The 57,671-nt window shown below is 39.3% G+C and carries 53 protein-coding genes and 1 tRNA gene (2 of these 54 only partly in view); 33 read left to right on the top strand and 21 right to left on the bottom strand.

The window, feature by feature from the left end; genetic code table 11:
- Positions 1-72, top strand: the final stretch of a protein-coding gene (hemP, locus tag F928_RS07435) for a hemin uptake protein HemP (RefSeq protein WP_002118129.1). 99 nt of this gene lie to the left of the window's left edge; only the last 72 of its 171 coding nucleotides appear in the window; its start codon lies beyond the left edge, outside the window; its stop codon occupies positions 70-72.
- Positions 73-144: 72 nt separating this feature from the next.
- Here hemP and qseC read toward each other — a convergent pair whose 3' ends face one another.
- The 4 genes from qseC to F928_RS07415 all read right to left on the bottom strand — a co-directional run bounded on the left by qseC (position 145) and on the right by F928_RS07415 (position 4,450).
- A complete protein-coding gene (gene qseC, locus F928_RS07430) occupies positions 145-1,485 on the bottom strand; it encodes a sensor histidine kinase (protein ID WP_005073468.1) in 1,341 nt (446 codons plus the stop codon).
- The gene (gene qseB, locus F928_RS07425) at positions 1,482-2,144 is read right to left on the bottom strand and encodes a response regulator transcription factor (protein WP_005073466.1); all 663 of its coding nucleotides are present in this window, start codon (positions 2,142-2,144) and stop codon (positions 1,482-1,484) included. Before qseB ends, qseC begins: the two co-directional genes overlap by 4 nt.
- 108 nt (positions 2,145-2,252) lie before the next feature.
- Entirely contained in the window at positions 2,253-2,612 is a 360-nt protein-coding gene (locus tag F928_RS07420; RefSeq protein WP_002118236.1) for a NirD/YgiW/YdeI family stress tolerance protein, read from the bottom strand.
- An 80-nt stretch (positions 2,613-2,692) separates the two neighbouring features.
- Entirely contained in the window at positions 2,693-4,450 is a 1,758-nt protein-coding gene (locus F928_RS07415) for a type IV pilus assembly ATPase TfpB (protein ID WP_005073463.1), read from the bottom strand.
- 255 nt (positions 4,451-4,705) lie between these two features.
- Here F928_RS07415 and F928_RS07410 point away from each other — a divergent pair, with 255 nt between their 5' ends.
- Positions 4,706-5,977, top strand: coding sequence for an MgtC/SapB family protein (locus F928_RS07410; RefSeq protein ID WP_005073461.1), 1,272 nt, complete (start codon positions 4,706-4,708; stop codon positions 5,975-5,977).
- Between the two features lie 8 nt (positions 5,978-5,985).
- Here F928_RS07410 and tsaA read toward each other — a convergent pair whose 3' ends face one another.
- A complete protein-coding gene (gene tsaA, locus F928_RS07405) occupies positions 5,986-6,717 on the bottom strand; it encodes a tRNA (N6-threonylcarbamoyladenosine(37)-N6)-methyltransferase TrmO (protein ID WP_016806338.1) in 732 nt (243 codons plus the stop codon).
- Positions 6,718-6,818: 101 nt separating this feature from the next.
- On the opposite strand from tsaA, the gene F928_RS07400 reads away from it, so the two are divergent.
- The gene (locus F928_RS07400; RefSeq protein ID WP_002118187.1) at positions 6,819-7,598 is read left to right on the top strand and encodes a ferredoxin--NADP reductase; all 780 of its coding nucleotides are present in this window, start codon (positions 6,819-6,821) and stop codon (positions 7,596-7,598) included.
- Positions 7,599-7,653: 55 nt separating this feature from the next.
- Here the strand turns inward: F928_RS07400 and F928_RS07395 are convergent, their stop codons facing one another.
- Entirely contained in the window at positions 7,654-8,523 is an 870-nt protein-coding gene (locus tag F928_RS07395) for a PhzF family phenazine biosynthesis protein (RefSeq protein WP_005073457.1), read from the bottom strand.
- 230 nt (positions 8,524-8,753) lie between these two features.
- Here F928_RS07395 and yjiR point away from each other — a divergent pair, with 230 nt between their 5' ends.
- The 4 genes from yjiR (at position 8,754) to abeS (ending at position 12,482) form a co-directional block, all read left to right on the top strand.
- A complete protein-coding gene (gene yjiR, locus F928_RS07390; RefSeq protein WP_005073455.1) occupies positions 8,754-10,220 on the top strand; it encodes an aminotransferase-like domain-containing protein in 1,467 nt (488 codons plus the stop codon).
- A 56-nt stretch (positions 10,221-10,276) separates the two neighbouring features.
- A complete protein-coding gene (gene yegQ, locus F928_RS07385) occupies positions 10,277-11,647 on the top strand; it encodes a prephenate-dependent tRNA uridine(34) hydroxylase TrhP (protein ID WP_005073453.1) in 1,371 nt (456 codons plus the stop codon).
- Between the two features lie 2 nt (positions 11,648-11,649).
- Positions 11,650-11,913, top strand: a complete 264-nt coding sequence (locus F928_RS07380) for a YfhL family 4Fe-4S dicluster ferredoxin (RefSeq protein ID WP_002118193.1) — start codon at positions 11,650-11,652, stop codon at positions 11,911-11,913.
- A gap of 239 nt (positions 11,914-12,152) precedes the next feature.
- On the top strand, positions 12,153-12,482 hold the full coding sequence (gene abeS / locus F928_RS07375; RefSeq protein WP_002118134.1) for a multidrug efflux SMR transporter AbeS: 330 nt from the start codon (positions 12,153-12,155) through the stop codon (positions 12,480-12,482).
- Positions 12,483-12,557: 75 nt separating this feature from the next.
- Here the strand turns inward: abeS and hisP are convergent, their stop codons facing one another.
- From hisP to adeL, 5 genes are all read right to left on the bottom strand, one after another.
- On the bottom strand, positions 12,558-13,334 hold the full coding sequence (hisP, locus tag F928_RS07370; protein ID WP_005073448.1) for an ABC transporter ATP-binding protein: 777 nt from the start codon (positions 13,332-13,334) through the stop codon (positions 12,558-12,560).
- A gap of 9 nt (positions 13,335-13,343) precedes the next feature.
- Positions 13,344-14,057, bottom strand: coding sequence for an ABC transporter permease (gene hisM / locus F928_RS07365; protein WP_005073446.1), 714 nt, complete (start codon positions 14,055-14,057; stop codon positions 13,344-13,346).
- Positions 14,054-14,743: an ABC transporter permease gene (gene hisQ, locus F928_RS07360; RefSeq protein WP_005073444.1), complete on the bottom strand. Its 690-nt coding sequence runs from the start codon at positions 14,741-14,743 to the stop codon at positions 14,054-14,056. Before hisQ ends, hisM begins: the two co-directional genes overlap by 4 nt.
- A gap of 91 nt (positions 14,744-14,834) precedes the next feature.
- The gene (gene argT / locus F928_RS07355; protein ID WP_005073443.1) at positions 14,835-15,620 is read right to left on the bottom strand and encodes an ABC transporter substrate-binding protein; all 786 of its coding nucleotides are present in this window, start codon (positions 15,618-15,620) and stop codon (positions 14,835-14,837) included.
- A 175-nt stretch (positions 15,621-15,795) separates the two neighbouring features.
- Complete coding sequence (gene adeL, locus F928_RS07350) at positions 15,796-16,827, bottom strand: multidrug efflux transcriptional repressor AdeL (protein ID WP_002118242.1); 1,032 nt, start codon at positions 16,825-16,827, stop codon at positions 15,796-15,798.
- Between the two features lie 200 nt (positions 16,828-17,027).
- Between adeL and adeF the strand changes: the two genes are divergently transcribed.
- The 3 genes from adeF to oprM are packed head-to-tail and all read left to right on the top strand — an operon-like array spanning position 17,028 to position 22,922.
- Complete coding sequence (gene adeF / locus F928_RS07345; RefSeq protein WP_002118221.1) at positions 17,028-18,248, top strand: multidrug efflux RND transporter periplasmic adaptor subunit AdeF; 1,221 nt, start codon at positions 17,028-17,030, stop codon at positions 18,246-18,248.
- A 6-nt stretch (positions 18,249-18,254) separates the two neighbouring features.
- Positions 18,255-21,434, top strand: coding sequence for a multidrug efflux RND transporter permease subunit AdeG (adeG, locus tag F928_RS07340; protein ID WP_005073442.1), 3,180 nt, complete (start codon positions 18,255-18,257; stop codon positions 21,432-21,434).
- Between the two features lie 12 nt (positions 21,435-21,446).
- The gene (gene oprM, locus F928_RS07335; RefSeq protein ID WP_005073440.1) at positions 21,447-22,922 is read left to right on the top strand and encodes an efflux transporter outer membrane subunit; all 1,476 of its coding nucleotides are present in this window, start codon (positions 21,447-21,449) and stop codon (positions 22,920-22,922) included.
- Positions 22,923-22,982: 60 nt separating this feature from the next.
- Here the strand turns inward: oprM and glyA are convergent, their stop codons facing one another.
- Complete coding sequence (gene glyA, locus F928_RS07330) at positions 22,983-24,236, bottom strand: serine hydroxymethyltransferase (protein WP_002118126.1); 1,254 nt, start codon at positions 24,234-24,236, stop codon at positions 22,983-22,985.
- A gap of 60 nt (positions 24,237-24,296) precedes the next feature.
- Between glyA and F928_RS21850 the strand changes: the two genes are divergently transcribed.
- Positions 24,297-24,458: a hypothetical protein gene (locus F928_RS21850; protein ID WP_080632641.1), complete on the top strand. Its 162-nt coding sequence runs from the start codon at positions 24,297-24,299 to the stop codon at positions 24,456-24,458.
- Between the two features lie 23 nt (positions 24,459-24,481).
- On the opposite strand, the gene F928_RS07325 is transcribed toward F928_RS21850, so the two are convergent.
- Entirely contained in the window at positions 24,482-25,711 is a 1,230-nt protein-coding gene (locus F928_RS07325) for an alpha/beta hydrolase (RefSeq protein WP_005073438.1), read from the bottom strand.
- Positions 25,712-25,959: 248 nt separating this feature from the next.
- On the opposite strand from F928_RS07325, the gene exoX reads away from it, so the two are divergent.
- From exoX to F928_RS07270, 11 genes are all read left to right on the top strand, one after another.
- Positions 25,960-26,646: a putative quorum-sensing-regulated virulence factor gene (exoX, locus tag F928_RS07320; protein WP_002118253.1), complete on the top strand. Its 687-nt coding sequence runs from the start codon at positions 25,960-25,962 to the stop codon at positions 26,644-26,646.
- 144 nt (positions 26,647-26,790) lie between these two features.
- Complete coding sequence (locus tag F928_RS07315) at positions 26,791-27,420, top strand: hypothetical protein (RefSeq protein ID WP_005803659.1); 630 nt, start codon at positions 26,791-26,793, stop codon at positions 27,418-27,420.
- A gap of 101 nt (positions 27,421-27,521) precedes the next feature.
- Positions 27,522-27,598 (top strand) — tRNA-Arg (locus tag F928_RS07310).
- A 117-nt stretch (positions 27,599-27,715) separates the two neighbouring features.
- Positions 27,716-28,651 (top strand): ABC transporter ATP-binding protein, encoded by a 936-nt coding sequence (gene yadG / locus F928_RS07305; RefSeq protein WP_002118101.1) that lies wholly within the window; start codon positions 27,716-27,718, stop codon positions 28,649-28,651.
- Positions 28,648-29,421 (top strand): ABC transporter permease, encoded by a 774-nt coding sequence (gene yadH / locus F928_RS07300; RefSeq protein WP_002118099.1) that lies wholly within the window; start codon positions 28,648-28,650, stop codon positions 29,419-29,421. The genes yadG and yadH overlap by 4 nt, the downstream gene beginning before the upstream one ends.
- On the top strand, positions 29,418-30,230 hold the full coding sequence (gene queF, locus F928_RS07295; RefSeq protein ID WP_002118169.1) for an NADPH-dependent 7-cyano-7-deazaguanine reductase QueF: 813 nt from the start codon (positions 29,418-29,420) through the stop codon (positions 30,228-30,230). The genes yadH and queF overlap by 4 nt, the downstream gene beginning before the upstream one ends.
- A gap of 23 nt (positions 30,231-30,253) precedes the next feature.
- Positions 30,254-30,904 (top strand): hypothetical protein, encoded by a 651-nt coding sequence (locus tag F928_RS07290; RefSeq protein WP_002118229.1) that lies wholly within the window; start codon positions 30,254-30,256, stop codon positions 30,902-30,904.
- A 126-nt stretch (positions 30,905-31,030) separates the two neighbouring features.
- A complete protein-coding gene (rodA, locus tag F928_RS07285; protein WP_005068220.1) occupies positions 31,031-32,173 on the top strand; it encodes a rod shape-determining protein RodA in 1,143 nt (380 codons plus the stop codon).
- 19 nt (positions 32,174-32,192) lie between these two features.
- Complete coding sequence (gene mltB, locus F928_RS07280; RefSeq protein WP_005068218.1) at positions 32,193-33,194, top strand: lytic murein transglycosylase B; 1,002 nt, start codon at positions 32,193-32,195, stop codon at positions 33,192-33,194.
- A 288-nt stretch (positions 33,195-33,482) separates the two neighbouring features.
- On the top strand, positions 33,483-34,094 hold the full coding sequence (locus F928_RS07275; protein ID WP_002118141.1) for a septal ring lytic transglycosylase RlpA family protein: 612 nt from the start codon (positions 33,483-33,485) through the stop codon (positions 34,092-34,094).
- A 572-nt stretch (positions 34,095-34,666) separates the two neighbouring features.
- Entirely contained in the window at positions 34,667-35,116 is a 450-nt protein-coding gene (locus F928_RS07270) for an Mpo1 family 2-hydroxy fatty acid dioxygenase (protein WP_002118194.1), read from the top strand.
- Positions 35,117-35,159: 43 nt separating this feature from the next.
- Here F928_RS07270 and F928_RS07265 read toward each other — a convergent pair whose 3' ends face one another.
- The 6 genes from F928_RS07265 to rpsB form a co-directional block, all read right to left on the bottom strand.
- Positions 35,160-35,477: an AzlD domain-containing protein gene (locus F928_RS07265; protein WP_002118104.1), complete on the bottom strand. Its 318-nt coding sequence runs from the start codon at positions 35,475-35,477 to the stop codon at positions 35,160-35,162.
- Position 35,478: 1 nt separating this feature from the next.
- Positions 35,479-36,195, bottom strand: a complete 717-nt coding sequence (locus tag F928_RS07260; RefSeq protein WP_002118115.1) for an AzlC family ABC transporter permease — start codon at positions 36,193-36,195, stop codon at positions 35,479-35,481.
- An 88-nt stretch (positions 36,196-36,283) separates the two neighbouring features.
- Positions 36,284-37,108, bottom strand: a complete 825-nt coding sequence (locus tag F928_RS07255; protein WP_005073433.1) for an AraC family transcriptional regulator — start codon at positions 37,106-37,108, stop codon at positions 36,284-36,286.
- A gap of 105 nt (positions 37,109-37,213) precedes the next feature.
- Positions 37,214-37,699 (bottom strand): DUF3465 domain-containing protein, encoded by a 486-nt coding sequence (locus tag F928_RS07250; protein WP_002118103.1) that lies wholly within the window; start codon positions 37,697-37,699, stop codon positions 37,214-37,216.
- A 65-nt stretch (positions 37,700-37,764) separates the two neighbouring features.
- Positions 37,765-38,640: a translation elongation factor Ts gene (gene tsf, locus F928_RS07245; protein ID WP_002118238.1), complete on the bottom strand. Its 876-nt coding sequence runs from the start codon at positions 38,638-38,640 to the stop codon at positions 37,765-37,767.
- A gap of 137 nt (positions 38,641-38,777) precedes the next feature.
- On the bottom strand, positions 38,778-39,530 hold the full coding sequence (gene rpsB, locus F928_RS07240; protein ID WP_002118204.1) for a 30S ribosomal protein S2: 753 nt from the start codon (positions 39,528-39,530) through the stop codon (positions 38,778-38,780).
- A 210-nt stretch (positions 39,531-39,740) separates the two neighbouring features.
- On the opposite strand from rpsB, the gene map reads away from it, so the two are divergent.
- The 4 genes from map to F928_RS07220 all read left to right on the top strand — a co-directional run bounded on the left by map (position 39,741) and on the right by F928_RS07220 (position 45,050).
- Complete coding sequence (gene map, locus F928_RS07235) at positions 39,741-40,568, top strand: type I methionyl aminopeptidase (protein ID WP_002118165.1); 828 nt, start codon at positions 39,741-39,743, stop codon at positions 40,566-40,568.
- Positions 40,569-40,771: 203 nt separating this feature from the next.
- Positions 40,772-41,914 carry an OmpW/AlkL family protein gene (locus F928_RS07230; RefSeq protein WP_005073430.1) on the top strand — a complete coding sequence of 381 codons (1,143 nt, stop codon included), beginning with the start codon at positions 40,772-40,774 and terminating at the stop codon, positions 41,912-41,914.
- Positions 41,915-42,318: 404 nt separating this feature from the next.
- Positions 42,319-43,665, top strand: coding sequence for an MFS transporter (gene crnA, locus F928_RS07225; RefSeq protein WP_002118212.1), 1,347 nt, complete (start codon positions 42,319-42,321; stop codon positions 43,663-43,665).
- Positions 43,666-43,835: 170 nt separating this feature from the next.
- A complete protein-coding gene (locus tag F928_RS07220) occupies positions 43,836-45,050 on the top strand; it encodes an MFS transporter (RefSeq protein WP_002118121.1) in 1,215 nt (404 codons plus the stop codon).
- Between the two features lie 243 nt (positions 45,051-45,293).
- Here F928_RS07220 and sthA read toward each other — a convergent pair whose 3' ends face one another.
- Positions 45,294-46,706 carry a Si-specific NAD(P)(+) transhydrogenase gene (gene sthA, locus F928_RS07210; protein WP_002118117.1) on the bottom strand — a complete coding sequence of 471 codons (1,413 nt, stop codon included), beginning with the start codon at positions 46,704-46,706 and terminating at the stop codon, positions 45,294-45,296.
- 196 nt (positions 46,707-46,902) lie between these two features.
- On the opposite strand from sthA, the gene lipA reads away from it, so the two are divergent.
- The 3 genes from lipA (at position 46,903) to F928_RS07195 (ending at position 51,148) form a co-directional block, all read left to right on the top strand.
- The gene (gene lipA / locus F928_RS07205; protein ID WP_002118167.1) at positions 46,903-47,916 is read left to right on the top strand and encodes a lipoyl synthase; all 1,014 of its coding nucleotides are present in this window, start codon (positions 46,903-46,905) and stop codon (positions 47,914-47,916) included.
- A 279-nt stretch (positions 47,917-48,195) separates the two neighbouring features.
- Positions 48,196-50,658, top strand: a complete 2,463-nt coding sequence (locus F928_RS07200; RefSeq protein WP_002118123.1) for an acyl-CoA dehydrogenase — start codon at positions 48,196-48,198, stop codon at positions 50,656-50,658.
- A gap of 106 nt (positions 50,659-50,764) precedes the next feature.
- Positions 50,765-51,148: a carboxymuconolactone decarboxylase family protein gene (locus F928_RS07195; protein WP_002118157.1), complete on the top strand. Its 384-nt coding sequence runs from the start codon at positions 50,765-50,767 to the stop codon at positions 51,146-51,148.
- A 37-nt stretch (positions 51,149-51,185) separates the two neighbouring features.
- Here F928_RS07195 and F928_RS07190 read toward each other — a convergent pair whose 3' ends face one another.
- On the bottom strand, positions 51,186-51,722 hold the full coding sequence (locus F928_RS07190) for a cysteine peptidase family C39 domain-containing protein (protein ID WP_002118255.1): 537 nt from the start codon (positions 51,720-51,722) through the stop codon (positions 51,186-51,188).
- 221 nt (positions 51,723-51,943) lie between these two features.
- Here F928_RS07190 and ahcY point away from each other — a divergent pair, with 221 nt between their 5' ends.
- The 4 genes from ahcY to F928_RS07170 all read left to right on the top strand — a co-directional run.
- Positions 51,944-53,326 (top strand): adenosylhomocysteinase, encoded by a 1,383-nt coding sequence (gene ahcY, locus F928_RS07185; protein ID WP_005073425.1) that lies wholly within the window; start codon positions 51,944-51,946, stop codon positions 53,324-53,326.
- A gap of 70 nt (positions 53,327-53,396) precedes the next feature.
- Positions 53,397-54,233 (top strand): methylenetetrahydrofolate reductase [NAD(P)H], encoded by an 837-nt coding sequence (metF, locus tag F928_RS07180; protein ID WP_002118150.1) that lies wholly within the window; start codon positions 53,397-53,399, stop codon positions 54,231-54,233.
- 18 nt (positions 54,234-54,251) lie between these two features.
- Positions 54,252-54,974: a 16S rRNA (uracil(1498)-N(3))-methyltransferase gene (locus F928_RS07175; protein ID WP_002118152.1), complete on the top strand. Its 723-nt coding sequence runs from the start codon at positions 54,252-54,254 to the stop codon at positions 54,972-54,974.
- 134 nt (positions 54,975-55,108) lie between these two features.
- On the top strand, positions 55,109-57,671 hold the 5' portion of the coding sequence (locus F928_RS07170) for a putative bifunctional diguanylate cyclase/phosphodiesterase (RefSeq protein ID WP_002118155.1). 290 nt of this gene lie beyond the right edge of the window; 2,563 of the gene's 2,853 nt are visible here — the first part of the coding sequence; its start codon is at positions 55,109-55,111; its stop codon lies off the right edge, out of view.

The raw sequence follows: 57,671 nt of genomic DNA, 5'->3' as shown, positions 1-57,671 counted from the left end.
CGCATTATGCATGCTGGCGAGGAATATCGTTTACGCCTCACTCGCAACAATCGCCTAATTTTAACTAAATAAAAAACATACTCGCGTTTCAATAATATTCGTGGGAAAACAAAAAATGGATAGCATGGGTAACCATGCTATTTTTTATGAAGGAAGAATAATCTCTGCCCTCAGACCACCTTGTTCAGCATGCATAAAACGTAACTTGCCATTATGCAATTCAATAATTTTTCGAGTAATTGAAATTCCTAACCCAGAACCTTGCTGCTGAGTACCAAGCACCCGAAAAAAACGCTGCCCTAACCGTAATAGCACGTCATCATCTACTCCATTTCCCGTGTCTTCAATAGACACCTTAATTTGCTGTTCATGCTGACTAATCTCAACATGAATAGAGCCTAGTGTCGGGCTATAACGAATGGCGTTATCAAATAAATTTCTAAAAGCAATAAACAGTAATTCTTCATTCGCATATGTTTTAGTTTCTGTCGATAAAGTATTGGTCTCTATCAACATCTGTTTAGCTTTCGCATCTAAATCTACAGTTTCAATCACTCTAGCCAGTAAGTAATTTAAATCGATAACTGTCTTAGGAAGTTCGGGCTGTTCAGCTTCATTAGGTTCTAAGCGGGCCAGAAGAAGTAAATTCTCAAGTATTTTTGTACTTCTAGAAACGTCTTCTTGTATGCGTTCAAAATCTTGATGAAGTTCAGGAAGATGTTGGTATTTACGCTGCAAGACCTGAAGACGCATTTGTATAGCAGACAAGGGAGAACGTAGCTCATGCGAAGCATCCGCGGTAAAACGCTGTTCAGCAACAAGAGCCCTTTGCAATCTCGCAAGCAATTGATTTAATGCATCTATAACAGGTTGAATTTCTGTAATGACATCTGGTTCTTGAATTGGCTCTAAATTTGATGCAGTTTTTTGAGCAATTCGTCTAGAAAGTAAATTGAGTGCAGCCAATTGATGCTCGGTACGCCAACTTACAATGACCCATTGCAGTAACCAAAACAACACCATAAGACCGCTATATCCAGCAAGTGCTTTGAGTACCTCTTCAACACGTGTACTCATTGGTTGAAAAACTTCAACTTGTAGCTGAGAGTCTTCTTGTTGTGCAGCCAGACTACGCCATAATTGGCCATCAAACCAAAAATACGAAAAACCTTCTGATAAGTTACCTTGCTCAAAAAGTTCATGCTGATAGCTATGAGAATGAGTAAGTACTTGGCCTGTGTTTAATAACTCATATTGAATATCAAATTCATCACTTAGCTCATCAAACTGTTTCATGGAATGTTCGGAAAGATCGGAAACCAGCAAAGTATCTGAAATTTCATCCATGATCTCGTCTTGCACTGACATGTTGTGATAGATCGAAAATATAGTGAGTAAACTTAATGCCAATAACCCCACCACCACACTGCTCCACATCGTGGTTTTAACCAGTTGCGACTGCAAGGATGAGCGATTCGATTTCATTTTAAATCTCCCATACGGTAGCCTAGCCCCCGTATGGTTTTAATACTGCTGCTTCCGATTTTTTTTCGAAGTTGATAAATAAATACTTCGATCGCGTTACTTTCAATTTCTTCGCCCCATGCATAGAGTGCTTCTTCTAATTGATCACGGGTAATAATATGCTCGGGATGCACCATAAGCTTACGCAATATTTGGAATTCTTTTGCCGTTAAATCGATAGACTTGCCAGCGCTTAATACAACTTTCGCTTGTGTATCAAGTTGTAGGTCACCCCATGTTAAAATCGATTGCTGACTCAAAGTTTGTTTGCGTAATTGAGCGCGGATGCGAGCCGATAACTCTTCTAAACTAAAAGGCTTAACCAAATAGTCATTTGCGCCTAAATCTAGCCCCTCTACCCGATCATGAATGCTGTCACGTGCAGTAATAAAAATAACAGGAACATTTTTTTGTTTATGGCGAATCGTCGTTAAAACCTTTTCACCAGCCAGTTGAGGTAGTCCCCGATCAAGTAAAATACAGTCATAATCATGCTGTTCGATTGCCGTAAGTGCATAATCACCTCTTTCGACCCAATCTACCTGATAACCGTCTAACTCTAACCATGATTGAATGCTTTCAGCTTGAGAGCGATCATCTTCTGCAAGCAAAATTCTCATCTATTTTTCCTGTTATATCCTGATTTGATCTTGCCAAGCCTTTATAAAAAAAGCAAAGCCGCATGATTTAAATGCGGCTAAAAGTAGTAGATCTACAGACCTTATTCATTAGAACTGAACTTGATCCACATCAATTTCTACGCGTTTTAAAGGTTTATAGTCAATGTCTACTTCACCAATTAAAGTCACATTTGTATTGGCTGAAATAGGGCGACCTTGCCAAAGTTCATCATCTACATCAATTGTAATGCTACCTGTCTTATCACGGAATTGATATTTTTCATCGCCTAAAGATTTTACAACCTGACCATGTAATTTGATCGGTGTATTATCTTTTGAGGTTAATGCCTGTTTTACTGTGGTGACAGTTGCCGGAGCAATTGCAGCTTGATTCACTGGTGTATTCGCCACAACTACGCCAGCAGCAGTCATACCAGCAGTCATCAACATTACTTTAAGCATATTCATATTATTACCCTCTGTTTATGGTTCCCTTTTGGGATAAAGCAATTAAATCAACCATAAATGAGGTGAATCTTAAGAAAAACTTAATTTAATGGCACAACCCTCAAGACCTCTTCTAATGTCGTAAGTCCTTCAATCACTTTACGGGCTCCTGCAATTCTTAAAGGTTCTATACCTTCTTTTTTAGTTTGAGTTCTTAAATCATTTAATGTCACATGACTACTAATAAGGTGTTTAAGCTCAAGACTGACCGGCATAAATTCGTAAATACCGACTCGCCCTTTATAGCCTGTATGACGACATTCTTCGCAGCCTACCGCTTGATAAACCGTTTCAGGCATTTCCATAATGTAGTCAAAGGTTAGGTGTTCCCACTCATCCTCATTAATGTGAGTTTTTTGCTTACAGTGTGGACAAAGCTGGCGGACTAAGCGCTGCGCGAGAACACCTAAAATTGTTGCAGCTGTCAGAAATGGCTGTACACCTAGATCATGCAAACGAGTCAAACTAGACGGTGCATCATTGGTATGTAAAGTTGATAAAACCAAATGACCTGTTAATGCTGCCTGAATGGCCATATTCGCTGTATCTTGATCACGAATTTCCCCAATCATAATAATGTCAGGGTCTTGACGCATAAGCGCACGCACACCGTCTGCAAAGCCTAATTCAATTGCATTATTGACCTGCATTTGGTTAAAACTAGGCTCTAGCATTTCAATCGGATCTTCAATGGTACATACATTGACCTGCTCGGTTGCAAGCTGCTTTAAAGATGAATATAGCGTAGTTGTTTTACCGGAGCCTGTAGGACCCGTGACTAAAATAATACCGTGGCTATTTTTTGTTAATTGTTGCCACTGTTGTAATAAACGCTCTTCAAAACCCAATTGCTGAAAAGAACGTACCAACACATCAGGGTCGAAAATACGCATAACCAGTTTTTCACCAAATGCGGTTGGTAAGGTTGATAAACGTAATTCGGTTTCTTGCCCTTTAGGTGTACGTGTTTTTAACCGGCCATCTTGTGGTTTACGTTTTTCCGCTACATTCAAACGTCCTAAAATTTTAATCCGAGAAATCACGGCGGTCAGCGTATTTGAAGGCATGTTATAAATGGTGTGTAAAACGCCATCAATCCTAAATCTGACTTTACCATTATCTTTACGCGGTTCCATGTGAATGTCACTGGCACTCTGCTCAAATGCAAACTGTAAAATCCAGTCGACTAATTTCACAATATGCTGATCATTAGCATCTGGGTTTTGACTATCGCCAAGCTGCAAAAGTGCTTCAACATTTTTAGTGTCGCGGTCATGAGCTGCATCTTTTTGAGCAGAGTTTACCGCGCGACTCACCTGATAATATTCGCGCAAATAGCGTTGTAACTGTTCGGGATTAAGCAGTACCCGTTCAATTTTCTTAGGCGCTAGACTTCGTTCGAGATTATTGAGCCAATCTGTTTGAAAGGGTTGATCTGTTCCAATCACGATTCGGTCAGCATGAATTTCAACAGCTAAAATATGGTTGCGAATCGCAAACTCTTGTGACATGACCTGCGTTAAAGCGCTGACATCTGCCTTTAAAGGATCGATCACAAATAGAGGTAGCTGAACCCGATCTGCAAACCATAAACATAAGCGGTTTAAACTCAAATGCGCATGTGTGTGTTGCTGATCTTTTAAATTAAAATGTGCAATCCACTGTAATGGGTGCCACTTTAACTGGTCTTTTTGGCGGTGACTTGTCTGTACCAGTAATTTATCTCGTTCTGTTATACGGCCTTCTTGTAATAGTTGTTCTAGACACCAATATGTATCTATTTCTACATGTGCATTCATGCGCTATCCCCAATATATTTTTATAATATAGCAGAGATGTTTTACATTTAAATATCCTTTAACATCAGTTAATTAAACCACTTCTCATCTTAGTATTTTTTTGTGTCACAGGTCATATTTATAGAAATATTTTCTACATAGTTTTGTCTAAAAAAGACACTATGCTCACTATAATAAAAAGCATAAACTGAACATGAATACATGATTTTAAAATGATTCAAATCTACATATAACAATAAGCAAAGAGGAAGTAATATGGAACTTCCAATGACAATGTCATTACAAACAGCATCATTTGAAGAATTTATTACTGTCATTGCTGCGGCGCTTGGTTGTGGCTTATTAATTGGTTTAGAACGAGAACGAAGTAAGCTTAAACATGAATATAAAACCTTTGCGGGATTTCGATCTTTTGCCATTAGTGCATTATTAGGAGCAATCTGTTTTTTATTTGGCATTGAAATTGGAATTGTGGGTGCCTTACTCATTGGTGCTATTAGTATTGTTTCGCTCAAAAATCAACCCAATGACCCGGGCGTGACCACCGAACTCGCCTTTATTATGACTTACTTCATCGGGGCACTTTGCATTTGGAATATTTCGCTCGCTGCCGGCCTAGCTGTGATCATGACAACTATCTTAATAGCTAAGCAGTCTATGCATGGCATTGCCAGTCAATGGATTACTGAATCAGAATTACGTGATGGTATTTTTCTACTTGCCTTACTGTTAATTGCTTTGCCTTTAGTTCCAAATAAACCTTTTTGGGGTCCAGTTTTAAATCCACATGTGATTTTAAAATTACTGACTTTAATCTTATTTGTACAAGCCCTTGCCCATATAGCAAAGCGACTTTTGTCGTCTAAAAATGCTTTATTGCTTTCTTCTTTAGCTTCTGGATTTGTTTCTAGTACAGCAACTATTGCCAGTTTAGGTTTAGAAGTACGCTCTGGCAAAGCCAACGCAACAACAAATGCAGGTGCTGCATTGATGTCTTGCGTTTCAACACTGATTCAAACCTTAATTATTGTGATCGGTATTAGCTTTGCTTGGTTCAAGCTGATTATATTTCCTACACTTATTGCCTTAGTAGTTTTAGCAGTATGGGCCTTTATTTTATTACGTAAAGCCGAGCCTAGTACGGCTTCGCCCGAGCTTGACTCAAGAATGTTCAGCTTAAAAGAAGCCATTATTATTGCGGGTACACTTACCCTTATTCAGGCAGGTGTTTATGGTTTAAGTATATCTTTAGGCGATGCGGGATTAATCGCGGGGACCTTACTTGCTTCTTTATTTGAAATACATGCAGCTATAGCGGCGGTCATTGTGCAAGGTGAACCTGATAGCGCACATATGACACCTTTATTAATTGCCTTTTTAGGAGGTTTTGCAGTTCACGCTCTTGCTAAAAGTGTGAACTCTGCAATTTCGGGCGGACTACGCTATGCCCTTGCTTTCGTTCCCGCCCAGCTCATTCATATGGCTATTTTTATTACTTTACTTTGGCTCAACATCCACTGGTTTTAAAATATCTATTATGCAAGCGCAGAAGTCTTCACCACATCAATGACGGTAACTACAAATTGATCGACCTTAAAATGAATATCAAAGTCTGAAAATTTCATTTTATAGATTCTTTCAGGGTCTTCTTGATAGGCAGGCCGAGGATCTAAAGCTAATACTTGCTCAAGCTCATCAATGTATTGCGAATCTATTTCTTTATTTTGAAGAAAATATTTTTGCGCTGTTAATGCAGCTTCAGTCCACATGACTGCTTTTCGTTCAGGTTCTGCATGTGCATAACCACTTTGAGCCTCCGCAATTGCATCAGAATATTGAATATAGGGTTTGATATCTAAAATTGGGGTGCCATTTAATAAATCACTTCCTGTGACATAGACACGGACAGACTTCCCCACTTTTTCCACTTTATTAAGTTTTACGACTGAAAGCCCGATTGGAGAAGGTCTATACATACTTCGTGTAGCAAATACTCCAATTTTTTCATTACCACCTAAACGTGGCGGACGAACCTGCGGACGGAACTTATCTGCACTGCCTTGATTTTTATTGTCATGAAACTGCCAAACTAACCAGAGATGACTAAATTGCTCAATTCCCTCAAATGCTAACAATTCGTTATATGGTTCTACCATGTCAATATAAGACTCAATATTGACCAAATTAGGCTGGCGTGGAATACCAAATTTTTCACGATAGGGAGAGCACATGTGGCCAATGATGGGGAAGGTGACAGAATTGATCATCACTTTTTCTTATAAACACAATTAAATATATTCAGTTTATCGGGAATGAAATTAGATTAGAATAGCAATCTGTTTTCTTTTAATCGTGATCGAGACCTTTAATGGCTGCTTTTAACGTTGAACGCATTACTCATGTTCACCACTGGAATGACACTCTTTTCAGTTTTAAAACTACACGCGATACCAGCTTACGTTTTAAAAATGGTCAGTTCGTAATGATCGGACTTGAAGTGAATGGCAAACCGTTAATGCGTGCGTATTCGATTGCAAGTGCAAACTACGAAGAAGAGTTAGAATTCTTCTCAATTAAAGTACAAGACGGTCCTTTAACTTCGATTTTGCAAAAAGTACAAGTTGGTGATGAAATCTTAGTTTCTAAAAAACCAACAGGTACTTTGGTTCATGATGACCTTTTACCAGGTAAAAACTTATACCTTTTATCTTCTGGTACTGGTCTTGCTCCATTCTTATCAATTATTCGTGATCCAGAAACTTACGAACGCTTTGAAAAAGTAATCGTTGTTCATGGTACACGCTATATTTCTGAATTAGCTTATCAAGACCTTATCTTGAACGAATTACCAAACCACGAATTCTTTGAAGAGTTAGGTATTAAAGACAAACTTGTTTACTACCCTACTGTTACTCGTGAACCTTTCCACACTCAAGGCCGTGTAACAACTGCAATTGAAACTGGCGCTTTATTTGAAAAAATCGGTTTACCACGCTTCAACCGTGAAACTGACCGTGCAATGCTTTGCGGTAGCCCTGCATTCTTAAAAGATGTGGCTGCATTACTTGACCAACACGGTTTAGTTGAATCACCTCGTATGGGTGAAATGGGCGACTACGTAATTGAACGTGCGTTCGTAGAAAAATAATTTTTTCTAGACATAAAAAAACCGAGGCAAAGTCCTCGGTTTTTTTATGTCTGTTTTACAATTTAATTGTGCCATCGATACAGGTGACAGCGGTTCCACCCACTAAAATTTTATCTTGATACAATTCAAGTTGAAGTTGTCCATCTCGACCTACCGCCCCACCTTGTGAAGAAAGTACGACATCATTTTGTGCAGGAAGAATCCCATAGTAACGAATAAATGAAGCTACGCTACCATTACCACTACCACAAACTGGATCTTCATTTATTCCACATGAAGGGGCAAATGAACGAACCTCTATGTGTTTTTGTTCATCATTATTTTCATGAAAACCAAAAACTGTCGCACCCGTAACTTTCATTTCTAAATCATGTTCTTTTAAAGCGGCAAAGTCTGGTTGGCTATCTAGAACAGCCTCAGCATTAACAGCTTGTAATACAATCCAGCGTGCCCCTACATCTACCAATGCAGCGTTCCATTGAGTATTAATTTCACATTTTAAAATTTCTGCTAATTTCTCAGTATGCATAGCATCTAGTGGAGTAATTTTAGGCTTAGGTAGTTCAAATGAAATATGACGTGATTCACTCACAGTCAGAGTCACCAAACCAGCACCGCACTGCTGTACCAGCTTACCTTCTTTCGCTTTAATTAGACCCGCCTCAAGCAAAGCATAGGCAGTACCAATTGTAGGATGGCCTGCAAATGGCAATTCATTTTGCGGAGTAAAGATTCGAACCTGATAGTCAGCTTGTGAATCGGTCGCAGGGAGTACAAATGTGGTTTCAGAAAGATTGGTCCAGTTCGCAATGGCTTGCATCTGCTCAGACGTTAAGGTGCTGGCGTCCATAATGACCGCAACAGGATTTCCTTTAAATGCTTGTGAAGTAAAAACATCAACTTGTTTAAATGCAACAACAGACATAGACCATTCCTACTGATTTTAAAATTAAAAAATATGGCTTTTAAGTCCTTACCATTTTTTGATCTTACTGATTTATTTTTAATGGTCACAGTATCAATTAATATGAAAAATAATAGACACAGTTTTTAAGTTTAGATTTGCGTTAAATGAACTGAGCAAAAGTAATCACAATATTTGAGATAAATAAGAGATCACTATAAAGTGTATCCATCGCTTTGGCTTTTTAATGAATGGATATGTACAAATATAAAAAAGTGAGTGATGACCTCACCCTACAAATTCAGAATGGCAGACAGCCTATCGGCTCTCGCTTACCATCAATTCGCGACTGCGCAAATCATTATCAGGTCAGCATTAACACCGTAAAAGAAGCTTATCGTCAGCTTGAAGACCAAGGTTTAATTTCCGTTCGCCCACAGTCTGGCTACTATGTTTGTCATGCGCCTTCAAACTTACTAGAACTCGAAGAGCGTTATGTCAGTGAAGAAAAAGTATCTCTTTCAGGAATTAGCTGTTTTCTCGCACAAATTGTTAAAAAACAAATGGACTCCGACTATGTCAATTTGGCCCTAGCTTGCCCTTCTGGGGAAAATTTTTATCCAATTGAACGCTTAAAACGCTTAACTGCTCAGGTGTTGCGCTCTCAATCAGATATTTTTAAAAGCTATACCTTGCCGCCCGGTTCTATACGTTTACGCACTCAAATTGCTAGGCGAAGCTTACAGCTAGGTATGTTTCTTTCAGCAGATGATATTGTGCTGACTCATGGCACGATGGAGGCTTTAAGTCTCGCGATTATGGCAACAACTCAAGCGGGTGACAGCATAGCGCTTGAGATTCCTACATTTCACAACCTCTATCCACTCCTTCATAATTTAGGTCGAAAAATTGTAGAAGTACCGACCTCGCCACATACAGGTATGTGTCTGGATGCACTTGAAGAACTCTTAAAATCTCAAAGTGTACAAGCCATTTTAACCATTCCGACAGGACACAATCCTCTCGGTTTTAGCATGCCTGAGAGCAGCCGCCGTCGCTTGGCAGAGTTAGCTAATCAGTTTCAAGTTCCTGTTATTGAAGATGCGATGTATGCTGAATTGCAACTCACCGAACCCCTCTTACCCAACATCAAAACGTTTGACCAGAACGGATGGGTTTTGGTGTGTGGTAGCTATACCAAAACTGTAGCACCTGATTATCGGATTGGTTGGTTAGAAGCTGGGCGCTTTCGTAATATTGTGCAGCAACTTAAATTTACAACCACTGTTGCCGAGCCAGCGTTACTCACAGAAACGTTAGGCCTTTTCTTAGAGAATGGTGGTTATGACCTGCATTTACGTCAACTCAAAAAACGCTATCAACAGCAAATTGACACCATCAAATCTTATATTTGTCGCTTTTTCCCAATCGGTACCCGTGTGAGTCGTCCACAAGCGGGATTTATTTTATGGTTAGAGCTACCCGAATCAATTGACACCCTAGAACTGTTTCATCAGGCCATGGATGAAAAAATCTTATGTATGCCGGGAATTTTGTGTTCGGCTGATAAACGATTTAGTCATTGTTTACGTATTGCAGCTTGTTTTGAGTTAAACCCCAAAATGTTAAATGCTTTGATGCGCTTAGGAGAGCTAGCAAAAAATATGCTGCCCGTACAAAAGGATAATGATCAAATCCCTACTAATTCAGTAGGTTGAATCCCAAATCCGGAGTTAATAAAATAAAACCATATATTTTTTATGCCTTTTATTTTATGAAAACTGAGCTCCTCTCTCCCGCAGGTTCACTTAAAAACATGCGCTATGCATTTGCCTATGGTGCAGATGCTGTATATGCCGGCCAACCACGTTACAGTTTACGTGTTCGTAATAATGCTTTTGATCATGACAACCTAAAAATCGGAATTGATGAAGCCCACGCTTTGGGCAAAAAGTTTTATGTTGTGGTGAACATTCAACCGCATAACAGCAAATTAAAAAACTTTATTCGTGATCTTGAACCAATTGTAGCTATGCAACCAGATGCACTCATTATGTCTGATCCGGGCTTAATCATGATGGTGAGAGAGCATTTTCCTGATGTGCAAATTCATCTATCTGTTCAAGCCAACGCTATTAATTGGGCCACTGTTAAGTTTTGGAAAGATTACGGTTTAAGCCGAGTCATTTTATCTCGTGAGTTATCATTAGAAGAAATAGAAGAAATCCAGCAACACGTACCAGATATTGAACTTGAGGTTTTTGTACATGGCGCACTATGCATGGCTTACTCAGGTCGCTGCTTACTTTCTGGATATATGAATAAACGTGATGCCAACCAAGGTGCTTGTACCAATGCTTGCCGTTGGGACTATAAGTTGCATGAAGCCCAAGAAGATGCAAACGGTGATGTAATTCCAGTTACTCAGCTCAACGCGTCAGAAAAGTCTTGCTGCTCATCAGCACAATTAGAAACAACCTCGGCTCAAACGCTGCTGGTACAACGCAATGATGAAGAAATGTTTGCTGCCGAAGAAGATGAACACGGCACCTATTTTATGAACTCTAAAGATTTACGTGCGGTACAACATGTAGATCGTTTAACCAAAATGGGGATTGCCTCACTGAAAATTGAAGGCCGTACTAAATCCTATTTTTACTGTGCCCGTACCGCCCAAATTTATCGAAAAGCTATTGATGATGCTTTAGCAGGCAAACCATTTGACCCAAGCTTAATGAACCAACTCGAAGGTTTGGCAAACCGTGGTTATACCGAAGGCTTTTTAAGACGTCATGTGCATAGCGAATATCAAAACTATGCTGATGGTTCATCGCATTTCGACTACCAACAATTTTGTGGAGAGGTTTTAGAACGTCACGGCGATTATCTTCGCATTGAAGTTAAAAACCGTTTTGTGGTTGGCGACTCACTTGAGCTGATGACGCCTCAAGGTAATATCACCTTTACCTTAACCGAAATGCGCGATTTAAAAGGTAACCCAATTACCGATGCTAAAGGTTCGGGGCATTTTGTTGAGTTTCCACTTTCACAAGATGTTGATGTTAGTTATGCCCTACTCATACGCAATTTGCCGCATGCTAAGGAAAACATTACTGCCTCAACATTAGCTTATTCAGCGAGTTAAACATGGCACTTTTGATTACGAATGACTGTATCAATTGTGATATGTGCTTACCAGAATGCCCCAATACAGCTATTTTTGAAGGCAACAAAGTTTATGAAATTGATCCACTTCGTTGTACAGAATGTGTAGGCTTTTATGATGCCCCCACATGTAAGGCGGTTTGTCCAATCGATTGCATAAAACCAGACCCTGCACATATTGAAAATAAAGAGCAACTGCTAGAGAAATTTAAGGATTTAAATATACTCGGCGAATCTATCTCTTAAAAGTCTATCGAGGATCAGGCTAAGATTGCTGATCCTCTTAAATGACTATACAGATCAATGATTAAATAAATAAATGAATAAATAGCTTAAGCCACTTTGCTAATGATAAAATCAAATGATCAGTTCAGTTTGTTTTACTGGTATTTTTGTACCCCAAAAATTGCACAATCGTTAAAACTGGTCTAACCATTTCAACATTTCATATAGATTGATTAAAACTCTTTCTGGCGTAGCTCCCCATGTCTTATCTTTATTTAGCAATTGCGATTGCTTGTGAAGTCGTTGCAACTTCAGCCTTAAAAGCATCTCAAGGTTTTACTGTTCCCATTCCGTCCATCGTTACTGTTGTGGGCTATGCAATTGCTTTTTATTTATTATCCCTGACGCTAAAAACAATTCCGATCGGGATTGCATATGCCATTTGGTCGGGTGCGGGTATTATTTTAATTTCTGCAATTGGCTGGATATTTTACAAACAGCATTTAGACTTGGCGGCCTGTATTGGTCTTACTTTAATGATTGCAGGTATTATCATTATTAATGTGTTTTCTAAAAATACCCATTTATAAAAATATAATTAAAAAGCAACCGAGTAAGATGCAAATTCTTGTTTAAAAAATTTCACCTTACTCGGTATGAATAGCTTATTTCAAACTGCCCGTCAAAAATTGCTTTAAACGCTCACTTTTCGGGTTATTGAGTACTTCATTAGGATGGCCCTGTTCCTCAATTTTCCCTTGATGCAAGAAAATCACTTGATTAGATACATGACGTGCAAAGCCCATTTCATGTGTCACCACAATCATGGTACGTCCTTCTTCAGCCAAGCCCTGCATTACCTTTAGTACCTCACCCACCAACTCTGGATCAAGCGCGCTGGTTGGTTCATCGAACAACATAACTTCTGGTTCCATAGCCAAAGCACGAGCAATCGCTACACGTTGCTGCTGACCACCAGATAAAAATGCCGGATATTTACTTTCAACACTTTCAGGTAATCCAACTTTGCGTAGATATTTCCTTGCACGCTCTTCAGCTTCAGCACGTTTCACCCCAAGTACGTGAATGGGCCCTTCAATGACATTTTCCAGCACTGTCATGTGAGACCACAAATTAAAATGCTGAAATACCATCATGAGCTGGGTACGCATTTTTTGTAGTTGCTTTGGTTCAACTACTTTTAAATTGCCTTTTTTATCAAAGACTGTACGCAGTTTTTCACCATTAAGCTTAATGGTGCCATTGCTCGGTTGTTCCAAAAAGTTAATACAACGCAGCAAGGTACTTTTACCTGAACCCGATGAACCAATGATACTAATTACATCACCGGCATTTGCATCAAGTGATATTCCTTTAAGCACTTCATGATCGCCGAATTTCTTATGTAAATCGCGAATCACTAGTTTTGCAACGTGTTCCATTTATGTCTCCTAATGATTCGATGGCTTTAAAAATGCCAACCAACGTTTTTCCAACTTACGAAATATCCAAATCAAAATAAATGCCAGCATTGCATACAACACCGCGGCAATTCCAAAAGCATTGAAGGTGTCATAGGTTGCCGCATTCACATCACGCGCAATTTTTAAAATGTCAGGAACAGTTGCTGTAAATGCAATGGTTGTCGCGTGCAACATTAAAATGACTTCATTGCCGTAAAAAGGTAAAGCACGGCGTAACATCGATGGAATGATAATGCGAGTGTACCGTTTCCATTTTGACATACCGAAAGCTTGTGCAGCCTCAATCTCTCCATGGGGAATAGAACGAATCGCCCCAGCGAAGATTTCAGTGGTATATGCACCAGTATTGAGCGCGAATGCCAAAATGGTGCAATTTATGCCCTCTCGAAAAAAAGCATCAAGTGTCTGGTGCTCATGGACATAATCAAAGCTATAAATACCTGAATAAATAATCAGCAGTTGGATATAAAGTGGTGTGCCACGAAAAACATAGGTATATAACCAAACTGGGCCACGCAACCAGATATTTTCTGATACTCGTGCAAGTGATAAAGGCACAGCAAGCACAAAACCAATGCCAATAGAAAGCACCAATAACCAAGTCGTCATCGCTACGCCAGTCATTTGCAAACCATCAGTCCAAAGGTATGCCTGCCAATATTGTTGAAGGATTTCAATCATAATTGTCCCTTCCTTACACCAGCAGAATAACGACGTTCAAGCCACATTAAAATCAGATTCGACACGGTGGTAATTGCTAAATAAATGGCAGCAGCTACGATGCTGAAAAAGAACAGTTGCATGGTACTTCTACCCGCATCTTGCGTAATTTTTACAATGTCAGTCAGGCCAATAATAGAAACTAGTGCGGTCGCCTTAATCAAAACTTGCCAGTTATTACCAATACCAGGCAAAGCGAAACGCATCATTTGAGGGAATAATACACGGTGAAAAACCTGCCACGGAGTCATTCCATAGGCCATTGCTGCTTCAATTTGGCCTTTAGGAACCGATTGAAATGCACCACGAAAGGTCTCGGTAAAATATGCACCATAAATGAACGCTAAAGTAATCACACCCGCCACAAATGGGTTGATATCAATTTGGTCCATTTGCAGTGCTTCAGTAATTTGGTTGAGCCCCAACTGCAAGCTATAAAATAACAGCAGCATAATCACCAAGTCAGGCACACTTCGAATGAGCGTAGTGTAAGCGGTTGCTATATAACGTAAAATTTTAATACTAGAGAGTTTTGAGCTCGCACCAATTAAGCCAATAATCACAGAAAGTAAAAGTGACAACAACGCAAGCTGTATGGTCATCCATGTCCCGCTGAGCAGGAGTGGCCCAAAGCCAGAAAAAAACATGACTCATCTTCTCCTTAAAAACAATATCTAATATTGATGAGATGAGAATAGATTTAAAAATGTCGGCGCAAAGCCGACATTTTTCACATCATTAGTAAATGCTAAAGGAGAAATATTTTTTCTCGAGTTTTTTGTATGTACCATCTGCAATGATTGCAGCGAGTGCTTTATTAATATTGGCTTTTAAATCCTCATCTTCTTTGCGTAAACCGATCGCTGCACCTACACCTAGTGTTTTTGCATCAACCACATTACCACCAGCAAAACTGAAGTTTTTACCTTTTGCTTGTTTTAAGAAAGCGCCATCAACCATAATTGCATCTTGTAAAGTTGCATCCAGACGACCTGACATCATGTCTTGATAAATCAAATCTTGGACTGGATAAGGTACAACCGTTACACCTTTTGGTGCCCAATAGGTTTTAGCATAAGTTTCTTGAATTGTGCCCTGTTGTACACCGACACGTTTACCTTTCAAAGAGGCAGCGGTAGGCAATAACGGTGAGCCTTTTTTTGCAACCATACGGGTTGGTGTATTGTAGATTTTGCTACTAAATGCAATTTGTTTTGCACGCTCATCAGTAACGGTCATTGATGAAAGAATGCCATCAAATTTTTTCGCTTTAAGGGCTGGAATCATCCCATCAAAAGAGTTTTCAACCCAAACACATTTGGCTTTGAGTTTTGCACAAATTGCATTACCTAAATCCACATCAAAACCAGTTAACTTGCCATCTGGTGTTTTATATTCAAACGGCGCATAAGACGACTCAGTACCAAAACGAATCACCTTCCAATCCTTTGCTTGAACATTCGTTGCAACAGCAGCCAAAACCAAGGTTGTTGAAACGAACATTTTTTTCATAAAGCTTGCCATCTTGAAGCTTCTCCTTAAAATCCTAATAAGGTGATAAAAACTTGAGCAATTTCTAAATTACTCTTCTGCCGAAAGAATTGCAATTTCTATACCAGTAAATTAAGGATTTATGAAGGTGTCTGAACAATGGATTGTATTAACTGTTTAAATGTTGAAAAATCACTCAAATTTTAAGTTAGTTTTTGAGCGTGTAAGCTTCAGCAATATTATGCTGCTCGACCAAAGTCCGAATTGTATATTCATGACCAGTTTCTTTATCACAGGCAAATTCACATTTTTGATCTAAGGACATTGAGCAACCACTCAGCAATGGACAACCTGCAAACAATTCGGCGACCCAATCTACAAACACTTTTACTTTAAGCGATAAATGACGATTTTGAAGATAAACTGCTGAAATCGGCATTGGCGCCGGCGTCCACTGAGGCAATACCTCTTTTAACAAACCCGATTCCAAATGGTTGGTGAGCATATAACGTGGGCCCTGAATTATACCGAAACCCTGCAAAGCTAAGTCGATATAAGCATCACCGTCATTTACAGAAACACGTCCACGTACTGACACACTTTTAATTAAATCATCAACCACAAAGTCCCAATCAAAGTTGCGTCCGGTACGGCTTGAAAAGAAGTGAATCGCTTTATGATTTTTCTGTAAATCTTCAATTGAAGTGGGCTCGCCATATTTTTCTAAATAAATCGGTGAAGCAGCTGTTGCACACTGGAAAGTTCCAATACGACGCGCAATTAAGCTTGAATCTTTTAGTTCACCGACCCGAATTGCACAATCGACGGCCTCTCCCACCAAATCTACAGGTCGGTCATTCAGGCCAATTACTAAATCAATATCTGGATAGCGTGCATGGAAATCGCGCAGCCTTGGAATTAAGATTAAACGCCCAATCGATACAGGCACATCAATACGAAGCTGACCTCTTGGTCCCCGCTCTGCATCATGAAAGGAAGATTCAATATCAGAGACATCCGCTAAAATGCGGGCTGTCCGATCATAATATACGGCACCATCCGGTGTGAGACTGATTTTTCGTGTCGTACGATTCAACAGACGAACTTGTAAATGTCTCTCTAAAGCCTGAATGGTTGTCGTCACAGAAGCACGCGGTAGACCTAAACTGTCAGCAGCTAAACTGAAACTATTTGTTTCGACAACTTTGTTAAATACTTTCATCGCATGAAATAGATCCACACGCACACTCCTATCAATCAATGCATTTTTTAATAAAACACATCAATTGTTATAAAAATACGAATAGTGTTATCGAATTTAATATATTTATTCGTGATTGACAAACTTTTATGCTCCGTCCATCCCATAAACCCTGTTTCTCCCATACGGACCAAAACTAAAAGTCTGAAAACAGGTATCCAAATAACTAGGAGCACCTCATGTCATTTTCCCGCAAACAGTTCGCACTGTCTGCCATCTTTGTTGCCCTCTTAGCAACAGGAGGCAGTTTTATGTTTTTACATGAAAATGCCGATGCAAAAGCTGCACCGACCTCTGCCCAACAAGCTGCAACTGTTGATATTTCTAATGTCATCAGCAAAACCATTACTGACTGGCAAGAATACTCCGGTCGTTTAGAAGCCATTGATCAAGTCGATATTCGACCCCAAGTTTCCGGCAAACTCATTGCCGTTCACTTCAAAGATGGCAGTCTCGTAAAAAAAGGCGACTTACTTTTTACCATTGATCCACGGCCTTTCGAGGCAGAACTGAATCGTGCCCAAGCTCAACTCGCTTCAGCTGAAGCTCAAGTCACTTATACGGGTTCTAATCTTTCTCGTATTCAACGTTTAATTCAAAGTAATGCTGTCTCACGTCAAGAGCTAGATTTAGCTCAAAATGATGCACGCTCAGCCAGTGCCAACCTACAAGCCGCTAGAGCAGCAGTTCAATCTGCCCGCTTAAATCTAGAGTACACCCGCATTACTGCGCCTGTCAGCGGTCGAATTTCCCGTGCCGAGGTGACCGTCGGCAATGTAGTTTCTGCAGGTAACGGCGCACAGGTTTTAACAAGTTTAGTATCTGTATCTCGCCTTTATGCATCTTTCGATGTTGATGAACAAACCTACCTGAAATACATCAGTAACCAGCGTAATTCTGCACAAGTTCCTGTTTATATGGGACTTGCCAACGAAACTGGTTTCTCTCGTGAAGGTACCATCAACTCAATTGATAATAACCTAGATGCAACCTCAGGTACGATTCGTGTTCGCGCGACTTTTGATAATCCAAACGGTGTTTTATTACCAGGCTTATATGCACGAATCCGTTTAGGCGGAGGTCAGCCTCGTTCAGCAATTCTGATTAGCCCAACCGCAGTTGGGGTCGATCAAGATAAACGCTTTGTCGTAGTAGTTGATGCTAAAAATCAGACGGCCTACCGTGAAGTAAAACTCGGTGCACAACAAGATGGCTTGCAAATCGTGAATAGCGGATTACAAGCGGGTGATCGTATTGTGGTGAACGGTTTACAGCGAATTCGTCCGGGTGACCCTGTGACCCCGCACCTCGTTCCGATGCCAAATGCACAAATCACTGCTAACGCTACTACTCCTCAACCTCAGCCAACAGATAAAACATCAACTCCGGCAAAAGGTTAATCACATATGAATATTTCTAAATTTTTTATTGATCGGCCGATCTTTGCTGGTGTGTTATCAGTACTGATTTTACTCGCCGGTCTGCTTTCGGTATTCCAGTTACCGATTTCTGAATATCCAGAAGTTGTTCCGCCATCTGTGGTGGTACGTGCTCAATATCCGGGTGCAAACCCGAAAGTAATTGCTGAAACTGTTGCCTCTCCGCTTGAAGAATCAATCAACGGTGTAGAAGACATGCTGTATATGCAATCTCAAGCAAACAGCGACGGTAATTTAACCATTACAGTGAACTTTAAGCTCGGTATTGATCCAGACAAAGCGCAACAACTGGTTCAAAACCGTGTGTCTCAGGCTATGCCTCGTTTACCTGAAGACGTACAGCGTTTAGGTGTTACTACCTTAAAAAGCTCACCGACTTTAACCATGGTAGTGCATCTGACCTCACCAGATAGTCGCTATGACATGACCTACTTACGTAACTATGCGGTACTCAACGTGAAAGACCGTTTGGCACGTTTACAAGGAGTTGGTGAAGTCGGATTATTTGGTTCTGGTGACTACGCGATGCGCGTATGGCTCGACCCGCAAAAAGTAGCACAGCGTAACCTCACCGCGACTGAAATTGTGAATGCAATTCGTGAACAAAATATTCAGGTTGCAGCGGGTACAATCGGTGCATCACCAAGTAATTCCCCTTTACAGCTTTCAGTCAATGCTCAAGGCCGTTTAACGACTGAGCAAGAATTCGCAGATATCATTTTAAAAACTGCACCAGATGGTGCGGTTACCCGATTGGGTGATGTTGCACGTGTTGAACTTGCAGCTTCACAATATGGCTTGCGTTCATTACTCGATAATAAACAAGCAGTCGCAATTCCAATTTTCCAAGCACCAGGTGCTAATGCTTTACAAGTTTCCGATCAAGTGCGCAGCACGATGAAGGAGCTTTCAAAAGATTTCCCATCTTCAATTAAATACGACATTGTTTATGACCCGACTCAATTCGTACGTGCCAGTATTAAAGCGGTAGTTCACACCTTACTTGAAGCAATTGCACTGGTTGTTGTGGTTGTTATTTTATTCTTACAAACATGGCGTGCCTCAATCATTCCATTGCTTGCTGTACCAGTTTCAATTATTGGTACATTTGCGCTCATGCTCGCTTTTGGTTACTCAATCAATGCGCTATCACTGTTCGGGATGGTACTTGCCATCGGGATTGTGGTCGATGACGCCATTGTCGTCGTCGAAAATGTCGAGAGGAATATTGAAGCTGGTTTAAGCCCAAGAGATGCAACTTATCGCGCCATGCGAGAAGTGAGTGGACCAATTATTGCGATTGCTTTAACGCTCGTTGCCGTGTTCGTACCACTTGCATTTATGACAGGCTTAACAGGGCAGTTTTATAAACAATTTGCCATGACGATTGCCATTTCAACGGTTATTTCGGCATTTAACTCACTGACGCTCTCGCCTGCTTTAGCAGCCATGCTACTGAAAGGACATGACGCTAAACCTGATGCATTAACACGCCTTATGAACCGTGTATTCGGACGTTTCTTTGCGCTGTTTAACCGTGTATTTACACGTGCGTCAGACAACTATGGTAAAGGCGTAAGTCGTGTTATCTCTCATAAAGCTTCGGCAATGGGTGTCTATGCTGCGCTTTTAGGTTTAACCGTTGGTATCTCTTATATTGTTCCGGGCGGTTTCGTTCCTGCGCAGGACAAACAATATTTGATTAGCTTTGCTCAATTACCAAATGGCGCATCATTAGATCGTACTGAAGCGGTCATCCGTAAAATGAGTGATACGGCACTTAAACAACCTGGTGTGGAAAGTGCTGTTGCCTTCCCTGGCCTCTCAATTAACGGTTTTACCAACAGTTCGAGTGCCGGTATTGTCTTTGTAACCTTAAAGCCATTCGATGAACGTAAGGCTAAAGACTTATCTGCCAATGCAATTGCTGGTGCTCTCAACCAGAAATATTCAGCTATTCAGGATGCCTATATTGCGGTTTTCCCACCACCACCCGTGATGGGCTTAGGCACCATGGGCGGCTTTAAACTCCAACTTGAAGACCGAGGGGCCTTAGGCTATTCAGCCTTGAATGATGCTGCACAAAACTTTATGAAAGCAGCACAAATAGCCCCTGAACTGGGTCCAATGTTCTCAAGTTATCAAATTAACGTACCTCAACTCAATGTAGATCTGGATCGTGTGAAAGCCAAGCAACAAGGTGTTGCTGTAACAGATGTTTTCAACACCATGCAAATTTATTTAGGTTCTCAGTACGTTAACGACTTTAACCGCTTTGGACGTGTTTATCAGGTTCGTGCACAAGCCGATGCGCCTTTCCGTGCAAATCCTGAAGATATTTTGCAGCTTAAAACCCGTAACAGTGCCGGACAAATGGTGCCGTTATCTTCTTTGGTGAATGTAACTCAAACTTATGGCCCAGAAATGGTGGTGCGTTATAACGGTTACACATCAGCCGATATTAACGGTGGCCCTGCACCGGGTTATTCATCGAGCCAAGCAGAAGCTGCGGTTGAACGTATTGCTGCTCAAACTCTACCACGTGGTATCAAGTTTGAATGGACAGATTTAACTTACCAAAAAATCTTGGCTGGTAATGCAGGACTCTGGGTATTCCCAATTAGCGTATTACTTGTGTTCTTGGTTTTAGCTGCTCAATATGAAAGTCTAACTTTGCCTTTAGCAGTCATTTTAATTGTACCGATGGGAATCTTGGCGGCTCTAACAGGTGTTTGGCTAACAGGCGGAGATAACAACATCTTTACCCAAATTGGTCTGATGGTGCTTGTCGGGCTGGCTTGTAAAAATGCCATATTAATTGTCGAATTTGCACGGGAACTCGAAATGCAAGGTGCGACTGCATTCAAAGCGGCAGTTGAAGCAAGTCGTCTACGTTTACGCCCAATTTTAATGACTTCTATTGCATTCATTATGGGTGTCGTACCACTGGTTACTTCAACTGGTGCAGGTTCTGAAATGCGTCATGCGATGGGTATTGCAGTGTTCTTCGGCATGATCGGTGTAACGCTATTTGGTTTGTTCCTGACCCCTGCCTTTTATGTCCTGATTCGCACATTGAACAGCAAACATAAATTGCATTCGGCAGCAGTTCATGAAGCACCTTTATCTACCCCACATGATCATTAAGGAGGACATTTAATGGCTACAGCAAAACAAAGCTTATTATTGTCCTCACTCATGGGAAGCCTGCTGCTTGCAGGCTGCTCTTTGGCACCGGAATATCAACCTGCAAAGGTCATAGTTCCCGTCAAATTTAAAGAGTCTGACCCTAAATTTGAAGATAATAATTGGAAAATTGCCCAACCTGCCGATCAGCAGATTCGAGGTGAGTGGTGGCGTGTTTTTAATGATGCTCAATTAAATGAGCTCGAACAACAAGCCATTTCTGGAAACCAGAGCATTAAAGCGGCAGCGGCTAATATTCAGGCTTCACGTGCGTTACGTTCCGCAGCACAAGCTGAACGTTTGCCAAATATTGGTGCTGGCTTTGGCCCAACTCGTCAAAAACCCTCTCCTGCTTCATTGGGTTTAGATGACAATGCCCATACGTCTGCACAGACCTTATGGCGTGCTCAAGCCAATGTTTCATATGAGCTCGATTTATTTGGCCGTATTGCCAGTAGTGTCAATGCAGCAACAGCTGATGTACAGCAACAAGAAGCTCTATATCAATCGGCGCTTTTAGCTTTACAAGCAGATGTTGCCCAAGGCTACTTTCTCATTCGTCAGCTTGATGCTGAACAAGCAATTTATAATCGCACTATTAAACTGCTTGGCGAGACACGCGACTTAGCTCAAACACGTTTTAGAAATGGTTTAGTCAGTGAATTAGATGTTTCTCGCGCACAGACCGAACTTGCTACAGCACAAACCAATGCATTAAATATTGCTCGTAACAGAGCCAATGCAGAGCATGCTCTTGCAGTATTATTAGGCAAAACACCTGCTGAGTTTAGCTTGGCAGTTCAACCTTTAACTGCAAACAGCATTCGTCTGCCAGCAGGTTTACCTTCGGCTTTACTTGAAAGACGACCTGACATTGCGGCTGCCGAGCGTGCTATGGCAGCAGATAATGCGCGTATTGGAATTGCACGTGCTGCTTTCTTCCCAAAACTGGACCTAACAGGTGCACTCGGTTATGAATCATCAAGTTTAGGTGAGTTGGGTAAATGGTCGAGCCGTACATTCTTACTTGGTCCAGTCGCAGGTACTATTTTATCTTTGCCATTATTTGACGGTGGACAACGTAAGGCTGGAGTTGCTCAAGCACGAGCTGCCTATGAAGAAAGCGTGGCAAACTATCGCCAAACTGTGTTGAATGCATTTCGCGAAGTTGAAAATGGTTTATCAGATCAAAGAATACTTGATCAGCAAATTCAAGCTCAAAATCAAGCACTCTCCTCTTCTCGTCATGCAAATCAACTGTCTCATTTACGTTATCGAGAAGGTGCTATTAGCTATCTTGATGTGATTGATTCGGATCGGACTATTTTGCAACAAGAACAACTTTCTGCACAGCTTAACGGCACTAGAATGATGGCTAGTGTAAATTTAATCCGTGCATTAGGTGGTGGCTGGCATAATGCCGAGTCATCGGTAAAATCTAAAAGTTAATTCTTATCTAATTAACTTGATAAAAAAAGCGCCATACGGCGCTTTTTTTATATTTACAACTTATTGTGCGTATACAGGGAATTTTGCACAAACAGTTTCAACTTTCGCTTTTACGTCAGCAATAACTTTTTCGTCACCTTTGCTGTCAATCACGTCAGCGATCCAACCAGCAAGTTCACGAACTTCAGCTTCACCGAAACCACGAGTTGTTACTGCTGGAGTACCGATACGGATACCAGAAGTCACGAATGGAGAACGTGGGTCATTTGGAACTGAGTTTTTGTTCACAGTAATGTGAGCAGCACCTAACCAAGCATCTGCATCTTTACCAGTTACATCTTGCTTGATTAAAGATAACAAGAACAAGTGGTTGTCTGTACCGCCAGAAACAACATCATAACCACGAGCGATGAATACTTCAGCCATAGCTTGAGCATTTTTCACAACTTGTTGTTGGTAAGCTTTGAAGTCATCAGACATTGCTTCTTTGAAGCAGATTGCTTTAGCAGCAATCGCATGCATTAATGGACCACCTTGGTTACCAGGGAATACAGCAGATTGAAGTTTTTTCTCAATTTCTTCATTCGCTTTCGCAAGGATTAAACCAGAACGTGGACCACGAAGTGTTTTGTGAGTCGTCGTTGTTGTTACGTCAGCAATTTGAACTGGGTTTGGATATACACCAGCAGCAACAAGACCTGCAACGTGAGCCATATCGACGAAAAGGTAAGCGCCAACTTTGTCCGCGATGTCACGGAAACGTTGCCAATCTACAACACGGCTATAAGCAGAGAAACCAGCAACGATCATACGTGGCTTGTGCTCTAACGCTAAACGTTCAACTTCTTCGTAATCGATCTCGCCAGTTTCAGCGTTTAGCCCGTATTGAACTGCATTATAAGTTTTACCAGAGAAGCTTACTTTTGCACCGTGAGTCAAGTGACCACCGTGAGCTAAGCTCATACCTAAAACTGTATCGCCCGGGTTAAGAAGCGCTAAATAAACAGCAGAGTTAGCTTGTGAACCAGCGTGTGGTTGAACGTTTGCGTAATCTGCACCAAAAAGTTCTTTAGCACGATCAATCGCCATTTGCTCAATGATATCCACATACTCGCAACCGCCATAATAGCGTTTGCCTGGATAACCTTCTGCATATTTGTTCGTAAGTTTTGATCCTTGCGCTTCCATCACAGCAGGAGAGCAATAGTTTTCAGATGCAATTAACTCGATATGTGCTTCTTGACGCTCACCTTCAGAAGCAATTGCTTGAGCTAATTCTGGATCAAATTCAGAAATGGAAATATTGGCAAACATTAGCGGGGGTCCTATAAATTAGGGCTTTTAAGCCGTGCTAAGATTGCGGCATATTGTAGCATGAACTTTATAATTAAACAGAATGAAGTTAGCTCAGTTTTAAATAAAAATGGCTCAAGTTTTATAAAAAATGAGCCATTGTTTATAAATCAAATAAAAAGCTCGTTTAAAGCTTATATTTTAAATGTCTTCATCGTTAATTTTAGCTTACAACAATATTAAAAAGTTTTTAAATATCAATAACTCTATTGAGCTGAGAGTAAAGTCTGAACATTTCCAACAATGTTGTCTACATTATTACTCATCACCGTGCCATGGTCCCAGTTACCCGTCACATAACTATTAATTTTAGTGCCTAAGGTAGTGGCATTAAATATCAATAGATCAGTTGCTAATTTAGGTACTGTAGGATCAGCTATCCCTTGATAAATGATGATTGGAGTAGTGACTTTTACTTGTAACGGCTGTGAATCTTTTTCCAAAAATGTCTTAACTAGCGGCACTGCCATAAAATTAGGTTGTGTACGTGTAAAGCCATCTAGTGTGCCATTATGGTCTTTAGCATAATTACTCATACCCTCATAAAAGGCTCCATACAATGGTCCTGAACAAAGGTTTTCTGCTTGTGCGGCAATACTTGAAATTTGTGAAGTAAATACTTGTGAATAATTAAAGGCAGGTTGTGTGTTGCGAATGCCAGCTGTAACCAAAGCTGTATATGTATCAAGCTGTGCATAGGTTGCAATTTTAATATCTATCGGTGCATTCGCAACTTGCGCCTCTCCATCTACTAAAATACCCCCTAGATTAGAAGCAGGTGCTACCGCTACTGTACCTTTATAGTCTAGTTGTGCACGACTCGCATATTGTGCAGCACCTAATGCAGCATGCCCCCCTTGTGAATGTCCTACTGTTAACCATTTTTTTGAAGTTAATAAGTTACGCTGTAATAAATAATTGCGTGTTGCAACCACCGCATCTGTAATTGAAAAAGCCTCACTTTTAACATTTAAAAAAGGATGTATGCCTGGTGTACCTAAACCCTCATAGTCAGGTGCGACCACAACATAACCTGCGGCTAGTAATTTACTAATTAAATCTTTTGTACTTTCTGCTAAAGCTGCTTTACTTGGTGCGCAAGCATCTGCCACACCCGTAGTGCCATGGGCCCAAACCACAATTGGCCAACCGCCTACTGGTGGTGGAGTATTTGGTGTAAATACCAAACTGGTTGCCTGCACTTCTTGACCACTTTGACCCAACATTTTATAAGTCAAAATACTACTTTCTGCGGCAACTGTTCCTAAGTTGGTGCTTGTGTAAGCCTCGACCTTAACCACTGGATTTTGAATATTATTGGTTGGTGTCCCTGATGGATTAGTAGGAGCTGGGCCATCATCACTACTCCCTCCTCCACAAGCGACTAAAAATAAACTCGTGCTAAGAACGCTCGTCATTAATAGGTTCATTTTCATTGGTATATCTTCCCTTAAATTCCATTTTTGTTTTGCTTTAGTTTTTTAATCAACATTTCCTAATGTCTTAAAATATTTACGCCTAATCTTTATTTTCCGCAAGTTCTATTGGATGAAATCAATCTCAGAAAACTCTATTTTTAAAATAAATTAACGTTCTCGCTACTCTCAGGCCTCACTTCATGTTTTAAAGTGGGTAGCCAACTGTTAACATTCTTGATTACTCGTGATTGATTAAAGGGCCAGTTATGCAAACCATTATTTTAGATACAGAAACACATACACTAAATGGTTTGCCAATTGAAATTGCGTATGCCCCGATTGAGATTAATGCAGGCAAGCTCACCTTAGATAAAAGCAAATTATTTGATCAACTTTATCAGGTTGGTACACCTATCTCTTACGCGGCTATGGCAGTACACCATATATTAGAGTCAGATTTAGAAAACCAGCCCCACTATAAAACTTTTAAATTGCCAGAGACTACCACTTATATTATTGGTCACAATATTGATTACGATATTGCCGCGATTGCTCGTTGTGGTGTGGATGTGTCGAATATCAAACCGATTTGTACACTAGCTTTAGCGCGCAAAACTTGGCCTGATGCAGAAGCGCATAATATTTCTGCACTCATCTATATGATTTCTCAAGGCAGCAGTAAAGCTCGAGAATTGCTCAAAGGCGCACACCGTGCCGATGCAGATATTATTTTGACTGCTAATATTTTGATGCATATTGTCTATCATTTAAATATTCAAGACATTGAAGAGCTTTACCGAGTTTCTGAAGAAGCACGTATCCCTACGACTATTAATTTTGGTAAGCATAAAGGCACAGCAATTGCTGAACTTCCTAAAGACTATATTCAATGGTTATTACGCCAAGATGAACTTGACGTCTATTTACGTAAAGCGTTAGAAGGCGCATTTTAAAGTCTTAAATAGATGATATTCATCAATTCTTCATCATATTGTCATTCTTGAGTTTTATGGTTAACCCCATTTATATTTTATTAAAAACAGTACTGTTCAACTGAGAAAATTGAACAGTCTGATTTATTTTTTATTTGGGGAAAAATGATGGCTGGTTTTTATCGAACCAATTTAGGAAGAGTCGCGCTTCAACAACGCAACATTACTTTAAATGCAAAACAAAGACGTTTACTGCTATTAATAGATCACGAAGATTTTCAAAATTTAAATAGCGAATTTAAAAAACGTATTGCATCTCCAGAGCTTATTCAACAGCTTATCGACTTAAAACTCATTGCTCCTTCTGGCGAAAATTATTCAGAATTAAATGAACAAATATCTTTCCCACAATCATCCGTAACTGCAATAGAAGCTCATCAAAAAAATACTATTGATGATAATAAAAGTGGCGATATAGTTGGAGAAATTCAGGTTACTCAATCATCATCTTTTCAACTTTCACCTACTGAAATTACCCAGCCACCAATTCGAGTTCAACAGCTCTCTTTTGAAGAAATACAACAGTTGATGAAGCAAACCTTGAGTCAATATTGTGGGCTTATGGCAAAACCACTTATTCAGAAAATAGAGCAAATAAAAACGCTTCAAGAGCTTAAAGTGTGCCAAATGCAATGGATTACCAGCTTACAGGAGTCGCGTATTCCCTCTAATGAACTAGCACATACGCTTCATTCTATTAATTATTCAATTCAATTTATTCAACAACGCATCTAAAAAACAACAAGCTGCTGTTTAATTAAGCATTAAACTCACTTGTTACCTATTTCGTGCTTTACCTATTGGTGTTTTTTTCCTATGATGTGGCCCACACATGTGCGCTCGTAGCTCAGTTGGATAGAGTACAGGTTTCCGAAGCCTGGGGTCGTGGGTTCGATCCCCGCCGGGCGCACCAGTTTATATATAATAACTTCATAAATTTATCTCAATTTTATAAAATTCCGACTATTTTACTTGGTTTATTAATCATTATCGCTCAAAATATACCCCTCTTTCATAATGTGAGAATTTCATGACTGATGCTTTGGTTTTAAGAGATTTGTCCAAAACATATCGTAATGGTTTTCAGGCGTTAAAAGGTATTAACCTCACTGTGCCTGAAGGTGAATTTTATGCGTTGTTAGGCCCAAATGGTGCCGGCAAATCAACAACCATTGGTATTATCAGTTCCCTCACGAAAAAAACCGAAGGAACAGTTGAGATTTTTGGACACAATCTCGACACTCATCCATCCTTGGCAAAACAACAACTTGGCGTTGTCCCTCAAGAATTTAACTTTGGACAGTTTGAAAAAGCGTTCGATATTTTAGTCACCCAAGCTGGTTATTACGGCATTCATAAAAAGATTGCAGAAAAACGTGCCGAACATTATTTAGAAAAGCTAGGCCTCTGGGAAAAACGCAATATACAAGCACGTATGCTATCGGGTGGTATGAAACGCCGTCTCATGATTGCCCGTGCCATGATGCATGAACCTAAACTTCTTATTTTAGATGAGCCCACTGCGGGTGTTGATATTGAATTACGCCGCTCTATGTGGGATTTTCTAACCGAAATGAACGAAAGCGGTACTTCTATTATTTTGACTACACATTATCTCGAAGAAGCAGAAATGTTGTGTCGTCAAATTGCTATCATTGACCGCGGTGTCATTAAAGAAGACACCAGCATGAAAAGTTTCTTAAATCAGCTGAGTGAAGAATCTTTTATTTTCGATTTGGCAGAACCCATTGCCCCACTCCAGTTAAATATTATTGGTGTGAAGTTCAACTTAATTGATAGCAGCACTTTAGAAGTGACGATGGATAAAGCACATACATTAAATGACTTATTCCAACTTTTAGAATCACAAGGTATTCGTGTTCGTAGTATGCGAAACAAATCGAACCGTCTAGAAGAGCTATTCGTCAAAATGGTTGAGAAAAATCTTGAAGGAGAGGCAAAATGAATTTTAGCCAACTGCAAATTGCCCTCTGGACTCTAGTTCGTAAAGAAGTACGCCGATTTCTACGTATTTGGCCACAAACCTTGTTACCACCTGCGATCACGATGAGTTTGTACTTTGTCATTTTTGGTAATTTGGTTGGTTCGCGCATTGGACAAATGGGCGGCGTGAGCTACATGCAGTTTATCGTACCCGGCCTCATCATGATGGCGGTTATTACCAACAGTTATGCTAACGTATCTTCAAGTTTCTTTAGTGTGAAATTCCAAAAGAGCATTGAAGAACTGATTATGAGTCCAGTGCCACTACATATTATTTTGTGGGGCTATGTCATTGGTGGTATTTGCCGTGGTGTATTGGTCGGAGCAATTGTGACGACAATGAGTATGTTCTTTACAGACCTTTTTATACATAACTGGTTCGTAACTATATATACAGTCTTAATTACATCTGTTTTATTTTCCTTAGGCGGCTTCATTAATGCAGTCTATGCAAAATCATTTGATGATATTTCTATTATTCCAACCTTTGTCCTTACACCTTTAACCTATTTAGGTGGTGTGTTCTATGCCATTAGTGCACTTGGCCCTTTTTGGCAAAAACTTTCTTTAATTAATCCTATTGTGTATATGGTTAACGCTTTCCGTTTCGGCATTTTAGGTCATAGTGACGTGAACGTTACGTTCTCTTTAATCATTGTGACATTATGCTGTGCTGTACTTTACGGAATTGCCTACTATTTACTTGCTCGTGGTTCAGGAATGCGTGAATGAGTGTCGAACAGTCTTTATTGGGTAAAGAAACTCAATATCCAACTAACTATCAACCTGATGTTTTATTTCCAATTGCTCGTGCTCAGTCTCGTGAAGCCTACTCGCATATTGAAGGTATTACACAAGGTAAAGATTGGTGGCATGTTTTTGAAATTTCATGGTTAAACGCTCATGCTATCCCGCAAGTTGCTATTGGCAGAATTACACTGCCAGCTTCTTCACCAAATTTGATTGAATCAAAGTCATTAAAACTTTACTTCAATAGCCTTAACTTCACTCAGTTTGACTCTAAACAGTCGTTTATTGAAACGGTTGAAAAAGATCTATCTGCTGCGGCAGGTGCAAAAGTTGAGTTAACCTTATTTCAAGTAGATGATTTAGACATTTCTAAACCTCAAGGCATTTGTATTGATGACTTAGATCCAGAGCGTTTAGAGCAACATCCAGATGCGACTCTTTTAAAACGAGATGCGTCTGATGAAGAAGTCGAAATTGAACTATATTCTCATCTTTTAAGAAGTAACTGCCCAGTCACGGGACAACCAGATTGGGGTACAGTTTTTATCCGTTTTAAGGGCAAAAAACCTTGTTATCGTAGTGTTTTAGCTTATATTATCTCGTACCGTCAGCATAACGGCTTTCACGAACAGTGTGTCGAGCAGATTTTTGCGGATATTTGGCAAAATTTGCAGCCTGATAAGCTGATGGTTTATGCAACTTATACTCGTCGCGGCGGACTTGATATTAACCCTTGCCGAGTATCGGATCTTTCATGGATGCCAAAACCGATTCGATTGGCACGACAATAAAACGAATAATTTGAGGATACACCATGCCGTTTTTTGGTTTTACCCCTTCTGAAGGCTTATTGAACGATATACAAACTGGAATTGCGAACAAAAATTCTAGTGAGCCTTTATACCCACTTCGCGATAAGATTGCTTTACAACTTAATGAAGAGATTATTGATAATGTCTTAATTCAGTTAGTTCAGCACTTCCCTGCAAGTGAAAAGCGCGATACTGCCGAAAAACTAGCAGGCTATGTCAAATCAACAGTCGCTGTTCTTTTAAAACAATTGTTAAGCAAAGCGCCAAACGATGTTGTTAAACAGTCAGTAGAGTTCTCTGAAAAAAGCTTATTTAAAGATCCACAAGGTCAATATAAAGTAGGTGTAACTCTAGATCCTAGTTTAGTCACTAATCTTCAGCATAACTTCACTGAGCTTAAGGCGGGTAATGATATCAATAAAGCTGCATTGGCTGAACTGTATAAACAGTTTGGAGATGCTATGGTTAAACATTTTATGTCTGATTTTAATAAGACATTAGACCTTGGCATGATTAAGCGTAAAGCAGCTGATATTGGTGCGGCAGCTGTAACAAAAGCAGTTCATATTGCGATCGACAAACTCATCCCTAGCTTAAATCGCACTGAACTAAAAGCGATGGCTGAATATCACGAAAGTCTATTCTTTAACTAATAAGAAATAGCTTATCGGAAACCTAGCGAGAGCTAGGTTTTTTTATTGCAAAATATTGATATACATTGCCATTAATCAGGTTTATGTTAGCATGCGCCAAGCACTGATTGACCTAGTTAACGCCGCATGTCTCCTAGCCCACAATATAAGTTTTTACGCCAAGCTCCTCGAGATGGTCTTAGCACCGCTATGCAACCATCAAGGTGGCAACAACTCCACATTGACCCTTGGTTATGTCTATTTTTGCTGTTAAATGCGCTATTAGGTTTAACTGTACTATATAGTGCTTCGGCACAGGATGTAGGTCTGGTTAGTAAGCAAGCCATGAGTTTTGGTATTGGCTTTTTAGTAATGTTTGGTCTAGCCCAAATTCCGCCTAAGGTCTATCAAGCGTTTTCCCCATACTTTTATTTGTTCGGCCTATTTTCGCTTGTGGCAGTTATGGTATTTGGTGAAGTCCGAATGGGTGCTCAGCGCTGGATTGATATTCCGGGTTTCGGGAGTGTCCAACCCAGTGAGTTCATGAAAATCGGCATGCCGATGATGATTGCATGGTTTTTAGCACGAAAACCTCTTCCCCCTAGTTTTTCACAAGTTGTTTTATCATTAATGTTAATTGGTATTCCCTTTTTACTGATTGCAGAACAACCTGATTTAGGAACATCACTTTTAGTATTAGCAAGCGGTATATTTGTCTTATTTTTAAGTGGACTATCATGGCGAATGATTGGTGCAGCTGCCGCATGTGCAGCAATCGTAATTCCAATTGCGTGGGAATTTCTTTTACACGACTATCAACGCCAAAGGGTTTTAACCTTACTTGATCCAGAGGCAGATGCACTCGGTACGGGTTGGAATATTATTCAATCTAAAACTGCAATTGGTTCTGGTGGTTTTTCAGGTAAAGGCTTCCTTGAAGGCACCCAATCACATTTACACTTTTTACCCGAAGGACATACTGACTTTATTATTGCTGCATATTCCGAAGAATTTGGACTCATCGGTGTACTTATTTTAGTAATCCTTTATTTTGCCATTATTTTTAGAACATTCCAGATCGGTTTACAAAGCTTCCATAACTATGGACGTTTAGTTGCTGGCGCCTTTGGTTTGTCTTTTTTTGTTTATGTATTTGTAAATGCGGGAATGGTCAGTGGTATTTTACCTGTAGTAGGTGTTCCTTTACCTTTTATGAGTTATGGCGGAACAGCTATTATTACTTTAATGGCCACCTTTGGTTTAGTCATGTCCATTCATACACATCGATAATCTGGAATTTTAAAACGATATGTTGTCTCAACACTTAAATAAAACTTTAAAAATGCTCGCTTTGTGTACTGGCTTAATCAGTACAAGTCATTTCGCTCAGGCCAACGATTTTGCAACACATCCTGATTATTTGAATTTTAAACAAAAAACGATGAATGCTTATGGCTTAAGTAGCGATCAAGTCGATGCAGCCATGAGTGGTGCAAAAAATTTACCAAACATTCTAAATATTATGACTCGTCCGGGTGAAAGTAAGCCTTGGTATGATTATCGCTCTATGTTCTTGGTCGAAGGCACAATTCAACGTGGTGTCCGTTTTAAAAATCAATATGCAGATGCGTTAAATCGTGCAGAACAACAATATGGCGTATCTCAAGCTGTCATTTTAGGTATTTTGGGCGTTGAAACAGGTTATGGCGCAAATAAAGGTTCTTTTATTACACGTGATGCTTTAGCTACGCTTGCTTTTGGCTACCCTCGCCGTGCTGAATATTTTGGTGATGAGCTAGCTGCTCTTATTGCTTGGACTTATAAAGAAGGCTATCCAACAAATAGTATTGTAGGTTCCTATGCAGGTGCGATTGGCTATCCACAATTTATGCCAAGCAATATTAGTAAATATGGGGTGGATTATGACGGCAATGGACATATCGACTTAAGAAACTCAGCAGAAGATGCTATTGGTTCAATTGCAAACTACTTAGCAAAACAAGGTTGGCAACGCGACCAACCGATCGGGTTTATGGCTCGTTACACTGGGTCAAATCCAGAAAGTATTATTGCTAAAGATTTAACGCAACCTTTCCCATATGGTGCATTAAAGACACTTGGTATTTCTCCATTGAATCCTTTAGTTAAAATTGATGATCTCGATATGGTGAATGTTATTCAATTACAAGACTATAATGGACCAATTTACTATTTAACTTACCCGAATTTTCAAGTGATTACGACTTATAACAAGAGCCGCATGTACGCTACAGCTGTATGGTTATTAGGCACCGAAGTAGCTAGCCGATAGGCTAGCTTTTTTATGCTTTATGTAAAAGTCAATAAATATTTTTGTTAAATAGATCACAATACATACATTTTTAATAACTTGTTACATTATTGATTATTTTTTATCCTAAAACTGTAAGTTTTTGCCCTTTTTGTAAAGATTTCTCGTTAAAGACTAGACACTCTCCGTAACCGATGAATATTATCCACCCCAATATAGCAATTGCAAAAGTGAATAATAAGGCATGTTCACTTTAAATTTCAGTCAATGGCTGAAAGAAAAAGTACATGTTCTCAGGAGTTTATACAAATGCAGTTATCGCTGAAATACGTTCTTGCACTGACGGCTAGTTTAAGTATGGCCCCACTGCACGCTGAAATGGTGCAGTCATCATCATTAAACAGTGATGTAGATGGTCCTAATCTAGCAGCACGTGTATTGAGTAAAGATACTCAAAACTTTAATTCTCGTTTTTCTAACATTAACAGTCTTTCAATCACTGAACGTTCTGGCGATCAAATCCGTCGTCAAGCTATCGCAGCAAAAATTGAAATCCCTGAAGATGAGCCTTCAGTGATTGAAAAACTTAACACAGTAGCTTCAAACACTGTTCGTAAGTTTAGCCAAACTGGTATGGCATCTTGGTATGGCCGCCAATTCCATGGCCGTAAAACTGCAAGTGGTGAAACATTCGACATGAATGCTTTAACTGCTGCTCACCGTAGCCTACCGTTGAACTGTTACATTCGAGTAACGAATAAAGACAATGGTAAAAGTGTGGTTGTAAAAGTAAATGACCGTGGTCCTTTCCATGGCAACCGTGTACTTGACCTATCATACGGTGCAGCTAAACGTCTTGGTATTACCAATGCTGGAACTGCTAAAGTAAATATTGAGCGTGTTGATGGCCCAACTTCATAAGTTATAGCCTCTCGAGTTCATGTAAAAAGCCGCAATTTTTTCTGCGGCTTTTTTATATTTTAAGTTATCAAAATAATTCCTAACGTAAAGTTAAAAAATCCTCTTTTTTTGCCCCTTATCTAGCTCTGAATTTGAATATTTTTTAAACAAAAAACCATGTTTATTTAATACCAGTTAATTTTACGTCCAATTTGCGTTTAGAGCGTCTTTTTTAAATTTGCGCTACCCTAGTACCATTTTTCCAAAATAAAGGCTATTTATGGCGTTTTTAGAGTAGATGAGTAGAGCTTTTTCATACAATTTTCCCATCAATCTCAAAATTACGCTTTTTTAGATGATTTCATCATCTAGCAACACAGAAAAAATATTATGAAAAATTGCCCCATTCTTGAGGTCGAATTGACCACCTTTTCAACCACAGTCATATTATTTTTTCGTTTGCCCTTTCTTAGTTTTTTTAATACAACGCTCCCTATAGTTGAATAGTGTTGGTTTCTTGTCGAGATCCTCAAGAACAGGCTAAAATATACTCACAAAAATAAATCGAAGTTAAAACAAGGAGTGTGCTACCAATGAAATCCATTACTGAATGGTTTGATGAATATAGCGAAAGTCATCAAAATCCAACCAATAAACAAATTCACTGGCTTTGCGTTCCCGCCATTTTATTTTCTATTATTGGAATCATTGCGCATTTCAGCACATTGCTTACTGCTTTATTACTTGTGTTGACCTTAGTATTTTATGCACGTTTAGATCTTGTACTTGCTGTGGCAATGGCTGCCTTACTTGTTGTTATGGCATGGCTCATTTACACCCTACCTGTAGGAGTCGGGTTTTATATCGCTATTTTTGTGATTGCTTGGGTTGGACAATTTTACGGACATAAAGTCGAAGGCAAAAAGCCCTCGTTCTTTAAAGATTTACAATTCCTATTGATTGGACCAGTTTGGTGTATGGATGCTTATCTCTCAAAAATTTTACCTAAATGGAAAAGCAGACAAAAACAAGCTCTTGCTTAAAGATGAATTTAAAGCTGAATCCTTTCGATTCAGCTTTTGCATGTTAGTAATTTATTAGAAAATTTATAAAGTAAAAAAATCCTAAACTTGCTATCACACTTAAAAGAACTTTTTTTAGGTACATAGCGATTACAATACAAAAGATTGCTGCATAAATATAAGGATTATTTATCACGCCTCTTAAATGATCTCCATCGAAAAAAATAACTGGAATACAAATTGCAGTTAACAAACAAGGTGCAGAATAGTTAAGCATCTTATTCAGAATAAGCGGCAGTTTAATTTTCACTTGAGGTTCTAAAAAATAATAGCGATTAAAAAAGACGATTGCTGCCAAGCCTAAAATCATAAACCAAGACATATTATTGCTCCTTACCTATTTTTTCAGTTAAAACAGCAATTAACATTCCCATTAATCCTGAAAGTAAAATCGCACCCTCAATTTGATAAAATTTAAATAAAAACCCACTTAAACAAGTTGTTAGCACCCCAGCTATGACCGGAAATCCTTTACATAACGGCACAATCATAGCAATAAAAATAGCAACGATCGAAAAATCCAAATGGTAATTTAAAAGATCAGGTATCACTGTCGCCAGCAGTATTCCCACCAAACTAAAAGCAACCCAAAATAAATAAAAACACAGTCCAGCTCCCAACAGATATTCCGAACTTCTTTTTTCAAATGGAGCACTCACCGCAAACAATTCATCTGTTAATAAAAAGCCTAAACTCAATCGTTTAGGCAAGGACAAAATAGAAATGTCATTTCTTAAAGTTAATGCATAAATAAAATGCTGAGCCGTTAAAAAGAAAATAGTCAAATAAATTGTAAAAACAGATGCACCTTCCATAGCCATGCTTAAACTAACCAACTGAGCAGCTCCAGCAAAGACGAGTCCAGACATTGCTAGTGCTTTATAGAAAGATAATCCTGCATGAATTGCCATAGATCCCGCTAGGATTGCCCACGGAATAATAGAAATTGACAAGGGCAAAATATCCATTGCGCCACGTAAAAATAAATAGGATGGCTTATTTTTTGAAAACCCAACTGGCTGATTAAGCTGAATATTCATATATAAAATCCAATATAAGAAACATCTCTATACCATGCTTGATGAGTGCCGACTTATATTGGATAAAATTGCTTTAAAACTAATTTATTTATATGTTCAAACTTGCTACATATTGAGTGGGTGTGACGCCCATTGCTTTTTTAAAGTGACGGTTAAAATGGCTTTGGTCAGAAAAACCACATTGTTGTGCCACCATGGCAATTTGGTCCCCCTGTTTTAATAACTGTCTTGCTTTTTGCAAACGTGCTTGTACAAGCCAAGCATGAGGTGGCAGACCTACATATTTTTTAAATTGCCTTAAGAAATGCCAAGCGCTCAAGCCGACCATGTCAGCCAAATCTTGTAAAGAAAAGTTTGTTTCAGGCATTTCTACGAGTAATTCTTTAACTCTTAATATTTTTGAATATGCTTCTGGTAACTCACAAAAAGTATGATTTGATTTACCATGTCTCTTCATAAGACAAGCTAAAGTTGTTAAATACATCGTTTCTTTGAGCAGGAAATTATCTTTTTGTTCTAATAAATCAAAAAGTAAGCAAAGCTGTTGAGCCAAACCTAGGTCGCGAATCACAGCTTGAGGAAACCATGGGGCGCCATGTGGATTTTCAAAAAAATCTTGGCTAACTTCTGCTAACATTTCAGGTGTTGGATAGATCGCTCGATAACGCCACCCTGATTCAACAGCCGATGAACCAGTATGGATCTCGTCAGCATTGACTAAAATAATATCGCCTTTAGGAGCTACATGTAGCTTTCCCGTCCTAAAAAAAGACTGTGCTCCTTCTTCAATCACACCAATACAGTACCCTTCATGAGTATGCTTTGAAAATTGTGTTTGGTGATAATGTGCTTTTAATAACTCTAAACCGCCCAACTCTCGCACATGCAGATAATCGGCTTGCTCCCGCTGCATAAATACGTCTCATCTATTCAATAAAAAAACCATAGCACGTTTTAACAAACTGAATAGAACAAAATTGCTCTATGAAAATAATCTGATTAAACGTTCACGTGAGCTTTATTGATAGATCTGTCCGTCATGTTTAAGCCATCCACCCTCATGACGACCTTGTGGATCGCGATGAGTCCAATGTAGTACACCACCTTTTGAGTTGTATTCATATTCGCCATAAAACTCAACGATGTCACCTTTATTTAGATTAGAAATTTTAGGTGCCAAATCGATATTATGTGCAACCAAAATTGAAAGACCATTTTTTAATACTAGAATGAATTTCTGGTGTCTTGACCCATCATTATCATCTCTTAAAATTGCTTTGACTCGACCACTTCCCTGCACTTGAACATTACTTTGTCTCTGCTCATAAGCAGCTTTTACAGTGTCCACCCCATTATTTGAAAGTGTAGTTTCATTACGCTGAGCTGCGGGTATAGTTGATGATGGTAATTGACTTTGCTTGTGCCCAGATAAATCCAGACCAAAATACGCAGCAATCAATAAAATAATCACACCAGCAATACTGAGATTTTTTTTATTTGTCATTGTATACCCTTATTTTAACTGAGATAAAAAAAGCCCCAATGGGGCTTTTTTTATTGTGATACGAATTACTTCGCAGCAGCTTGAGCAGCAGCAACTTCTTCAGCGAAGCTAAGTTCTGCTTTCTTCTCAATACCTTCACCAACTTCGAAACGTACGAATTCAGCAACAGTAGTACCAGTTGCTTTTAATACATCAGCAACTTTCTTGTCATTGTCGATTACATACATTTGACGATCAAGAGCAACTTCGTTCAAGTATTTATCAACTGAACCAGTTACCATTTTCTCAACGATGTTAGCTGGCTTACCAGATTCTAACGCTTTCGCTTCAGCAATTTCTTTTTCTTTAGCGATAAGGTCAGCAGGAACAGCTTCAGCATTTACAGCTACTGGGTTGAATGCAGCAACGTGCATTGCAATACCTTTACCAGTATCAGCATCACCAGTATAAGAAACTACAACACCGATTTTTAAACCGTGTTTGTAGATAGCCAAGTTTTCGCCTTCAACGATTTTCGCGCGACGAACTTGGATGTTTTCACCGATTTTTTGAACAAGTGCAATACGAGCTTCTTCAACTGATTGACCGTCTGCTAATTTTAATTCAGCGATTTTAGCAGCATCAGTTTCACCAGCAGCTAAAGCAGCAGTAGCAACAGCTTTTGAGAAGTTAGAGAAGTTTTCGTCTTTAGCAACGAAGTCAGTTTGACAGTTAACTTCAACTAAAATTGCTTTGTTGCCTTCTTGAACGATTGTGATTGCACCGTCAGCAGCAATGTTACCAGCTTTTTTAGCAGCTTTAGCTTGACCAGATTTACGAAGGTTATCAATAGCAAGCTCGATGTCACCGTTCGCTTCTGTTAATGCTTTTTTGCATTCCATCATTGCAAGACCAGTACGGTCACGTAATTCTTTTACCATGCTTGCAGTAATTGCAGTCATGTTGATCTCCTAAAATCGGTAGAAAATAAATCTTTTCAACAAAAACGGCCCAAAGAAACTCTGGGCCGTTTGCACTCTCGACGCTTAATTTGCCACCATTACATGTCGCAAAAATGACAAGCCTGCGTCAAAACGCATTAAGCCTCAGAAGCGTCTTTCGCAGCGTCATCGCCTTTTGCTTGAGCGTTCGCTTGAGATTGAGCGTATTCTTTACCAGCAAGAATTGCGTCAGCCATAGCTGAAGCATATAGAGTTACTGCACGGATCGCATCGTCGTTACCAGGAATAACGTAATCAACGTTGTCTGGGTTAGAGTTTGTATCAACGATACCGATAACAGGAATACCTAAGTTCTTAGCTTCTTTGATTGCAATCGCTTCGTGATCAACGTCGATTACAAATAATGCGTCAGGTAAACCACCCATGTTTTTAACGCCGCCTAAAGAGCGCTCAAGTTTTTCCATCTCACGAGCACGTTCTAAAGCTTCACGTTTAGTAAGCTTAGCAAAAGTACCATCTTGAGATTGAGTTTGAAGATCTTTTAAACGGTTGATAGATTGGCGAAGTGTTTTCCAGTTCGTCAACATACCACCTAACCAACGGTGATCTACATATGGTTGACCAGCGCGTTGAGCTTGTTCACGGATGATGTTAGAAGCAGCACGTTTTGTACCAACGAACAAAACTTTGTTCTTTTTGCTTGCTAATTGGTTAGCGAAGTTCAAAGCATCATTTAACGCAGGAACAGTGTGCTCAAGGTTGATGATGTGAATTTTGTTGCGCGCGCCAAAAATGTATTGACGCATTTTTGGGTTCCAGAAACGAGTTTGGTGACCAAAGTGCGCACCTGCTTGAAGAAGGTCGCGCATGCTTACGTTGTAATCTGCCATTTTCTTTACCTTAAAAGTTGGGTTAGGCCTCCATATATCCGCATTCTCCACCTTTTTACGGGCACCCAGAGTAATGTGACGATATATGTGCGGATTTTTTACTCCATCTATCAAAATTGTTCGTAAAAGATATTCACGAAAAGCATTTGATAAAATGGGCGGCTATTTATACCATAGACGCTTGTAAATTACCAAAAGTTTTTAGAGATCATGAACAGTACTTATACAGCTCCACGTCGATTAATCAAAACTCCAGATGAAATTGAAAAAATGCGCATTGCAGGACGACTGGCGGCTGAAGTTCTAGAGATGATCAAGCCCCATATTAAGGCAGGTGTAAGTACACTTGAACTTGATACCATTTGTCGTAATCACATTGAAAATGTGCAACATGCTATTCCTGCATGTGTAGGCTATGGTGGAGCTCCTGGGCGCCCTGCTTTTCAACACTCTATTTGTACTTCGGTTAACCATGTTGTCTGTCATGGTATTCCCTCTGAAAATAAAATTTTAAAAAATGGTGACATCCTTAATATTGACGTTACTGTCATTAAAGATGGTTATCACGGCGATACCAACATGATGTATGTCGTTGGTGGTGAAACTTCTATTTTAGCCAACCGTCTATGCAAAGTTGCTCAAGAAGCGATGTATCGTGGGATGGCAACTGTTAGAGATGGTTCATATTTAGGTGATATCGGCCATGCAATCCAAAAGTATGTCGAATCAGAACGTTTTAGTGTAGTACGCGAATATTGTGGTCACGGTATTGGAACTGTTTTCCATGATGAACCTCAAGTACTCCATTATGGTCAAGCTGGTACAGGTATGCGTTTAGAAGCAGGTATGACTTTTACAATTGAACCAATGGTAAATGCTGGCGTATGGCAAACTAAATTGTTAGGTGACAAATGGACTGTCGTAACCAAAGACCATAAACTTTCAGCTCAGTATGAACATACTATTTTAGTCACCCAAACAGGCATTGAAGTTTTAACTGCTCGTCCTGAAGAAGACCTATCTCGCTTCAACCAATAATTTAAAAATCTTAAATAAAAGGCTACTTTGTGTAGCCTTTTATTATTTATTATGTACTTTTTATTAATAAATCTTTCTAAATATAAACAAATATTTCAAAAAAATTACAATTATTAATTTTTAATACACAATCTATTCAATAAAACAAGGTATGGTGGGCTCAATAAAAATCAGTAAACAAATGTCGGACATGGAGTCCTTTTATGATGAAAAAGTCATTATTTTGTATGACAGCTGCCTTTTTTGCTCTGCCAACATTCACTTATGCCGCTTCACCATATTTTAGTTTTAAAGATGGCGATGGCTTCAAACGTTTTTCTGTCTCTGCTGGTCCTTTATATGTCAAACCAACAGGAAAAGCTCAGCCTTTACATGTAAATACTGCAATCGCAGAAGGAACAAAAACAAGAGTAGGAAATGTAAAAGGTGATTCAGTATTAAATTCCATTGATGAATCACAACCAAATGCAACAGCTAAAAAGGCATTACTCAAAGGTGTATTAGATTTCGAGAGAAATACACTTCTTAACCTAGGGTTGCCTGGTATCGTATCTTATAAAGGTGATGACGGAGCTCAGTATCTAAGAGCAGATACCGCAGGCTCTGCAGTAATTAATGGCCTCTCCTCTTGGGATAATCCTGGTACTGGTCTTGAAGCTGATGATGTAACAACACTAGGTTTAATGACAAGTTATTTCTTTACAGATAATGTTTCATTAGAAGTGAAAGCAGGAATTCCACCTAAAGTCGATCTACAAGGTAAAGGTAAAATCTATGCCCCTCTTACGGGTACAGCCACTCCAGAAGATTTAGGTGTAATTGTCGGAGACCTACCGCTTAAAAATAATATTTTTATTACCGATCTTGAAGCCCATGGAAGTGCTGCATCAGCTCGTGCCTGGACACCAGCTTTTGAACTTCAGTACCATTTTGGCAAGACTGGCGTAAATAAATTTAGACCGTATGTTGGACTAGGTGTGATGTATGCCTATTTCAGTGAACTGGAAATGAATCCTGAAATTGAAAATGATTTAATCAATGCAGGTCATATGATTGTGAATATTAAAGATGGTAAAGCTGGAGCTGCTCTTGATCGTAAAAAAAGTTCTGGTGATCCTAAAGTAGACCTTGAGGCATCTGATGCAATTGCGCCCGTAGCAACTTTGGGTTTCACCTATGACTTCAATGACAAATGGTATGCGGTTGGTTCTGTCTCTTACGCTCACTTAAAAACAGATACGACTATTACAGTCAATGATGCCAAATATGGTGAATTAATTAATGCAAAAGCAGATATCGAAATTAATCCAATTTTAGGTTATGCCGGTATTGGTTACCGCTTTTAACTTTTGTATCACCCAAAGCTATAAAAACTTATGCACGTTTTTATAGCTTTCTTTTTTCCACATTTTGCTTCTTTTTAAATCAAAATGCTAAAAAAATGAGCACTTTTATAAAGCCGATTGAAAAAATTTACCGCCTTCCTCTCTTATGACCATTTACTGATTTATTTCTGTTTTTTAATTAATTTTATTTTTAATAAACTAACTCAATAGAATTAGAAAGTAATTTTTCCTTTTTAGTAAAATTAATTTTTTGGCACAAGCTTTGCTTTATTCATAGCGAGATGAGTCAACGATGATTCAATGAATAAACCAAGACGGCCAACGATGTCCGCTCTGATCGGTCTGCAGATAGGCAATAAATTGCCATGCAAATTAAAATTTCGTTCAGTTCAGAGGGACGGCGTATGTCTTCAAATATCAATCTAGATGCAAAAAAAGCAACTGAAATAAAATTATTTAGCTTTTCTACTCCTGCAATGCGTGCTTTCCACATGACATGGCTCGCATTCTTTGTGTGCTTCTTCGCATGGTTTGCTTGCGCACCATTAATGCCAGTTATTAAAGGCGAGTTCGGCTTAACTAAAGATCAAATTGCCAATATCAATATTGCCGCCGTTGCAATTACGATTTTAGTACGACTCGCTGTCGGTCCACTTTGTGATAAATATGGCCCGAGGATTACCTATACCGCCCTTCTCTTGCTTGGCAGTATTCCTGTATTTGGCGTTGCTGCTGCTAATAGTTATGAGTCTTTTTTATTCTTCCGCTTACTGATTGGTGCAATTGGCGCAAGCTTTGTTATTACGCAATATCATACAAGCGTTATGTTTGCACCTAATGTTGTAGGTACAGCAAATGCGGCAGCAGCTGGTTGGGGTAATGCTGGTGGCGGTGCAACCCAAGCTCTAATGCCTTTATTACTTGGCGCAATTGTCATGTTCGGTGTCGAACAAACTATGGGTTGGCGTGTTGCATTAATCGTACCAGGCGTAATGATGGTCATTGTTGGTATTCTTTATTGGAAACTCACCCAAGACTGTCCTCAAGGAAACTTCAAAGAAGTCCGCGCACAAGGGATTGAAGTTGGCAGTGGTAAAAAAGGTGGCATGGCAATTTTGATGCAAGCTGCTCGTAACTACCGTGTCTGGATTTTATTTGTGGCTTACGGTGCATGTTTCGGTATTGAAATTTTTATCCATAACGTTGCAGCAATGTACTATGTTGATCACTTCAAAATGGATTTAAAAACTGCTGGTTTAACCGCGGGGATATTTGGTCTTCTTGCACTCTTTGCTCGTGCACTTGGCGGTATTATTTCCGATAAAGTCGCACTCAAAAAAGGTTTAGATGGCCGTACTAAAGTACTAGTACTCATGATTTTAGGTGAAGGTTTATTCTTAATTCTTTTCTCTCAAATGAATGTGATAGCTCTTGCAATTATTTCTATGACGATTTTTGCCCTGTTTACTCACATGGCTTGTGGCGCGACATATGCTCTTGTACCATTTATTGATCGTAATGCATTAGGTGGTGTTGCAGGCATTATTGGTGCAGGTGGTAATGTTGGTGCAGTTGCAGCTGGTTTCTTATTAAAAGGTGTACTCGATATTCAAACTTGTCTATTTATTTTAGGTGGGTTGGTTATAGTCGCTGGCTGTAGCGTAATTCTAATTCGCTTCACGACTGAACATAAAGAAAAAGAACAAGTACTTTTTGAACAAGCATTACTTGAACGTAATTCCGTAGCATAATTTCTACAAGAAGCAGAGATCAAAATGGTGTCTGCTTCTTTAATTTCCTTCTCATAAAATACGATCCTTAAGAACTTTTTAATTCTTCTTAAATATTCCCTCTAACTATATCGATATTTTTCGATATATCTTCTACAATAAATCATCATTATTATAATTTTCCATTAATCATGACTAAAACTGGCAACCAATTTTCTCAGTCCCTCATCTATATGCTGATTGGCAGTGCAATTATTTTGGCCCTTTCATTAGGTGTCCGTCATGGTTTCGGTCTCTACCTTGTACCCATGAGCCATGAATTTGGCTGGGGACAGCATGTTTTTAGTCTTGCGATAGCCATGCAGAACCTGATATGGGGAGCTGTTCAGCCTTTTACCGGTGCAATTGCAGATAAATATGGCAGTAAAGTTGTAGTTGCTGTTGGTGGTTTACTTTATACCCTAGGCCTACTTTTAATGGCTTTTAGTTCAAGTGTACTCATTTTGAATTTAAGCTTAGGTCTTATTATTGGTTTAGCTTTATCAGCAACCTCTTTTACTGTTTTACTGAGTGCAGTAGGCCGAGCTGCCCCTCCAGAAAAAAGAAGTATGGCAATGGGTATTGCTAGTGCAGCAGGCTCTTTTGGTCAGTTTATTATGTTACCTTCCACCCTTCTCTTGCTTAAAACGGTAGGATGGTCGTCAGCTTTGATGGTGAGTGCACTATTAATTGCTCTTATTATTCCCCTAGCGTGGATGCTAAAAGGACCAAGCAATCAAACGCCAAAAGCAATTGCTGAACCACAGCTCACATTTAAACAAGTACTGAATATTGCTAGAAAACATAAGCCATTCTGGTGGTTAGCTTTAGGCTTTTTAGTCTGTGGGTTTCAGGTGGTCTTTTTAGGCGTTCATCTGCCGGGCTATTTAATCGATCACGGCTTTGATGCAGCTACAGGAACTGTGTTTCTGGCACTAGTAGGACTATTTAATATTGTGGGAACTTATGGGGCGGGTTGGCTGGGAGATCGATTCTCAAAACCTAAATTATTAATGGCACTTTACGGTAGCCGCGGCATCGCAATCATGGCCTTTTTACTATTACCTCTAAGCACTTATACGGTATATGCTTTTGGCGTCATTATGGGACTTTTATGGCTCTCTACAGTTCCACTTACCAACGGCATTGTCGCAAATATGTTCGGTGTTAAATACCTTTCAATGTTAAGTGGTATTGTGTTTTTCACCCATCAAGTCGGTTCTTTCTTTGGCGGTTGGCTTGGCGGTGTTAACCATGACTTAACAGGTAATTACAATGCGATTTGGCTATGCTCAATAGCATTGAGTATATTAGGGGTAATCGTACATTTCTTTGTAAATGAGGAGGCTGTTATTCATGACGCATAATGCCTTACTTTTGAAAACAATTATGACTTTGCTCGTGATTATCCTGCTAGCCTGTTCAATCATTTTATGGAAACAAACTCCTGATTTGTTTGTATATTTCAATCAAGCATTTTGTGCCCACTAGAGATACAGACAGCCAGACGCATACTGCTAATTGTCATAAAAATATAAAAAACCTATGGTCTAATGAAAATAAAAAAGCCCGCAAGTTTGCGGGCTTTTTTATGAAAAACTTATTTAAAATCAAAACAAACGATTCATACCATTAAGCGCAGCTACACGATATGCTTCTGCCATTGTTGGATAGTTAAACGTTGTTTCAACAAAATATTTCAGAGTATTGTTTGGGCTGTGCATAACTGCTTGCCCAATGTGGATAATTTCGGCAGCGTTATTACCAAAACAGTGAATACCTAAAATTTCCATAGTGTCACGGTGGAAAAGAATTTTTAACTCACCCACTGTATCACCGGTAATTTGCGCACGAGCCAAATGACGGAAAGAAGCTTGACCTACTTCATACGGAATTTTCTCTTCCGTTAATTCCTGTTCATTTTTACCAATTGATGAGATTTCTGGAATGGTATAGATACCTGTTGGGATATCACGTACTGGCTTCGCATCTTCACCACTCATGTTTGCACCAGCACAGCGCCCTTGGTCATAAGCAGCAGAAGCAAGTGATGGCCAACCAATCACGTCACCAGCAGCATAAATATTTTCAACTTCAGTTTGGTATTGATCATTTACTGAAAGTTGACCACGGTTATTTGGTACTAACCCAACATTCTCAAGACCTAAGCCTTCTGTGTTACCTGAACGGCCGTTACACCAAAGAATCGCATCGGCTTTAATCTTTTTACCACTTTGTAAATGTAGTACAACATGGTCATCAAACGTTTCCAGATGATCCATTTGCTCATTGTGACGAATCAATACACCTTGTTCACGTAAGTGATAAGACAAAGCATCAGCAATTTCATCATCTAGATAACTTAATAATTTTTGCTGAGTATTAATCAAGTCAACTTTATGGTCCAAACCAATAAAGATTGAGGCATATTCACAGCCAATAACACCTGCACCGTAAATAATGATTTTTTGAATTGAATAATCAAGATCAAGGATTTTGTCCGAATCGAATACGCGAGGATGATCAAAGTCTAAACCTTGCGGATGATAAGGACGACTACCTGTCGCAATCACGATTTGCTTACAGATAATTGTTTCTTTAATGCCTTCATGGCTAAAAACTAAAACTGTATTTTTATCTTGAATATATGCACGGCCGTGGAATACACCGATTTTGTTACGATCGTAAAAACGTGTATGCGTATCAACCTGTTGTTGAATTACTTTGTGTGCATTACGCAAAACCTGTTTCATGGTGAACTGTTTCCATTCACCTACTTTCTGAAACATTGGATCACGCTGATAACGAATAATACTAGAAACTGTTTGACGTAATGCTTTACTTGGAATGGTACCAACGTGTGCACAGTTACCACCCAGTTGATCACGCACATCTACAATTGCAACACGCTTACCCGCTTTTGCAAGCTTCATTGCCGCGCCTTCACCTGCAGGTCCAGAACCGAGAACTACCGCATCGTATTTAACGAAATTCCCACTAACGACCTCTTTTTTACGTGGCATTGAAAGCTCCTTCCTCACTTGAATGACCATATTTTATAATAAATTATGGCTAATATGCGGTGAATTTATGTATTTCTCAACCCTATATTTCTGAATAACCACATTTATTATATGAATAGTTATTTTCCGCTATTAACTGCAGAAGTTCGCTATAATACAATGTCAATGTCTCTATAAACGAGTGGAAAAGTTAAATATGTCAGAACACCGTAAACCTGAACAGGGTGTAAAACTTCGTGGCGCAGAAAAAGTCGCAAGAATTCCTGTAAAAGTTGTACCTACGGTTGAAGTGCCGCGTAAACCTGACTGGATTCGTGTCAAGATGACGGCACCAGAAGAAGTTCAGCGTATTAAAACCACTTTACGTGCTCAAAAACTCCATACCGTTTGTGAAGAAGCTGCTTGTCCAAACCTACCAGAATGTTTTGGTGGTGGTACAGCAACATTCATGATCATGGGTGATATTTGTACACGTCGTTGCCCTTTCTGTGATGTAGCACATGGTCGTCCAAATGCACTCGATGCAGATGAACCTCGTCATATGGCAGAGACAATTGCTAATCTTAAGCTCAAATATGCGGTAATTACTTCGGTTGACCGTGATGACTTACTTGACGGCGGTGCACAACACTTTGTGGACTGTATCAAAGAAGCTCGTGCACTAAGCCCAAATACATTGCTTGAGATTTTAGTACCAGATTTCCGTGGACGTATGGACATTGCTTTACGCATTATGACTGAATGTCCGCCAGACGTATTTAACCACAACATTGAGACTGTGCCACGTCTATATAAAGCAATGCGTCCAGGTTCAGACTATCAACATTCTTTAAACTTATTAAAAATGTTTAAAGAATATTGTCCTGACATCCCAACAAAATGCGGTTTGATGGTGGGTATCGGTGAAACTGAAGAAGAAGTTATTGCATTGCTTGATGACTTGCGTGCTCACGATGTTGACTATGTGACTATTGGTCAATACTTACAACCTTCTAAACAACACGCGCCAATTGACCGCTTTGTAACACCAGAAGAGTTCGAACGTTATGCAGAACATGGCCGTAAACTTGGCTTTAGAAATATTTGGTCTGCACCAATGGTTCGTTCAAGTTACTTTGCTGATCGTCAATACCACGGTGAACCAGTACCAGAAGTTCGTCGCAAAGTAGATCCAGCTAAAAAAATCGCTGTTCAAGTTGTCGAAGCTTAAAAATTAAATATCTGTAAAAGCCCTCTACTTTAGAGGGCTTTTTATTTGTATAAGAAAATCAATAACATTTCTTGACAAATCGATAAAACAACCCATTACACTTTCACTTAAAAATATCTTATACCTAAAAGTACGATATATCCCTGCTCTAGCATATACATCAATTGCGACATAAAAAATTAAATTTAAACAGCATTAAAAATTAGCTAGTTAAGCCTTAAATCTCTCCTCGCTTTTTTGTAACTTCTAACTTGAGGGCTTATCTAGCAAGGAGCAAGTATGATTTTCCTACTCTTTGTTTTAAGCGTTGTCATTCAGCTTTTTGCAATATGGGCAATTTTCTTTTTTAATCTAAACAGAACCATTGGTAGTGTTATTATGATTGCTGTAGCCATACTTACTGCACTCATATTAACGCCATGGGCTCTCCTTTTAGGTATTCCCCTTATTGCCCTTAGTATCATTATTTTATTTGCACCATTACGCTTTAATCTGATTACTCAACCTGCATATAAAACATTAGCAAACTCAATGCCGAGCATCAGTACGACTGAACAAGAGGCTTTAGAGGCAGGTACCAGTTGGTGGGAAAAAGAATTATTTATGGGGGCACCCGATTGGTCACAATTTGAAAAATATCCCTACCCAACCTTGTCAGCAGAAGAACAAAGTTTTATCGACAATGAAGTTGAGCTCCTTTGTAGCATGCTAGATGAATGGGAAATTCATCATCACTTAAAAGATCTACCACCAGAAGTTTGGCAATTTATTAAAGATAAGGGTTTTTTAGGACTCATTATTCCAAAATCCTTTGGCGGCAAAGAATTTAGCTCATTTGCCCAAAGTCGTATTATGAGCAAAATTGCTTCCCGCTCACTCACCACAGCTGTGAGTTGTATGGTTCCAAACTCATTAGGTCCGGGTGAGCTACTCATGCACTACGGTACAGATGCACAAAAACAGCAGTATTTACCGGGCCTTGCTAAAGGTGAAGAGATCCCATGCTTTGGTTTAACCAGTCCAGAAGCAGGTTCAGATGCAGGCGCGATTCCAGATTCGGGTATTGTTTGCTACGGCGAATATGAAGGTGCTCAAGTCCTTGGACTTCGCATGAATTTCTCTAAACGCTGGATTACGCTTGCGCCAATTGCCACCGTTGTTGGTCTAGCCTTTAAACTTTATGACCCAGAAGGCCTATTGGGAGATAAAAACAAAACAGAATACGGTATTACTTGTGCCTTAATTCCTGCAAGCCATGCGGGTGTAAAAATAGGAGCACGCCATTATCCTGGTTCACCATTTATGAATGGAACAGTAGAAGGAGAAGATGTTTTTATTCCTATTGACTGGATTATTGGTGGTCAAGAAAATGCCGGTAAAGGTTGGCGAATGCTCATGGAATGTTTAGGCGTGGGCCGTGGTATTTCCCTTCCAGCTCTAGCAACAGCCGCAGGTGAAATGAGCTATTTAACCGTTGGTGCTTTTGCGAAAATTCGCCAGCAATTTAATATTTCTGTCGGTAAATTTGAAGGCGTACAAGAAGCAACCAGCGAAATTGCCAGCGATGCCTATATGCTTGAAGCATTCCGTTATTTAGTGACATGTGGCCTAAACCAAGGTGGAACACCTGCCGTGATGACTGCTATGGCAAAATATTATGCAACTGAAACGATGCGTAAAGTTGTCAATCACGGAATGGATATTGCTGGAGGACGTGCAATTCAACTTGGGCCACGTAATTTCCTTGCCCTTACCTATCAAGCAATTCCAATTGCTATTACGGTAGAAGGCGCAAATATTTTGACCCGTTCATTGATGATTTTTGGTCAAGGCTCAATGCGTTGTCATCCTTATCTATTTGAAGAGTTACAACTCCTTCAATCTGAAGATAAAAATAACTCAGTCAAAAAATTCGATGATTTGTTATTTAAACATTTAGCCTATACCTTTAACCGCGGTGCTAGATCATTTGCCTACGGTTGGACAGGTGGCTCAAGCGATGCGCCTCAGTCAGCAGATCAATTCACTGCAAGTTACTATAAAACGATTAATCGTTTTAGTGCCAACTTCGCACTTGTTTCAGATATGTCACTTGGCCTACTTGCAGGCGACTTAAAACGCAAAGAAATGTTATCAGGCCGCTTGGCAGATATTCACGCGCACCTCTTTATTTCTACTGCGATATTAAAATTTTATGAAGCTGGACAAAAAACTGAAGCTGAACAACTTCACGCTAAATTAGCGCTACAAAAAGCTTTCTTGAATATTCAGGAAGCATTTTGGGGATTATTTGAAAACTTCCCAGCTAAACTTCCAGCAGCATTTGTAAAATGGATCTGTTTCCCTTTTGGTCGTATCATTTCAAAACCAGATGATGAATTAAAACAACAAGTCGCTGAACTTATGATGCAAGAGCACCCTTTCAGAGAACAGCTTAAACATCACGTATTTTATTCAACCAAAGCCGATGATGTAACTGGTCGTTTAGAGCATGCTTTCCAAATTCTACGAACACTTGAACCACTTTGGGATAAGTTTAAAAAAGCTGAATCTAAAGGCAAATTTACGGGACTTACTTTCGAAGAGAATATTGCACAAGCAATAAAAGAAGGCTTTATTTCTGAAAGCGAAGCTCAACAATTATTGCAATACAACGCAATTCGATTCGATAGCATGCTTACAGATGTGTTTGATGAAGATTTAAATAAAGATCTTCCTTTGTCAAACCCTCATCAAATTTAGTGACTGATGCCTCCACTAATTCACTATTGCAATCATTTTTGATTCGCATTAATTAATAAACAGCCATAAAAGCGTCAATCGACGCTTTTATTTTTAGGAGAAATTAATGTCTAAGCAAGATTACGAAAATGGATTAAAAGTTCGCACAGAAGTGATGGGGGAAGCTTTTGTAAAGCGTGCACAAGAAAATACCGTACCCTTTACCCAGCCTGTGCAAGACTGGATTAACGAGCATGCATGGGGATCGACTTGGCAACGTGAAGGTGTGCTACCTCGTAAATATCGCTCATTAATTACTTTGGCAATGCTCACGGCACTAAAATCACCAACTGAACTCAAAGGCCATGTTCGTGGTGCACTTAACAATGGTTGTACAGTTGAAGAGATTCAAGAAACTTTATTGCACAGCCTGCCATATTGCGGCGCCCCTGCTACACAAGAAGCTTTTCGCGCTGCTTTAGAAGTGATTCAAGAATATCAACAACAATAACTTCAATATGAGCCAGCACTCTACTGGCTCTTTTTATCTAATTCAATTTGGATGAATGCATCTGAAAATTACGATCATCAATCACAATAGCCTGACGGCAAATCCCCTCTACTTGACGCTGCTTTTCAAAAACTGCCGCTGACATCGGTTCAAAACTATCAAAAAAGCAGATTTCATTTTGATCTATAGAATAAATGAGCGACTGATTTCCAACACCTTCTAAAGTATCGTAGTACACAATCACCATTTTTCCGTTTTGAATTGCAACTTGAATATCTTGATAGCTCAGCGCCGGTCCAGTTGGAATTCTTAATACCTTTGCTTCTTTATAGCTCATACGTTCGCTTTGGCTAATGCTAGGATCCTCATCTGAATGAAATGACACCTCAAATCCTAGTTTCTTTAAAGCGACAGCTAAGGCAATAGTATAGGTGCCTCCTTCATCGTGTCGGCAAACATTAATCAGCTCATCCACATCAATTTGTACTCCATGATGCTGAAGCACCATCCAAACTGCAAAAACGCCACAGTTTGAATCTAGGCTTGCCAACGACTCGGGAATATTTAATGCCATAATTAGAATCTAAAGTGATAATTACGCAGATAATAAACAAAACTGGATTGGCACTAAAAGCTTTTCCAAGTACAATGTTTCGCTAGTCGAGGGATGCTGCGACAATTGATCGGCACTAAAGATCAATTTGCCAGGCTCGACGATCGGTTAAACAGTCGTTTTAACCAACAACGGCATCCGCGAACAGAATGATCAATACTATTTTTTCCTAGGAGATCCTGATGAACGCGGTTAATGCTTCATTTACAGATTACAAAGTTGCTGACATCTCTCTTGCTGATTACGGCCGTAAAGAAATCAAACTTGCTGAAGCAGAAATGCCAGCTTTGATCGGCTTACGTAAACGCTATGCAGCTTCTAAACCACTTGCTGGCGCAAAAATTCTTGGTTGTATTCACATGACTATTCAAACAGCTGTTCTTATTGAAACGCTTGTTGAATTAGGTGCTGAAGTACGCTGGACATCATGTAACATTTTCTCTACTCAAGACCATGCTGCTGCTGCAATTGCTGCTCGCGGTATTCCAGTTTTTGCTTGGAAAGGTGAAACTGAAGAAGAATACGTATGGTGTTTAGAGCAACAGATCAATGTAAATGGCCAACCTTGGGATGCCAACATGATCTTGGACGATGGCGGTGACTTAACTGCTCTTGTTCATGAAAAATACCCTACTCTTTTAGAACGTATTCACGGTATTACCGAAGAAACTACAACAGGTGTTCAACGTCTTATCGAAATGTGGAAAGACGGTTCTTTGAAAGTTCCTGCAATTAACGTAAATGACTCAGTTACTAAATCTAAAAACGACAACAAATATGGTTGCCGTCACTCATTAAATGACGCAATCAAACGTGCAACTGACATGCTTTTGTCTGGTCGCCGTGCACTTGTAGTTGGTTATGGTGACGTAGGTAAAGGTTCTGCTCAATCTTTACGTCAAGAAGGCATGATCGTTCGTGTAACTGAAGTTGACCCAATTTGTGCAATGCAAGCATGTATGGACGGCTATGAAGTTGTATCTCCATACAAGAACGGCGTACAAACAGGCAAAAAAGAAGATATTAACCACGATCTTCTTGGCAACACTGACCTTGTTGTAACAACAACTGGTAACTACCACGTGTGTGATGCAGCAATGTTAGACAGCTTAAAAGCTGGTGCAGTTGTATGTAACATCGGTCACTTTGATACAGAAATCGACACGGCTTATTTACGTGGTTACAAGTGGGTTGAAGTTAAGCCACAAGTTCACCAAGTTTATCGTTCAGAAGATGAAAATAACTACCTTATCCTTCTTTCTGAAGGTCGCCTTGTAAACCTAGGTAATGCAACTGGTCACCCATCACGTGTAATGGATGGTTCTTTTGCTAACCAAGTTTTAGGTCAAATTCACTTATTCCAAGAGAAATTTGCTGATCTTCCTGCAAATGAAAAAGCTGCAAAAATTCGTGTAGAAGTTCTTCCTAAGAAACTTGACGAAGAAGTTGCCGCTGCAATGGTTGCAGGTTTCGGTGGTGTACTTACCCAGTTAACTCAAGAGCAAGCCGATTATTTAGGTGTAGCTGTTGAGGGACCATTCAAGTCTGACGCTTACAAATACTAAGAACTTAAGGGCAGACGGTGAACCGACTGCCCTTTTTTCTAAAATGTTTCGCTGTTTACAAGGATTTGACATGACTAAACGTACACCTATTTCTTTTGAGTTTTTTCCACCAAAAACTGATGCTGGTGCTGAAAAACTTCGTATTGTTCACCAAGAATTACAACTTCTGAACCCTGAGTTTTTCTCAATTACTTATGGGGCTGGTGGTTCTACTCGCGAACGTACTCTAGCTGCTATTGATGATTTCAATGGTAAAGGTACACCAGTTGCACCTCACCTTTCTTGTATTGGTGATGATAAAGCTCGTATTGCTGAGTTACTGGATTTATATAAAGCTCAAGGCATTAACCGTATTGTTGCTTTACGCGGTGACTTACCTTCTGGTCAGGTTGGACTTGGGGAACTTCCGTACGCACAGGATTTAGTACGTTTTATTCGTGAGCACTCAGGTGAGCATTTTCATATTGAAGTTGCAGCTTATCCAGAAATGCATCCTCAAGCTGAAAATCTTGATTCAGATATTCAACGTTTTATTGAAAAAGTACAAGCTGGTGCCAATGCAGGAATTACTCAATTCTTCTTTAATCCAGATTCTTACTTTTATTTTATAGAGCGTTTAGAGCAAGCTGGAATTAACATTCCGGTGGCTCCAGGAATCATGCCTATTACCAATGCAAGCAACTTAATTCGCTTTGCAGACGGTACGGGTGCTGAAATTCCTCGCTGGATCCGTAAGCAATTACAAGCCTATGGTGATGACAGTGAAAGTATTAAAGCTTTCGGTCATGAAGTTGTTGTTAAGTTGTGTGAACGCCTTATTGCAGGTGGTGCGCCAAGCTTACACTTCTATTCAATGAATCAAATCGAACCAACTCGTCAACTCGTTGTTGATCTTGGTTTAAATTAATTTTGTAAGGCGCACCCAATGAACCGTTTTTTTATCGAAACTGAACTTACAGTTGGCTCAACAATTCAACTGACAGAATCAGTATTCCATCATTGGGTGCGTGTTTTACGTGCACAACTACAAGAACAAGCGACTCTATTTAATGGACAAGGTGGGGAATATCTCGCGACTTTGACAGAAATTAATAAAAAAAATGCGTTTGTCACCATTGAGAATTTTAACCCTGCAAACCGTGATGCCCCTTTTAAAGCTGTTTTAGGTCAAGTCATGAGTAAAGGCGATCGAATGGATTATGCCATTCAGAAAGCCACTGAATTGGGTGTAAGTCAGATTCAATTGCTAACAAGTGAGCGTTGTGAAATGCGCTTAAAATACGACCGCGATCAAAAAAAATTAGATCATTGGCAAGCTGTTGCAATTGCAGCATGTGAACAATGTGGCTTGAACTTAGTTCCAGAAGTATTAGCGCCTATTTCTCTTCATGAATGGTTAAGTTCTTCTGAGCTTCCTCAATCTAAATTTGTTTTAGCACCAGAAAAAGAACAAAAAGATGTATTGGCGGGAATACAGCCTGAACTTGCCTTATTGATTGGCCCAGAAGGTGGCCTAAGTGAAAATGAAATTACCCAAGCCAATCAAGCTGGATTTATGAACTGGTGCATTGGTGACCGAGTTTTGCGTACAGAAACTGCCCCTGTTGTTGCCTTGTCTATTTTAAATTATCGATTTTTATCCACCTAAGTTCTCTGCACATTGATTAAATCATTATTTAAAGTTAACTTACTTTTATTGTATGAATAAAATTTCAAATTCTTTTTCACTGATAAATCAGATTCTTTCTGTATATATGTAAAAAAATAGGATAGAAAAATCTTATGTCTGGGCTTCAGGAAGAATATCTACAGCATCAAACAAAAATTGAACAGCTGAAACTTTCAACTCAATATATCCGCTGGTATTTAATTAGCCTGATATTACTGTGCCTCATTTCATATGGTATTTTTTCTTACTATTTTTCATCTACAATAACAATATTTAGCTGGTCTATTGGCCTTACCGTCGTCGCTCTTGTCTGCTTATTATTTATTCCCAACATCTTAACTCACTATCGCACGATTGATTTTACAAAAAAAGCTGATCGTATCTTACAAAGTATTTGTTTATTCTCAGGAATTTTAATTGGAATAAATGTCACAATTATTCATTTTTATCTACCTCCTGAATTAATTGCACTACCAGATGCTCATATTTTAATTGCTTTATTTATTACTTCGGCTCATATCATTGGCCTTACTTTTTTAACCCAACAACCCCGATATTTTTATCTATTATTTATTCCTAGCACTGTCCCTCTACTAATTGCTCAATTCACACATAATCCAATTACTCAGTTACCTTTTTATTTCGCCTATAACCTCACCTTTGTCGCAACTGTGCTTTGTGCATATGCAACTCAACGTAATTACCAAAAGACCTCTCAATTATTATTAAAAAATAAACAGCTCGTTCAAATTTCAGACCAGCACACCCAATGGGCTGAAGAATTATGTGTACAACTCCAACAAGAAGTGAATAAGTCCAAAGATATTGAAGCCCAGCTCCAATTTAATAACCATTTACTTGAGCAAAAAGTACGTGAACGTACCTATGACCTCACTAAAATGAATGAGCAACTCGAAAGCCATCACTATAATTTAGCTTTTGCACATGAAACAGCGGGTATTCGGCCTTGGGATTGGGATATTGAAAGTCAAAGATTGGAAATTACATTTTTCGATCAACAAAAACAAACTCAAACCGCCGTTATTCATCTCAACACGATATTAGATCGTATACACCCAAGCGATAAAAAACTTTTTGATGAACGTTTAAAACAACATTTGGAAGGCGTTACAGATCATTTTAATATCACCTTTCGAATTTTACGTCGAGATGGTTCTTGGAGATGGATTCATGATGTAGGCCGTGTCATCACTAGAGATCCCAAAACACAAAAAGCGCTTCGTATGGTGGGAATGACCCGTGATATACATCAAGAGAAGAAGGATCAAGAACATCTAAGGCTATCTGCAATTGTGCTCGAGCAAGCTGCAGAAGGAATATTTATTTTAGATGAGCACCTAAACTATATTGATGTAAATCCCTACTACGAAAAATTAACCGGATTTTCTAAGTCAGAACTTCTGAATAAAGAACTATTTAGCATTACAATTAATCAAAAAGAATTGCAACAACAGTTTCATACATCAATAACGCAACAACTTCTGGAGACAGGAGAATATATGGGCCAGTTTGATGAAAAGTTTAGTTCTGGCAAAAGCGTATATTTATGGTTGCATATCAATGTGGTCAAAGATGAATTCAATCAAATTACCAATTATATTGGATTTGCACGTGACCTCACTGAGCAAAAGCGCCAAGAGCAACATCTATCTTACTTAAAAAACTACGATAGCCTCACCCATCTGCCTAATCGTCTTTACTACTACAATCAATTACATCAATATCTTGTAAACCCTTCATATAACATTAAAAATTTAGCATTAATACGGGTGAATATTGACCGCTTCCGAGCTTTCAATGAATTTTTAAATAATGATAGTGGTGATGAATTACTTAAACAGTTCGCACAAAGATTACGCTTAATCAATATCAATGCGATTTTAGTCGCCTATTTAAATAGTGATGATTTTGCAATCATTTATGAAATTTCGCCAATTCATCCAAATGTTGAGCAATATTGCCAAAACATTTTACAAGCACTCAATGCACCTTTTTACATTGATAATCACGAATATTTTATTACTGCATCTATCGGTGTTGCATGTTTTCCTGAACATGGCAGGCAAATTGATCATCTCAACAATCATGCAGAGCAAGCTCTTTCCGAGGCAAAACGTTTAGGTGGTAATACAATTTGCTATTACTGCAATAAAACAAATCACTCATATAAAACTGCCGATTTAGAGCAAGAGCTACGTAAAGCCATTCAAAATGATGAATTTGTCATTTATTACCAGCCCAAAATTAATATAAACGATCAATCGATTATCGGTTTTGAAGCACTCATTCGTTGGCAGCATCCTGAAAAAGGATTAATCCTGCCAAATATGTTTATACCTTTTGCTGAGCGTAGTAGCCTGATCTCAGATATTGGGAAAGTTGTTTTAGATAAAGTTGGAAAGCAACTCCAAGAGTGGAAAAATGCTGGTTATATCAATATTCAAGTCTCTGTAAATATTGTCGCTCAACAAATACATCGAGGCTTATTACTCAATGACTTAGATGAGGTTTTGCAAAAATATAATATTCAAGGTTCAGATCTCGAACTTGAAATTACAGAGTCAGCCCTTCTAGATAATACTGCCAATGTAAAAACACTATTACACGCGATAAAACAACGAGATATCTCAATTGCTTTAGATGACTTTGGTACGG

The organism is Acinetobacter pittii ATCC 19004 = CIP 70.29, assembly GCF_000369045.1.
In the GTDB taxonomy this organism is placed as follows: domain Bacteria; phylum Pseudomonadota; class Gammaproteobacteria; order Pseudomonadales; family Moraxellaceae; genus Acinetobacter; species Acinetobacter pittii.
The sequence above is the reverse complement of the archived record's forward strand: the minus strand, read 5'-3'. Positions and strand labels throughout refer to the sequence as shown.

Bases quoted from the DNA above. Each gene is read 5' to 3' on its own strand.
- F928_RS07260 (WP_002118115.1), bottom strand. From the start codon at position 36,195: ATGAATATTCAGCTTAATCAGCCAGTTGGGTTTTCAAAAAATAAGCCA.
- F928_RS07220 (WP_002118121.1), top strand. From the start codon at position 43,836: ATGACTAAAACTGGCAACCAATTTTCTCAGTCCCTCATCTATATGCTG.
- F928_RS07410 (WP_005073461.1), top strand. From the start codon at position 4,706: ATGGAACTTCCAATGACAATGTCATTACAAACAGCATCATTTGAAGAA.
- tsf (WP_002118238.1), bottom strand. From the start codon at position 38,640: ATGACTGCAATTACTGCAAGCATGGTAAAAGAATTACGTGACCGTACT.
- yadG (WP_002118101.1), top strand. From the start codon at position 27,716: ATGACTGATGCTTTGGTTTTAAGAGATTTGTCCAAAACATATCGTAAT.
- F928_RS07255 (WP_005073433.1), bottom strand. From the start codon at position 37,108: ATGCAGCGGGAGCAAGCCGATTATCTGCATGTGCGAGAGTTGGGCGGT.
- sthA (WP_002118117.1), bottom strand. From the start codon at position 46,706: ATGCCACGTAAAAAAGAGGTCGTTAGTGGGAATTTCGTTAAATACGAT.
- qseC (WP_005073468.1), bottom strand. From the start codon at position 1,485: ATGAAATCGAATCGCTCATCCTTGCAGTCGCAACTGGTTAAAACCACG.
- queF (WP_002118169.1), top strand. From the start codon at position 29,418: ATGAGTGTCGAACAGTCTTTATTGGGTAAAGAAACTCAATATCCAACT.
- yadH (WP_002118099.1), top strand. From the start codon at position 28,648: ATGAATTTTAGCCAACTGCAAATTGCCCTCTGGACTCTAGTTCGTAAA.
- crnA (WP_002118212.1), top strand. From the start codon at position 42,319: ATGTCTTCAAATATCAATCTAGATGCAAAAAAAGCAACTGAAATAAAA.
- F928_RS07380 (WP_002118193.1), top strand. From the start codon at position 11,650: ATGGCACTTTTGATTACGAATGACTGTATCAATTGTGATATGTGCTTA.
- hisP (WP_005073448.1), bottom strand. From the start codon at position 13,334: ATGGAACACGTTGCAAAACTAGTGATTCGCGATTTACATAAGAAATTC.
- F928_RS07415 (WP_005073463.1), bottom strand. From the start codon at position 4,450: ATGAATGCACATGTAGAAATAGATACATATTGGTGTCTAGAACAACTA.
- map (WP_002118165.1), top strand. From the start codon at position 39,741: ATGAACAGTACTTATACAGCTCCACGTCGATTAATCAAAACTCCAGAT.
- metF (WP_002118150.1), top strand. From the start codon at position 53,397: ATGACTAAACGTACACCTATTTCTTTTGAGTTTTTTCCACCAAAAACT.
- hisQ (WP_005073444.1), bottom strand. From the start codon at position 14,743: ATGTTTTTTTCTGGCTTTGGGCCACTCCTGCTCAGCGGGACATGGATG.
- tsaA (WP_016806338.1), bottom strand. From the start codon at position 6,717: ATGATCAATTCTGTCACCTTCCCCATCATTGGCCACATGTGCTCTCCC.
- ahcY (WP_005073425.1), top strand. From the start codon at position 51,944: ATGAACGCGGTTAATGCTTCATTTACAGATTACAAAGTTGCTGACATC.
- F928_RS07270 (WP_002118194.1), top strand. From the start codon at position 34,667: ATGAAATCCATTACTGAATGGTTTGATGAATATAGCGAAAGTCATCAA.
- rodA (WP_005068220.1), top strand. From the start codon at position 31,031: ATGTCTCCTAGCCCACAATATAAGTTTTTACGCCAAGCTCCTCGAGAT.
- F928_RS07175 (WP_002118152.1), top strand. From the start codon at position 54,252: ATGAACCGTTTTTTTATCGAAACTGAACTTACAGTTGGCTCAACAATT.
- qseB (WP_005073466.1), bottom strand. From the start codon at position 2,144: ATGAGAATTTTGCTTGCAGAAGATGATCGCTCTCAAGCTGAAAGCATT.
- adeG (WP_005073442.1), top strand. From the start codon at position 18,255: ATGAATATTTCTAAATTTTTTATTGATCGGCCGATCTTTGCTGGTGTG.
- abeS (WP_002118134.1), top strand. From the start codon at position 12,153: ATGTCTTATCTTTATTTAGCAATTGCGATTGCTTGTGAAGTCGTTGCA.
- yegQ (WP_005073453.1), top strand. From the start codon at position 10,277: ATGAAAACTGAGCTCCTCTCTCCCGCAGGTTCACTTAAAAACATGCGC.
- oprM (WP_005073440.1), top strand. From the start codon at position 21,447: ATGGCTACAGCAAAACAAAGCTTATTATTGTCCTCACTCATGGGAAGC.
- F928_RS07400 (WP_002118187.1), top strand. From the start codon at position 6,819: ATGGCTGCTTTTAACGTTGAACGCATTACTCATGTTCACCACTGGAAT.
- F928_RS07395 (WP_005073457.1), bottom strand. From the start codon at position 8,523: ATGTCTGTTGTTGCATTTAAACAAGTTGATGTTTTTACTTCACAAGCA.
- F928_RS07230 (WP_005073430.1), top strand. From the start codon at position 40,772: ATGATGAAAAAGTCATTATTTTGTATGACAGCTGCCTTTTTTGCTCTG.
- F928_RS21850 (WP_080632641.1), top strand. From the start codon at position 24,297: ATGAACTTTATAATTAAACAGAATGAAGTTAGCTCAGTTTTAAATAAA.
- adeF (WP_002118221.1), top strand. From the start codon at position 17,028: ATGTCATTTTCCCGCAAACAGTTCGCACTGTCTGCCATCTTTGTTGCC.
- rpsB (WP_002118204.1), bottom strand. From the start codon at position 39,530: ATGGCAGATTACAACGTAAGCATGCGCGACCTTCTTCAAGCAGGTGCG.
- F928_RS07275 (WP_002118141.1), top strand. From the start codon at position 33,483: ATGCAGTTATCGCTGAAATACGTTCTTGCACTGACGGCTAGTTTAAGT.
- mltB (WP_005068218.1), top strand. From the start codon at position 32,193: ATGTTGTCTCAACACTTAAATAAAACTTTAAAAATGCTCGCTTTGTGT.
- F928_RS07315 (WP_005803659.1), top strand. From the start codon at position 26,791: ATGATGGCTGGTTTTTATCGAACCAATTTAGGAAGAGTCGCGCTTCAA.
- F928_RS07265 (WP_002118104.1), bottom strand. From the start codon at position 35,477: ATGTCTTGGTTTATGATTTTAGGCTTGGCAGCAATCGTCTTTTTTAAT.
- F928_RS07195 (WP_002118157.1), top strand. From the start codon at position 50,765: ATGTCTAAGCAAGATTACGAAAATGGATTAAAAGTTCGCACAGAAGTG.
- F928_RS07200 (WP_002118123.1), top strand. From the start codon at position 48,196: ATGATTTTCCTACTCTTTGTTTTAAGCGTTGTCATTCAGCTTTTTGCA.
- glyA (WP_002118126.1), bottom strand. From the start codon at position 24,236: ATGTTTGCCAATATTTCCATTTCTGAATTTGATCCAGAATTAGCTCAA.
- argT (WP_005073443.1), bottom strand. From the start codon at position 15,620: ATGGCAAGCTTTATGAAAAAAATGTTCGTTTCAACAACCTTGGTTTTG.
- lipA (WP_002118167.1), top strand. From the start codon at position 46,903: ATGTCAGAACACCGTAAACCTGAACAGGGTGTAAAACTTCGTGGCGCA.
- yjiR (WP_005073455.1), top strand. From the start codon at position 8,754: ATGGATATGTACAAATATAAAAAAGTGAGTGATGACCTCACCCTACAA.
- F928_RS07420 (WP_002118236.1), bottom strand. From the start codon at position 2,612: ATGAATATGCTTAAAGTAATGTTGATGACTGCTGGTATGACTGCTGCT.
- F928_RS07250 (WP_002118103.1), bottom strand. From the start codon at position 37,699: ATGACAAATAAAAAAAATCTCAGTATTGCTGGTGTGATTATTTTATTG.
- F928_RS07190 (WP_002118255.1), bottom strand. From the start codon at position 51,722: ATGGCATTAAATATTCCCGAGTCGTTGGCAAGCCTAGATTCAAACTGT.
- exoX (WP_002118253.1), top strand. From the start codon at position 25,960: ATGCAAACCATTATTTTAGATACAGAAACACATACACTAAATGGTTTG.
- F928_RS07290 (WP_002118229.1), top strand. From the start codon at position 30,254: ATGCCGTTTTTTGGTTTTACCCCTTCTGAAGGCTTATTGAACGATATA.
- hisM (WP_005073446.1), bottom strand. From the start codon at position 14,057: ATGATTGAAATCCTTCAACAATATTGGCAGGCATACCTTTGGACTGAT.
- F928_RS07325 (WP_005073438.1), bottom strand. From the start codon at position 25,711: ATGAAAATGAACCTATTAATGACGAGCGTTCTTAGCACGAGTTTATTT.